Origin of the sequence: Citrobacter sp. Ce119 (assembly GCF_030334525.1) — a bacterium.
In the GTDB taxonomy this organism is placed as follows: domain Bacteria; phylum Pseudomonadota; class Gammaproteobacteria; order Enterobacterales; family Enterobacteriaceae; genus Citrobacter; species Citrobacter europaeus.
Genome location: NZ_JAOWDR010000043.1, coordinates 1 through 57671 on the forward strand (window position 1 = coordinate 1; position 57671 = coordinate 57671).

The 57671-nt window shown below is 50.9% G+C and carries 58 protein-coding genes and 1 tRNA gene (1 of these 59 running past the window's edge); 40 read left to right on the forward strand and 19 right to left on the reverse strand.

Translation table 11 applies throughout. From position 1 onward, the window contains the following. From OGV80_RS05730 to OGV80_RS05740, 3 genes are all read left to right on the forward strand, one after another. The coding region (locus OGV80_RS05730; RefSeq protein WP_286514020.1) for an Ig-like domain-containing protein at positions 1 to 8052 on the forward strand (8052 nt) is incomplete at its 5' end. Between the two features lie 178 nt (positions 8053 to 8230). Next, entirely contained in the window at positions 8231 to 10423 is a 2193-nt protein-coding gene (locus tag OGV80_RS05735; RefSeq protein ID WP_087051965.1) for a type I secretion system permease/ATPase, read from the forward strand. Then, positions 10420 to 11595, forward strand: a complete 1176-nt coding sequence (locus OGV80_RS05740; RefSeq protein ID WP_032950253.1) for an HlyD family type I secretion periplasmic adaptor subunit — start codon at positions 10420 to 10422, stop codon at positions 11593 to 11595. The genes OGV80_RS05735 and OGV80_RS05740 overlap by 4 nt, the downstream gene beginning before the upstream one ends. Before the next feature lie 74 nt (positions 11596 to 11669). Here OGV80_RS05740 and OGV80_RS05745 read toward each other — a convergent pair whose 3' ends face one another. Beyond that, positions 11670 to 12521: a hypothetical protein gene (locus OGV80_RS05745; RefSeq protein WP_032950251.1), complete on the reverse strand. Its 852-nt coding sequence runs from the start codon at positions 12519 to 12521 to the stop codon at positions 11670 to 11672. 473 nt (positions 12522 to 12994) lie between these two features. Between OGV80_RS05745 and OGV80_RS05750 the strand changes: the two genes are divergently transcribed. After that, the gene (locus OGV80_RS05750; RefSeq protein ID WP_125461436.1) at positions 12995 to 13663 is read left to right on the forward strand and encodes a hypothetical protein; all 669 of its coding nucleotides are present in this window, start codon (positions 12995 to 12997) and stop codon (positions 13661 to 13663) included. 642 nt (positions 13664 to 14305) lie between these two features. On the opposite strand, the gene OGV80_RS05755 is transcribed toward OGV80_RS05750, so the two are convergent. The 3 genes from OGV80_RS05755 to OGV80_RS05765 are packed head-to-tail and all read right to left on the reverse strand — an operon-like array spanning position 14306 to position 17727. Continuing rightward, complete coding sequence (locus OGV80_RS05755) at positions 14306 to 16111, reverse strand: P-loop NTPase fold protein (protein ID WP_286514025.1); 1806 nt, start codon at positions 16109 to 16111, stop codon at positions 14306 to 14308. Further along, positions 16101 to 17144 carry a phage integrase gene (locus OGV80_RS05760; protein ID WP_286514028.1) on the reverse strand — a complete coding sequence of 348 codons (1044 nt, stop codon included), beginning with the start codon at positions 17142 to 17144 and terminating at the stop codon, positions 16101 to 16103. Before OGV80_RS05760 ends, OGV80_RS05755 begins: the two co-directional genes overlap by 11 nt. 1 nt (position 17145) lies before the next feature. Continuing rightward, positions 17146 to 17727 carry a phage repressor protein CI gene (locus OGV80_RS05765; RefSeq protein WP_286514033.1) on the reverse strand — a complete coding sequence of 194 codons (582 nt, stop codon included), beginning with the start codon at positions 17725 to 17727 and terminating at the stop codon, positions 17146 to 17148. Positions 17728 to 17860: 133 nt separating this feature from the next. Between OGV80_RS05765 and OGV80_RS05770 the strand changes: the two genes are divergently transcribed. The 10 genes from OGV80_RS05770 to OGV80_RS05815 all read left to right on the forward strand — a co-directional run bounded on the left by OGV80_RS05770 (position 17861) and on the right by OGV80_RS05815 (position 23753). Beyond that, positions 17861 to 18082, forward strand: coding sequence for a helix-turn-helix transcriptional regulator (locus OGV80_RS05770; RefSeq protein WP_003838003.1), 222 nt, complete (start codon positions 17861 to 17863; stop codon positions 18080 to 18082). A gap of 30 nt (positions 18083 to 18112) precedes the next feature. Next, a complete protein-coding gene (locus tag OGV80_RS05775; protein ID WP_286514038.1) occupies positions 18113 to 18616 on the forward strand; it encodes a phage regulatory CII family protein in 504 nt (167 codons plus the stop codon). A 9-nt stretch (positions 18617 to 18625) separates the two neighbouring features. After that, positions 18626 to 18832: a phage filamentation protein Fil family protein gene (locus OGV80_RS05780; RefSeq protein WP_286514041.1), complete on the forward strand. Its 207-nt coding sequence runs from the start codon at positions 18626 to 18628 to the stop codon at positions 18830 to 18832. A gap of 9 nt (positions 18833 to 18841) precedes the next feature. After that, a complete protein-coding gene (locus tag OGV80_RS05785) occupies positions 18842 to 19270 on the forward strand; it encodes a hypothetical protein (RefSeq protein ID WP_065554294.1) in 429 nt (142 codons plus the stop codon). Continuing rightward, a complete protein-coding gene (locus OGV80_RS05790) occupies positions 19270 to 19671 on the forward strand; it encodes a hypothetical protein (protein ID WP_174361186.1) in 402 nt (133 codons plus the stop codon). The genes OGV80_RS05785 and OGV80_RS05790 overlap by 1 nt, the downstream gene beginning before the upstream one ends. A gap of 67 nt (positions 19672 to 19738) precedes the next feature. Continuing rightward, a complete protein-coding gene (locus OGV80_RS05795; RefSeq protein ID WP_286514046.1) occupies positions 19739 to 19972 on the forward strand; it encodes a DUF2732 family protein in 234 nt (77 codons plus the stop codon). Between the two features lie 16 nt (positions 19973 to 19988). Continuing rightward, positions 19989 to 21101 carry a DGQHR domain-containing protein gene (locus OGV80_RS05800; RefSeq protein WP_286514049.1) on the forward strand — a complete coding sequence of 371 codons (1113 nt, stop codon included), beginning with the start codon at positions 19989 to 19991 and terminating at the stop codon, positions 21099 to 21101. A gap of 99 nt (positions 21102 to 21200) precedes the next feature. Then, complete coding sequence (locus tag OGV80_RS05805) at positions 21201 to 21413, forward strand: hypothetical protein (protein WP_286514051.1); 213 nt, start codon at positions 21201 to 21203, stop codon at positions 21411 to 21413. Between the two features lies 1 nt (position 21414). Then, positions 21415 to 23430, forward strand: coding sequence for a replication endonuclease (locus tag OGV80_RS05810; protein ID WP_286514202.1), 2016 nt, complete (start codon positions 21415 to 21417; stop codon positions 23428 to 23430). Between the two features lie 119 nt (positions 23431 to 23549). Then, entirely contained in the window at positions 23550 to 23753 is a 204-nt protein-coding gene (locus tag OGV80_RS05815; protein ID WP_052913012.1) for a hypothetical protein, read from the forward strand. Positions 23754 to 23903: 150 nt separating this feature from the next. Here OGV80_RS05815 and OGV80_RS05820 read toward each other — a convergent pair whose 3' ends face one another. The 4 genes from OGV80_RS05820 to OGV80_RS05835 form a co-directional block, all read right to left on the reverse strand. Beyond that, positions 23904 to 24941 carry a DUF2806 domain-containing protein gene (locus OGV80_RS05820; protein ID WP_052912114.1) on the reverse strand — a complete coding sequence of 346 codons (1038 nt, stop codon included), beginning with the start codon at positions 24939 to 24941 and terminating at the stop codon, positions 23904 to 23906. 150 nt (positions 24942 to 25091) lie between these two features. Beyond that, a complete protein-coding gene (locus OGV80_RS05825; RefSeq protein WP_286514057.1) occupies positions 25092 to 25415 on the reverse strand; it encodes an Ogr/Delta-like zinc finger protein in 324 nt (107 codons plus the stop codon). Then, positions 25412 to 26473 (reverse strand): phage portal protein, encoded by a 1062-nt coding sequence (locus OGV80_RS05830; RefSeq protein WP_286514059.1) that lies wholly within the window; start codon positions 26471 to 26473, stop codon positions 25412 to 25414. Before OGV80_RS05830 ends, OGV80_RS05825 begins: the two co-directional genes overlap by 4 nt. Then, the gene (locus OGV80_RS05835) at positions 26470 to 28245 is read right to left on the reverse strand and encodes a terminase large subunit domain-containing protein (RefSeq protein WP_286514062.1); all 1776 of its coding nucleotides are present in this window, start codon (positions 28243 to 28245) and stop codon (positions 26470 to 26472) included. Before OGV80_RS05835 ends, OGV80_RS05830 begins: the two co-directional genes overlap by 4 nt. Positions 28246 to 28406: 161 nt before the next feature. Between OGV80_RS05835 and OGV80_RS05840 the strand changes: the two genes are divergently transcribed. The 24 genes from OGV80_RS05840 to OGV80_RS05950 all read left to right on the forward strand — a co-directional run bounded on the left by OGV80_RS05840 (position 28407) and on the right by OGV80_RS05950 (position 46726). Continuing rightward, complete coding sequence (locus OGV80_RS05840) at positions 28407 to 29210, forward strand: GPO family capsid scaffolding protein (protein WP_052928181.1); 804 nt, start codon at positions 28407 to 28409, stop codon at positions 29208 to 29210. Between the two features lie 61 nt (positions 29211 to 29271). Beyond that, positions 29272 to 30294, forward strand: coding sequence for a phage major capsid protein, P2 family (locus OGV80_RS05845; protein WP_286514067.1), 1023 nt, complete (start codon positions 29272 to 29274; stop codon positions 30292 to 30294). Between the two features lie 3 nt (positions 30295 to 30297). After that, the gene (gene gpM, locus OGV80_RS05850) at positions 30298 to 30999 is read left to right on the forward strand and encodes a phage terminase small subunit (RefSeq protein ID WP_286514070.1); all 702 of its coding nucleotides are present in this window, start codon (positions 30298 to 30300) and stop codon (positions 30997 to 30999) included. A 96-nt stretch (positions 31000 to 31095) separates the two neighbouring features. Continuing rightward, complete coding sequence (locus OGV80_RS05855) at positions 31096 to 31548, forward strand: head completion/stabilization protein (protein ID WP_024143839.1); 453 nt, start codon at positions 31096 to 31098, stop codon at positions 31546 to 31548. Then, positions 31545 to 32051 (forward strand): phage tail protein, encoded by a 507-nt coding sequence (locus OGV80_RS05860; protein ID WP_021293728.1) that lies wholly within the window; start codon positions 31545 to 31547, stop codon positions 32049 to 32051. The genes OGV80_RS05855 and OGV80_RS05860 overlap by 4 nt, the downstream gene beginning before the upstream one ends. Next, positions 32048 to 32755, forward strand: a complete 708-nt coding sequence (locus OGV80_RS05865) for a hypothetical protein (RefSeq protein ID WP_286514073.1) — start codon at positions 32048 to 32050, stop codon at positions 32753 to 32755. The genes OGV80_RS05860 and OGV80_RS05865 overlap by 4 nt, the downstream gene beginning before the upstream one ends. Then, positions 32752 to 33879: a DUF2586 domain-containing protein gene (locus OGV80_RS05870; RefSeq protein ID WP_286514076.1), complete on the forward strand. Its 1128-nt coding sequence runs from the start codon at positions 32752 to 32754 to the stop codon at positions 33877 to 33879. Before OGV80_RS05865 ends, OGV80_RS05870 begins: the two co-directional genes overlap by 4 nt. Continuing rightward, complete coding sequence (locus OGV80_RS05875) at positions 33876 to 34331, forward strand: phage protein (RefSeq protein WP_000044253.1); 456 nt, start codon at positions 33876 to 33878, stop codon at positions 34329 to 34331. Before OGV80_RS05870 ends, OGV80_RS05875 begins: the two co-directional genes overlap by 4 nt. Before the next feature lie 10 nt (positions 34332 to 34341). Further along, positions 34342 to 34644 (forward strand): phage holin family protein, encoded by a 303-nt coding sequence (locus tag OGV80_RS05880; RefSeq protein ID WP_001738730.1) that lies wholly within the window; start codon positions 34342 to 34344, stop codon positions 34642 to 34644. Then, on the forward strand, positions 34631 to 34972 hold the full coding sequence (locus OGV80_RS05885; RefSeq protein WP_182318563.1) for a M15 family metallopeptidase: 342 nt from the start codon (positions 34631 to 34633) through the stop codon (positions 34970 to 34972). Before OGV80_RS05880 ends, OGV80_RS05885 begins: the two co-directional genes overlap by 14 nt. Then, positions 34972 to 35352, forward strand: coding sequence for a hypothetical protein (locus OGV80_RS05890; protein ID WP_286514081.1), 381 nt, complete (start codon positions 34972 to 34974; stop codon positions 35350 to 35352). Before OGV80_RS05885 ends, OGV80_RS05890 begins: the two co-directional genes overlap by 1 nt. Then, on the forward strand, positions 35282 to 35470 hold the full coding sequence (locus tag OGV80_RS05895) for a hypothetical protein (RefSeq protein WP_112902434.1): 189 nt from the start codon (positions 35282 to 35284) through the stop codon (positions 35468 to 35470). The genes OGV80_RS05890 and OGV80_RS05895 overlap by 71 nt, the downstream gene beginning before the upstream one ends. Then, entirely contained in the window at positions 35457 to 35714 is a 258-nt protein-coding gene (locus OGV80_RS05900; protein ID WP_167733421.1) for a putative phage tail assembly chaperone, read from the forward strand. Before OGV80_RS05895 ends, OGV80_RS05900 begins: the two co-directional genes overlap by 14 nt. A gap of 47 nt (positions 35715 to 35761) precedes the next feature. After that, positions 35762 to 35905: a DUF6890 family protein gene (locus tag OGV80_RS24485; protein WP_370922079.1), complete on the forward strand. Its 144-nt coding sequence runs from the start codon at positions 35762 to 35764 to the stop codon at positions 35903 to 35905. After that, positions 35902 to 37869, forward strand: a complete 1968-nt coding sequence (locus OGV80_RS05905) for a phage tail tape measure protein (RefSeq protein ID WP_286514089.1) — start codon at positions 35902 to 35904, stop codon at positions 37867 to 37869. The genes OGV80_RS24485 and OGV80_RS05905 overlap by 4 nt, the downstream gene beginning before the upstream one ends. Next, a complete protein-coding gene (locus tag OGV80_RS05910) occupies positions 37866 to 38195 on the forward strand; it encodes a DUF2590 family protein (RefSeq protein ID WP_024232403.1) in 330 nt (109 codons plus the stop codon). The genes OGV80_RS05905 and OGV80_RS05910 overlap by 4 nt, the downstream gene beginning before the upstream one ends. After that, positions 38192 to 39376 carry a baseplate J/gp47 family protein gene (locus tag OGV80_RS05915; protein ID WP_286514091.1) on the forward strand — a complete coding sequence of 395 codons (1185 nt, stop codon included), beginning with the start codon at positions 38192 to 38194 and terminating at the stop codon, positions 39374 to 39376. The genes OGV80_RS05910 and OGV80_RS05915 overlap by 4 nt, the downstream gene beginning before the upstream one ends. Beyond that, on the forward strand, positions 39369 to 39956 hold the full coding sequence (locus tag OGV80_RS05920) for a phage tail protein (protein ID WP_286514094.1): 588 nt from the start codon (positions 39369 to 39371) through the stop codon (positions 39954 to 39956). Before OGV80_RS05915 ends, OGV80_RS05920 begins: the two co-directional genes overlap by 8 nt. Before the next feature lie 10 nt (positions 39957 to 39966). Then, on the forward strand, positions 39967 to 41538 hold the full coding sequence (locus OGV80_RS05925) for a phage tail-collar fiber domain-containing protein (RefSeq protein ID WP_286514096.1): 1572 nt from the start codon (positions 39967 to 39969) through the stop codon (positions 41536 to 41538). Then, on the forward strand, positions 41538 to 42122 hold the full coding sequence (locus OGV80_RS05930; protein WP_286514098.1) for a tail fiber assembly protein: 585 nt from the start codon (positions 41538 to 41540) through the stop codon (positions 42120 to 42122). The genes OGV80_RS05925 and OGV80_RS05930 overlap by 1 nt, the downstream gene beginning before the upstream one ends. Continuing rightward, on the forward strand, positions 42112 to 42837 hold the full coding sequence (locus tag OGV80_RS05935; RefSeq protein WP_286514101.1) for a hypothetical protein: 726 nt from the start codon (positions 42112 to 42114) through the stop codon (positions 42835 to 42837). Before OGV80_RS05930 ends, OGV80_RS05935 begins: the two co-directional genes overlap by 11 nt. Continuing rightward, positions 42809 to 43354 carry a baseplate complex protein gene (locus tag OGV80_RS05940; RefSeq protein ID WP_097412659.1) on the forward strand — a complete coding sequence of 182 codons (546 nt, stop codon included), beginning with the start codon at positions 42809 to 42811 and terminating at the stop codon, positions 43352 to 43354. The genes OGV80_RS05935 and OGV80_RS05940 overlap by 29 nt, the downstream gene beginning before the upstream one ends. Further along, complete coding sequence (locus tag OGV80_RS05945) at positions 43354 to 45057, forward strand: hypothetical protein (protein ID WP_286514108.1); 1704 nt, start codon at positions 43354 to 43356, stop codon at positions 45055 to 45057. Before OGV80_RS05940 ends, OGV80_RS05945 begins: the two co-directional genes overlap by 1 nt. 904 nt (positions 45058 to 45961) lie before the next feature. After that, positions 45962 to 46726, forward strand: a complete 765-nt coding sequence (locus OGV80_RS05950; RefSeq protein ID WP_286514111.1) for a reverse transcriptase domain-containing protein — start codon at positions 45962 to 45964, stop codon at positions 46724 to 46726. Positions 46727 to 46848: 122 nt separating this feature from the next. On the opposite strand, the gene OGV80_RS05955 is transcribed toward OGV80_RS05950, so the two are convergent. Next, positions 46849 to 46924, reverse strand: a tRNA-Ile gene (locus OGV80_RS05955). A gap of 125 nt (positions 46925 to 47049) precedes the next feature. Between OGV80_RS05955 and mug the strand changes: the two genes are divergently transcribed. Continuing rightward, positions 47050 to 47556 (forward strand): G/U mismatch-specific DNA glycosylase, encoded by a 507-nt coding sequence (gene mug / locus OGV80_RS05960; protein ID WP_047408510.1) that lies wholly within the window; start codon positions 47050 to 47052, stop codon positions 47554 to 47556. Between the two features lie 45 nt (positions 47557 to 47601). On the opposite strand, the gene rpoD is transcribed toward mug, so the two are convergent. The 3 genes from rpoD to rpsU all read right to left on the reverse strand — a co-directional run bounded on the left by rpoD (position 47602) and on the right by rpsU (position 52004). Next, positions 47602 to 49446 (reverse strand): RNA polymerase sigma factor RpoD, encoded by a 1845-nt coding sequence (rpoD, locus tag OGV80_RS05965; RefSeq protein ID WP_043017666.1) that lies wholly within the window; start codon positions 49444 to 49446, stop codon positions 47602 to 47604. A gap of 359 nt (positions 49447 to 49805) precedes the next feature. Further along, positions 49806 to 51551, reverse strand: a complete 1746-nt coding sequence (gene dnaG, locus OGV80_RS05970) for a DNA primase (protein ID WP_003828467.1) — start codon at positions 51549 to 51551, stop codon at positions 49806 to 49808. 237 nt (positions 51552 to 51788) lie between these two features. Then, positions 51789 to 52004, reverse strand: coding sequence for a 30S ribosomal protein S21 (gene rpsU, locus OGV80_RS05975; protein WP_001144069.1), 216 nt, complete (start codon positions 52002 to 52004; stop codon positions 51789 to 51791). 236 nt (positions 52005 to 52240) lie between these two features. Here rpsU and tsaD point away from each other — a divergent pair, with 236 nt between their 5' ends. Beyond that, the gene (gene tsaD, locus OGV80_RS05980) at positions 52241 to 53254 is read left to right on the forward strand and encodes a tRNA (adenosine(37)-N6)-threonylcarbamoyltransferase complex transferase subunit TsaD (RefSeq protein WP_003024694.1); all 1014 of its coding nucleotides are present in this window, start codon (positions 52241 to 52243) and stop codon (positions 53252 to 53254) included. Positions 53255 to 53302: 48 nt separating this feature from the next. Here the strand turns inward: tsaD and ureG are convergent, their stop codons facing one another. The 7 genes in view from ureG to OGV80_RS06015 are tightly spaced (at most 10 nt apart) and all read right to left on the reverse strand, a layout consistent with a single transcriptional unit that may run on beyond the window. Next, positions 53303 to 53920 carry an urease accessory protein UreG gene (gene ureG / locus OGV80_RS05985; RefSeq protein ID WP_047408513.1) on the reverse strand — a complete coding sequence of 206 codons (618 nt, stop codon included), beginning with the start codon at positions 53918 to 53920 and terminating at the stop codon, positions 53303 to 53305. Positions 53921 to 53929: 9 nt separating this feature from the next. Further along, positions 53930 to 54601, reverse strand: a complete 672-nt coding sequence (locus OGV80_RS05990; RefSeq protein ID WP_043017664.1) for an urease accessory protein UreF — start codon at positions 54599 to 54601, stop codon at positions 53930 to 53932. Beyond that, complete coding sequence (gene ureE / locus OGV80_RS05995) at positions 54601 to 55059, reverse strand: urease accessory protein UreE (RefSeq protein WP_047408519.1); 459 nt, start codon at positions 55057 to 55059, stop codon at positions 54601 to 54603. The genes OGV80_RS05990 and ureE overlap by 1 nt, the downstream gene beginning before the upstream one ends. 9 nt (positions 55060 to 55068) lie before the next feature. Continuing rightward, positions 55069 to 56772 carry an urease subunit alpha gene (gene ureC / locus OGV80_RS06000; RefSeq protein WP_286514116.1) on the reverse strand — a complete coding sequence of 568 codons (1704 nt, stop codon included), beginning with the start codon at positions 56770 to 56772 and terminating at the stop codon, positions 55069 to 55071. Beyond that, entirely contained in the window at positions 56765 to 57085 is a 321-nt protein-coding gene (locus OGV80_RS06005) for an urease subunit beta (protein WP_043017661.1), read from the reverse strand. Before OGV80_RS06005 ends, ureC begins: the two co-directional genes overlap by 8 nt. Positions 57086 to 57094: 9 nt before the next feature. Next, entirely contained in the window at positions 57095 to 57397 is a 303-nt protein-coding gene (locus OGV80_RS06010) for an urease subunit gamma (protein WP_003024678.1), read from the reverse strand. A 10-nt stretch (positions 57398 to 57407) separates the two neighbouring features. Next, a protein-coding gene (locus tag OGV80_RS06015) for an urease accessory protein UreD (protein WP_196781245.1) crosses the window boundary here: on the reverse strand, positions 57408 to 57671 show its final stretch. 561 nt of this gene lie beyond the right edge of the window; 264 of the gene's 825 nt are visible here — the last part of the coding sequence; its start codon lies beyond the right edge, outside the window; it ends in the stop codon at positions 57408 to 57410.

Genomic DNA, 57671 nt, shown 5'->3' on the forward strand with positions numbered 1-57671 from the left:
AAAGACGGCGATGCCAGCGTGCAGGTGAGCGTGACCAACGTCAACGGCAACAGCGCGTCTGCGGGCCGCGAGTACAGCGTGGATGCGACCGCACCGTCCGTGACCATCAGTACCCTTGCGGCTGACGATATCCTGAACGCCACGGAAGCGCAGTCAGACCTCGCCATCTCCGGCACCAGTACCGCCGAGGCGGGCCAGACGGTGACCGTGAGCCTGAACGGTAAAAACTACACCACCACCGTAGGCGCTAACGGCAGCTGGACGCTGAACGTTCCGGCGGCGGACCTGGCGGGATTAACCGACGGCAGCGTGATCGTCACCGCGAGCGTCAGTGACAAGGCGGGGAACCCGGCGTCGGTTGACCACAACCTGACGGTGGACGTGACCGTGCCTGCGGTGACGATCAACACCATCGCGGGCGATGACGTCATTAACGTGGCTGAACACAATCAGGCACAGATTATCAGCGGCTCCGCCACCGGCGCGGCAGCGGGGGATAAAGTCACCGTCACCATTGGCGGCCAGACTTACACCACCGTGCTGGACGCGGCGGGCAACTGGAGCGTGGGCGTTCCGGCGAGCGTGATTGCCGGCCTCAGCGATGGCAGCGTGACCGTCACTGCGTCAGTGACCGACGCGGCGGGCAATACCGGCAGCGGTACGCACAATGTAACCGTTGATACCGGGCTGCCGTCAGTTGGCTTCGACACCCTCAGCGGCGATAACGTGCTGAATGCGGTGGAGAAAGGCCAGGATCTGAGCGTGAGCGGTACCAGCGCCAACCTGGCGGAAGGCACTCTGATCACAGTGACGCTGAACGGTAAACAATACACGGCGACAACCGCTGCAAATGGAAGCTGGAGCCTGACGGTACCGGCGGCGGATCTGACTGCTCTGGGTGAAGCAAATTACACTCTGAGCGCGACGGCGACTAGCGCGGTGGGTAACAGCGTGAGCAATACCGCAAACCTGCTGGTGGATACCGCGCTGCCAACCGTCACCATCAATACCATTGCGGGTGACAACGTTATCAATGCCTCCGAAGTGGCTGCAGGCCAGACTATTAGCGGTAAAGTCGCCAACGCAGAGGCGGGCAGTAGCGTAACGGTTTCTATCGGTGGGAATGATTACATCGCAACGGTTCAGAGCGATCTGAGCTGGTCCGTTAACGTGCCTGAGGCCGTCCTGACGGCGCTGGGGAATGGCGAACTGACCGTTACAGCAACCGTCACTAACAGCCACGGCAATACCGGTTCTGGCGAGCGTGATGTGACTATCGACGCTAATCTACCGGGTCTGCGTGTGGACACCGTGGCGGGCGATGATGTGATCAACAGCATCGAGCACGGTCAAAACCTGATCATCACCGGTTCCAGCGACGGTCTTGCTGTTGGTACCACGCTTACCGTAACGATCAATGGCAAAACCTATGCAGCATCCGTGCTGGCAGACGGCACCTGGAGCGCGGCAATCCCGGCGGCAGATGTCAGCGCCCTGACTGCGGGGACGGTAACCGTTACCGTAGAAGGCCAGAGCACGGCGGGCAACCCGGTGACTATCAGCCATGACGTCACTGTCGACCTGGCGACGGTAGCCATCAGCATCGATGCCATTGCCACCGACGACGTGATCAACGCGGCTGAAAAAGGTGCGGAACTGGTGCTTTCGGGCAGCACGTCCAACGTGGAAGAAAACCAGACCGTAACCATCACCTTTGGCGGCAAGTCTTACACCGCGAAAGTTGATGCCGACGGCAACTGGACGGCAACCGTGCCGCCCGCCGATCTCACCGGACTGAAAGATGGCGACGCCAGCGTGCAGGTGAGTGTCACCAACGTGAACGGCAACATCGCCTCTGCGGGTCGTGAGTACAGCGTGGATGCGACTGCGCCAACCGTGACTATCGATACGGTTGCGGGCGATAACGTGATCAACAGCAGTGAAGCGGGGACGGGTGTCACAATTTCCGGCTCGACAACGGCCGAAGTTGGTCAGACGGTGACCGTGACGCTTGGCGGAAATAGTTATACCGCGCAGGTTCTGCAGGGTGGTATCTGGAGCGTTAACGTGCCAGCGGGTGACCTGACGGCTATGGCGGACAACGGCTACACCGTACAGGTGAGCGTGAGCGATGCGGCAGGTAACACCGGTAGTGCGAATAAAGCGATTACGCTCGACACTACGCCGCCAACCGTCAGCTTTAATATCGTGGCGGGCGATGACGTGATTAACAGTCTGGAGCATACCCAGGCGCAGATTGTCAGCGGGACAGCAACCGGCGCGAACGTCGGCGATAAGCTGGTCATCACCATTGGCTCAAACCAGTACACCACCACCGTTGATGCCAGTGGTAACTGGAGCGTGGGCGTACCGGCCAGCGTGATTTCTGCCCTGACTGACGGCACCGTAACCATCAGCGCAACTATCATCGACAGCGCGGGTAACAGCAGCACCCAGACGCACAATGTCGTGGTGAATACCGCCTCCGTGGCGCTGACCGTCAACACCCTCAGCGGTGATGACGTGATCAACGCGGCGGAAGCGGGCAATGCGCTGGTGATTAATGGCTCCAGCGCGCAGTTTGCCAGCGGCACGCAGGTGACCGTTACCCTGAACGGCAAGAACTACACGGCCACCATTCAAAACGACGGTTCCTGGAGCACAACGGTACCGGCTGCAGACGTGGGCGCACTGGCCGATGGCGCGAGCTATCAAGTCTCTGTTTCGGCGCGGGACAGCGCAGGCAACAGTGCTTCGGCAACGCATGGCATCAGCGTGGATACCACGGCGCCAGTCGTCAGCATTGCCACGATTTCCAGTGATGATGTTCTGAATGCGGCTGAGGTGCAGCAGCCGCTGACCGTACACGGCTCTTCCAGCGCGGAAGCGGGCCAGACGGTGACCGTGACGCTGGGTGGCAAAACCTATACCGCGACGGTCGCAAACGACGGCACATGGACGCTCAATGTTCCGGCAGCCGACCTTGCCAACCTGAGTGAAGGCGCGTTGACCGTCAGCGCGTCGGTGAACGACAAAGCCGGTAACAACGGCCAGACCACGCATACCCTGACGGTTGATACCGTGGCACCAACCGTCACCATCAGCACTGTGGCAGATGATGATATCGTCAACAACGCCGAGCAGTTGGCGGGCCAGACCATCAGTGGTACCACTACGGCGGAACAGGGCCAGACGGTGACGGTCTCCTTCAACGGGCATAGCTATCAGGCGACCGTGGCGGCGAACGGTGCGTGGTCGGTCTTCGTACCGGGCCGTGATTTCCTCGGCCTGACCGATGGGGATTACACCCTCACCGCGACGGTGAGCGATAAGGCGGGCAACCCGGGCAGCGCCACGCACGACGTGACGCTGAGCGGTGACGTGCCGACGATTGCTATTAACACCTTTGCTGAAGATGACATCGTTAGCGCGGCGGAGCACGGTACGCCTCTGGTCGTCAGCGGTACCACCGACGCACCTGTGGGTCAGACAGTGACCATTACGCTTAACGGCAAAACCTACACCGCAACTGTGCAGAATGACGGCACCTGGAGCTACACCGTTGGCAGCGCGGACGTGACAGCGCTGGCAGACGGCGGGTCATATGTGATTCACGCCGTGGTGAGCAATACCATTGGTAACAGCGCCAGCGCCGACCACACCGTGACAGTTGATTTGACCGCACCATCAATGGGGATCGGCATTGATTCGCTGCAAAACGACACCGGCCTGAGCGCGAGTGATTTCATCACTAACGACAGTAAGGTCATCGTTAACGGCTCACTGACCGCACAACTTGGTAATAACGAGAAAGCGCAGATCAGTCTTGATGGCGGTAAGACCTGGATTGATCTGACCGTTACTGGTTTGCAATGGCGTTACACCGACGGCCGCACCCTGACAGACGGTACGTACCAGTACCAGGTTCGTGTGATCGACAATGCGGGTAACGTTGGCGCAACGGATAGCCAGGACGTGGTGGTTGACCTGACTGCGCCAGCGGCCACGACCATTACTGTGGATTCCGTTATTCAGGATACCGGACTGTCTGGCAACGACTTTATTACCAGCGACAACCAGATCAGCCTGAAAGGGACGCTCGGCGCGGCGCTGGGCAATGGCGACCACGCGCAGATTAGCCTGGATGGCGGTCTCACATGGACTGACGTCAGCGTCAGTGGTCTGAGCTGGACGTATGTAGATGGCCGTACGCTGGCCGATGGTGATTACAACTATCAACTGCGAGTTATTGATAACGCAGGTAATGTCAGCGCGACCACAAGCCAGGTGGTCACCATTGATACCGTCGTACCTGACGCCAGCAAAACGATCTCTATTGATAGCATCAGCGACGATACCGGCCTGAGCGGCAGCGACTTTATCACTAACGATACCTCGCTGACGCTGCACGGTTCGCTGGGGGCGACTCTGGCCGCTGATGAATACGTTCAGATCAGTATTGATGGCGGTGTGACCTGGCAGAACGTAATTGTGACTGGCAACAGTTGGTACTACGTTGATGGGCGCACGCTGCAAAACGCCACCTACGATTATTATGTGAGGGTAGTGGATGTTGCCGGAAACATCGGTGCTTCCGCGCATCAACAGGTGACCGTTGATACGGTCGCTCCTGACGCGGCTATCACAGTAACAGTGGATAACATTACTGTTGATACTGGCTTCGATAATAATGATTTCCTGACCAGCTCAACGTCATACACTCTGCACGGTACGCTGGGTGCGGAACCTGGCAAAAATGAGTATGTCCAGGTGAGCTTTGATGGTGGGGCTACATGGGCCTACGCCACGGTGAATGGAACAAGCTGGAGCTATACCGATACCCGCACGCTCAGCGATGGCGATCACCGCTATCAGGTTCGCGTGGTGGATCAGGCCGGTAACGTAGGGGCGACGACTTCTCAGGTAGTTACTGTCGATACTGTGGCACCGCAGAATGGCATCACTATTGACAGCATTAGCGAAGATACCGGGCAATCCAGCAGCGACTTCATCACCATGGACACCACGCTGACCATTAACGGTTCTCTGGGCAGCGCGCTGGCAAGCGATGAGCGCGTGCAGATAAGCCTCGACGGCGGCAATACCTGGATTGACACAACCGTAACTAACCAGCGCTGGAGCTACACTGATACCCGCGATCTGGCTGACGGTGATTACACTTACCAGGTGCGGATCGTCGACCAGGCAGGCAACGTCGGCTCGACCTCTTCGCAGGTGGTGACGGTCGATACCACGCCGCCAGCCACGGTCGGTACAGTCGTCAGCTATACCGACGGAGAAGGTGAACGCCAGGGCAGTTTTGGCGCATCGGTGGCAACAGATGACAGTTCCCCAGTCATTAACGGGACACTTAACCGTGCGCCGGACAATGGCGAGATTGTGCAGTTGTATCGTGATGGTGTGCTGCTGGGATTGGTGACGATGAGCGGTGCCGCCAGTTGGTATTTCCAGGACAGTGGTCTGAATGACGGTAATCACACCTATACGCTGCGTGTCACCGATCTGGCGGGTAACCACACCGATTCAGATAATTTCGTGTTGAAAGTGGACACTCGCATCCCTACTACCACTGTGAGCATCACCGCCCAAACGACGACAGACACTACCCCCATTCTGAGTGGTTTGGTATCGGCGGAACTGACTAACGGCGAGTATCTCGTTATCAACGTGAACGGTAAAACTTACACCTCTGAATCAGGCGGTGCGGTAGTGGTCGATCCGGATAATAACACCTGGTATTTGCAGATCCCGGACAGCGATGCGCTGAGCGTGAAGAATTATGATGTCACCGCACAGGTGAAAAGTAGCGCCGGCAACGGTAATACTGCTGATTTGACCACCGGCAGCCTGGTCGTGGGTAATGAAGCCTCATTGACACCAGCCTGGTCATTTACCGCCGCGAATTATTCCTATTCTTCCAGTTATATGCTGGATTCGGATGGGCTGTGGACGATTATCGCTAATCAGCAGTTCGCCTCGGCGAACTCCAGTAGCCGTAACTCTTACACCGTTTCAGGTAATTTCTCTATGACGGGGAGTTACACCACGGGTACTTACGCAGATATCAACCGCGACGGGCTGGCAGACGTGCTGGCTGAAGGGACAAGCTACTCGTACATGGTGCAGCTAACTAACAATGGAGATGGTACATACACCTCCAGTACGCTGACCAATATGGGCGCTGCGGTGTGGTATGGCGCGGTGGTTGCCATTGATATTCAGGGAGATGGTTACACCGATTTCGTTATTGGCGATGCGGGGGGGCCTGACTCCAGCACCTTCATGCTCAATAACAAAGGTGTGCTGACCGGTAGTTCTAAGGCCGGGGCATACACCAACTTTGTATCAGGCTCGACGGTAGGTAACTACGTCAGCCTGATTGAAGCGTCCGGTGTGGATTTGAATAACGACGGAAAAGTGGATATTGCCCAGCATACGACCAATGGGGTGAACAACTATGCGCTGTCAACCATGTTTAACCAGGGCAATGGTTCTTTCACATGGGGGCAAAATTTTACCAATACCATGTACAGCGGCTATGGTTCTGGCGCGGCTTCCAGTGCGGTAAGTATGACCTGGGCCGACTTTAATGGTGATGGTTACATGGACCTGTATATGAGCATGTCCCGTACCTCCAGCGGAAGCAGCCAGGGCGGCGTGTTAATGCTGAACGATGGTAGCGGTAACCTTCTTGCCGGTACTGCGGTTGGAACAGCGACCACGGATAAGTTTGTGGGTAACGTCAGCGTGGCGGTGGACTGGAACCTCGACGGTAACATGGACATCATCAAACTGGCGAACAGTGGGCAGTCCTATCTTTACACCAACGATGGACTGGCGGGGACAGCAAGTTTTACAGCTTCAAAGTTCAGTACCGCTACGTCAACCCAGGTATCCGGAGCGGCTCTGCTGGATTACGACTGGGATGGTGCACAAGACCTGCTGATTTTCCGTCAAAACGGTACGGTTTTACTGGAGCGTAATACCAATACGGTTGCGCCAGGAACCGCATTGCATTTGAAGATCGTCGACAGCGAAGGCATTAACGCCTTCTTTGGCAACACTGTCCAACTGTACAACTCGGCAGGTCAGTTGGTCGCCAGCGAAATCATCAATGCTCAGTCCGGGATCGGCATAAATGATTCTTCGTCACTCATCAGTTTTTACGGTTTAGACCCCAGTGAAACTTACCGTGCGGTGCTGGTTCGTGCCATTAACGGTGTTTCAAGTAATGCAACCTGGGATGGACTGACGGCAGGAGACGGTAAAGAGAGTTATTCCCTGACGGCTGATGCTGCCACAGGCGGACACCACGGAACCCTGACAGGTACTGGATACAACGATACCTTTATAGCTGAGGCGGGTACTTATACCTACAACGGTTCTGGTGGCTGGACGACAACCTCTGAACACGACACGTGGAGCAGTACAGGCGGCATGGATGTCGTGGATTATCGCCATGCTACTTCCGGTGTAACCGTCGATCTTGGTCGGTCTACGGCCCAGAGTACCGGGTTCGATACCGCGACGCTGGTTAACATTGAAGGGATTAATGGTTCCAACTACAACGACGTTATTACCGGCAACAGCGGCGATAACCAGTTCGAAGGGCGTGGCGGTAATGACACTTTCAATATCGGCAGCGGCGGTCACGATACGTTGCTTTATAAGCTGATCAACGCTTCGGATGCCACGGGGGGCAATGGCAGTGATGTGGTCAACGGCTTTACCGTCGGTACCTGGGAGGGGACGGCGGATACTGACCGTATTGACCTGCGCGATCTGCTTTCCGATAGCGGCTATACCGGCACGGGATCGGCGAGCTATGTGAATGGCGTGGCGACGTTGGACAGTGGGGCGAGCAATCTCACTGACTATATCCGGGTGGTACAAAATGGGAGCAACACTGAGATTCAGATCGACAGAGATGGTACGGGTAGCCAGTTCGACCCGACCACCGTCGTGACGCTTAATGGTGTGCAAACCGATTTGGCCACGTTGTTGGCAAATCATCAATTGTTATTAGCGTAATCAAATGAGCTGCGAGGGGAGAAACTCTCGCAGCTATTCATTTCTTTACATAAAAATTGATAACAAACAGAAAAATAAAGATTTTTTTCATTTTTATTAGGATTCTGTTCGTATTGATATATCAATTAAATGACATAATTTCGATGCGTGACAATGTTGTTGGATAGGAAGTAGCACTATGAAGACTCATCCGCTTTATGAGCCATGGTTACAAGCCATGCTTATTATTGCGAAACATTACCGGCTTGATTTTTCGTTAGAACATGTCCGGGTGGTGATTAATCACGAAAGCCAGTCACCGCGTCAACTGGTCCTCGAAGATATGGCTCGCCATTTGGGATTAGGATTGAGGAAAGTTTCGGTGAATGCCGAATTACTCGATCCCTGGCGTTTGCCGTTGATTGCTGAGTTTACTGGCGGTCAAATTGCAGTTATCAACCGGATGGATAAAGAGGGGAATGTTAGTCTTCAATTCAGCGGTGATAGCGGTCTCGAAACAGTATTAACGCGAGAGGAGCTTGCGACGCGCCTGCTAGGGGGGGTCGTGCTTCGCCCTCTTGAGTCAACGCCGGACGCACGCGTTGATGACTATATCAAACCTTATGAGAAAAACTGGTTCTGGCAGCTGGCGCTGAAAGACTGGCGCCGTTATGGCGATATCATGCTGGTGGCGATGATCGCGAATGTACTGGCGCTTTCAGGCATGGTGTTTTCTATGCAGGTGTACGATCGCGTAGTACCGTCACAGTCGGAAGCAACGCTATGGGTCCTCTTTGGTGGGGTCATGGTGGCTATTACCTTTGAGTTCATCATGCGTATGCTACGCGTTCATCTTTCAGATGTAATTGGTAAACGCGCAGACCTGCGGATCTCTGAACGCGTATTTGCTCATGCTCTGAGAATTAAAAATGGTGCGCGGTCAAAATCCACGGGCTCTTTCATCGCTCAAATCCGCGAGCTGGAATCAGTGCGAGAGTTGATTACCTCCACGACTATTGCGGCAATTTCCGATCTCCCCTTTTTCCTGTTGTTCGTTTTTATCCTCTGGATGATCGGCGGGCCGCTTGTACTGGTGGTATTGCTGGCCGTTCCGCTGCTGCTAATCCCTGGACTGCTGGTACAACGTCCATTAGGACGGCTCTCCAGCGAAGGGATGCGCGAGTCGGCGATTCGTAACGCCACATTGGTAGAGGCGGTACAGGGCCTTGAAGATATCAAACTGATGCGTGCTGAGCAGCGTTTTCAAAATCAGTGGAATAACACCAATGATGTCGCCGCTAATGTGGCGATGAAACAGCGTTGGCTAACGGGGTTACTCCTGACCTGGACCCAGGAGGTTCAATCCATCGTTTATGCTGTGGTGCTGCTGATAGGTTGTTATCTGGTGATTAGTGGAGATATGACTACCGGCGCGTTAGTGGGTACCTCTATCCTTGCATCGCGCACAATTGCTCCACTTTCGCAAATTTCCGGCGTGCTTTCACGCTGGCAGTCAGCGAAAGTTGCACGCAAAGGGCTTGATGATCTGATGCAACGGCCAATTGACGATCCGCAATCCGGCAAGAAAGTCCATAAAGCCCATCTGCGTGGAAATTACGTCATGGAAGATGTGAGTTTCTATTACGATGAGGAAGAAAAACTTGATGTATTAAATATATCACGTCTCCAAATTCAAGCCGGGGAACGTATTGCCCTGCTGGGACGTAACGGCTCAGGAAAAAGTACGCTTCTGCAACTTCTTGCGGGTATGCAGGAACCCCAGCAAGGTTCCATCTTACTTGACGATATCTCACTCAATCATCTTGATCCTGCTGATTTACGCCGGGACATGCAGCTACTCAGCCAGCAGGCTCGTCTGTTCTTTGGCTCAGTGCGCGACAATATTATAATGGGCAATCCCTTAGCGACTGATGAGGAGATCCATCAGGCGCTGGCGATAACAGGAGCATTGGATTTCGTTCGTAAACAGAAAATGGGTCTGAATTACATTGTAAATGAAGGCGGGGCTGGTCTGTCTGGCGGTCAGCGACAGGCGCTATTGCTCACTCGCGCACTCTTAACATCACCTAATATTTTGCTGCTTGATGAACCGACGGCCTGGCTTGACGAGGTGAGTGAGAAACAGTTTATCGGCAGTCTGAAAGGCTGGTTGGGAAAAACGCGCACACTCATTGTCGCTACACACCGCTTACCTATCCTTGAACTGGTTGACCGCATCATTGTGCTGGATAACGGCCGAATTGTTATGGATGGACCACGAGATAGCATTCTTCGTGAACATGGTATGGCTCCACAAAAAGCGGGCCAACGTACGGTAACAATGAAAAAAGCCACTTCTCAAAAAACGGTAGTTAATGAGGAGGGCGTATGAGCGATTTCAGTCGTTTTAATAGTCGTCTTCAGGAACCCCATCTTCCTCGCTCGAGTCTGGTGGTATGGAGCGTGGTGTCTATGCTTGTTGTTTTCATCGCATGGGCGGGGTGGTTTCAACTTGATGAAGTTACAACCGGAAGCGGTAAAGTAGTGCCTTCTTCACATGAGCAGGTTATCCAGTCGCTGGAAGGTGGAATCATCCATAAATTGCTTGTTCAGGAAGGCGACATCGTTGAACGCGGGCAGCAGGTTGCGCAACTGGATCGCACAAAAACAGAATCCAGTGTTCTGGAAAGTGAATCCCGGTTAAATGCGGCGCTGGCAACTGCTTCACGTTTGACTGCCGAAGTGAATGGTACAGAACTTACTTTTCCGGCTGAACTGGATGATGATGTCGACCTGGTCAGACAAGAGACAGCACTTTTTACTTCACGCCGCGAAAGTCTGGAAAAGGGGGTTGCTGGATTGCGTCAGGGGATGGCGTTGATTCAAAGAGAGTTGGCTCTCACCCAGCCTTTGGTAAAGCAGGGCGCTGCCAGTAATGTGGAAGTTCTTCGTCTGCAACGGCAAAAGAACGAATTAGATAATAAAGTGACAGAAATGCAGAATCAATACGTTGTGCGCGCACGCGAAGAATTAGCTAAAGCGAATGCCGAAATTGAAGCGCAACGTTCTGTAATGAAAGGCCGTGAGGATTCATTAACCCGACTGACTTTCAATGCACCGGTGAGAAGTATTGTTAAAGATATCGATGTGACGACAGTCGGTGGTGTTATTCCGCCGAATGGAAAACTGATGACTCTGGTTCCACTGGATGACCAAATGGTTATTGAAGCAAAAATCTCTCCCAGAGATGTTGCATTCATTCACCCAGGACAGAAAGCGTTAGTTAAAATTACCGCTTATGATTATTCTATTTATGGTGGTCTGCAGGGTGAAGTGACGATGATTTCACCGGATACAATCCAGGATGATGTAAAACGTGATGTCTATTTTTATCGTGTCTATATCAGAACAAACACTAATCATCTTGAAAATAAGCAGGGTAAAGAGTTTCCTATATTTCCTGGCATGATTGCAACTGTAGATATAAAAACAGGTAGTAAATCGATTCTTGATTATTTGTTAAAGCCATTGAACAAAGCAAAAGAGGCGTTACGCGAAAGATAAAAAAAAGCGATCGACGCAAATCGATCGCTTGTAACTTACCACAAGCTAGCACGAAAGAATGGGGGGTGATTTAACTATTTTTCAGGATGTATATTCAGATAGTGCATGACATAAGCAAAATACAGACCTGCATAGTTTTCGACAAGCTGAATAAATGAAGGATAAATCTCAATCAATCCGTCTGCTCTTTCTCTCAGGTAACCAGTGTCCTGGGCAACCTTTATAATCCTGCTGACATGAATCCGTGACACAAAGAATTCTTTGGCCAGTACATTTGATGAATAATTAATGACTGCACCACGACTGGTCAGTTTTTCTATAGCTTGCAAGTAAAGATAAAGCATAATCATTCGCCCACCATCTTTTTCAATAAATATCCCGACTTCAGGCAGGATTTTTTTGAAGGTTACTCCGCGAAAAAGATATTGGGATGCGCGTTTGAAAAAATCATACCGTGGCGCTTCATCATCCAGTGAATCTACTGAAATATTATATTCAGGGTAGAGCAGATTCAACGGCGAAAACGCGCCAGACATATATCTTTTAAGTTCATCGATTCCTTTTTGCGTTGGCGTGATCAGGATTTTCCTTCTGTCTTCCTGGCTACGCCATGTTTTAATTCTGTTCGTTGTTTTTAATAGCGTAATGATTGCAATAACGCTATTAGGACTGGCGATTTGATATCTGGAGCAGAGCTCTTTAATCTCTGATATACATGATGCCTGGTTACCAAAAACAAAACAACACATTGAGAGTGCGATGTTGAATCTTGATTCCTGAAGCATTACTTTGTAGAACAAAGGTTGTTTCTTATAAATTTTATCATTGATTTGATAGTGTTCTCTTATGGCTTCTTTAAATTTAGGGTTAGCTTTTATAAGGTTTCTTCGATGAAGCAATGCCTCTGGGGAAATTTTTGTTTCCATATGGTAGCCCCTATGTTTAATTATTTAAATAACGTTGGTATATTGGTCCTTTCAGATGGTTAGTCGCCACTTATTATACATTGAGAATAATAATAATACTTTTAATATCTAATCATATTCTGATCATAAGGTGATATTTTATACGGGAAACACGAAGTCTGGTATGCCAACTTTCCAAAAATGGGCTGTAGATTATTGGGTTTATTTTGCAGCGAAATAAGATCAGAAATGTACATGGCAAATAATGATAAGTGATGTGATCTTTATTATCTTTTATACTAAGGGTTAAAGGTAATGGCTTTTTTTGATGTTTTTTGTTGATAATTGTGTGGTCCTCTTGTTTTATGTTTGTTATGCTTGAATTAAGTTTTAAAGCATTGCTTTGTTACATTTATTAGGAAAAGGTAACATTTTTATTATTGGGTAGATTCCTGGTCAATTTTTCATTATAACTATTATTATAGGGAATGAATATGATTTGTAATTCATCTTTGCCTTCAATTAAAAAATATAATCACTATTATATCATCTCTTGTTGTAGTTATGCTTGTGAAGGCGCCACAGCACTTTTCATGCATGAGAGTGAGGCACCTAAGAGAATATCCTGTGACCAGGAGTATCTCTCCGGTGATGAATTGCTATTGTTTCCAGAGAGTGGTGAAGTATGCATTTTTGTGTATCTGAATGGTAATATTGATACTATTCTTAGTGCGCTGAAAAAAACAGCGAGTATTATTTGCAACACAAAGTGTAGTTCATCAGTATATATTATTTCTGATTTTCCTCCTGCATGGGTTAGCTTTATTTTAAGCCCGCTGATTAATAATGAAACCCTTTTGTCAAAAGTTTTTTGCACGGATGCTAATTTATCCTGTGAACAGCTCCTGAGTCAGGACTTTATCAGAGTTGAGTCAATTCTCAGTGAAGGGATTAAATATAAAAACAGAAAAATCAAGAGGTTATCTTTAAGGGAGTTGGCTGTCGCCATCCGTTACTACCGAGGAGAGACAGTGAAAAATTTTTCTCAAACTTTGGGACTCCCGGCAAAGTCTGTATACGTCTATAGAAGAAATGGTGTGGCTAAGCTTACAGCGCTTAAGCAATGGCTAAATAATGAACGTGCTAAACAAAGTTTCAAATAATATGAATGCCTGGTGTCACACCATGGTCCTGTTTGTTTTGTCTACAAATTCAGATTCTATCAATTTTTTTATCTGAGATGATAGAGCGCTGGGCTTGTAATCACGATTATATATGCACCAAAAATAATATCAGATAGATATTATTTTTGTGAATCCCCTACGTCCATTACCGGAGCGTAATGATTTTTCACGCTGAGATCCCGTAGGAATAAATCTGACGGCCTGCAGATCATAGAACAATCGCTGGCGTTGCTTCCGTTCACCCGACGACAGATTATTCTTCAAAGTATTCATGTATGAGCCGGCAGAAGCCGGGGCCATCAACGTACCGATCGATAAACTGCATGACATCATCGCCCTGCACTTTACGCGAACGCTGGCAGCGAGATGAACAGGACTCGGAGGCAATAACTTTCCTGACCCAAATGGCACCCAAAGAAAAAGGACCTGCGATTTCTCGCAAGTCCTTGAAGTTTGGTGGCCCCTGCTGGACTTGAACCAGCGACCAAGCGATTATGAGAAACATTATGTCCACAGTAAAAACAATAACTTACTTATAAATCAGTGGGATAGAAAACCAATATAGTCCTGTATCCTCCAATATACTTAAGTTACTGCGACACTTTTGCGACACTTTGAGGTTTAAGCTTGGCTTGCTTCAGGGATATTTGGAACAATTCTTCGAATTCTGAATCTTTCGAATCCCGTAACCGTTGAGGCTCTTGATTCAAGCTCATTAATAACATCTTTAATCCATTTTTGTTCGTTTGCTAGGTCGTTATTATAACGGCCTGAACCATATCTGTATTCAAGTGCATCAGTAATTTTTCTCCAATATTTGCGAGGTAAATCTAGCCATGTAGTTACAAAATTAACCACATTGACTTGTGACATTACATCATAATCTAAATATTTACCTTTGACGCTATAATCACTTGAAATTAACCCACAGAAGGATTCGGGGTTGAATTTTAATGTGTCTAACAATTCATTTGATATTTGTGGATATTTCTTACGAAGAGCTGAAAATTGCTGTTCTGATATGAATTCTTTTATGAACTCTACTCTTTCTCTATAGGAATCATAGCAAATGAAAGCACATGCCATATAACTATCGCGAAAATGGCCATCTAAAAAATTATCTTCAAATGGTGTCGGAAGTAAATTTTTATTTAGAAGATTTATTATATACGTCTTGCATATCTTATCCACTTCATCAAATGAATTATTTTCAGCTCCGATTTCAGCCATGAAATATTTCATGTGGAATACATGAAGTATTTCTCCAATGGAGGTGTAGTAAAGTTCACTCAATTCTTCGTTTAGTTTTAATATGGCCTTTTCTAAGGTTATATCATCTACAGTATCAAAATTGAAAATAACATTCCAGGTTGATGTTTTTTCGTTATTTTTTACAAAGTGAGATGATCTGCTTATTGATTGATTTATCCCATCAAAATTATAATGGCCATTGAATAAAGCATTAATTAAATCCTTGTCGGAAATTATTTTGGTTGTAAGGTTTACTGGATTGTATTTATTTTTTAATTGTGAAATTACAGGTTCTTTATTTTCTTCTTTCGGAGTTGCGCTGCTTAATCTAATTTGACTTAAGGCATGTGCTCTGATTTGGCTGTTTCTATCTATAAGGTCATTTTCTTTAATATTACCCATGCGATATTCAATGTTCAAAGCAATGAATATTGATAGCGCCTCCACCATAGCTCCTTCGTTAAGTGATAATTTTTTATCAATCCCATCTAGCAATAAAACGGTATCCTCAATTGTATGCTTTAATATTCTTAGCGACTGACAACCCGAACTTAAGAAAATTTCAGCTAGTTTTAATTTTTGTAGTTTATGGAGATTGTTAAATCGGAAATCTTTTGTAAATTCGGAATAAATGTTATGAATGTCAGGCGTAACCTTCAAAGTTAGGCCTATAATCTTCTCTTTAGTGTTTGTTAAATCTAAGCTAAGTTCTTCATCATGTGCAATAGCGATGACTCTACATCCATGATGTTCTACGTATTTATTTATAGCGCCGAGTATTTCTTTTGTATTTATTGTTGATCTTTCTAAATCGTCAAAAATTATTACTTTGCTACTTTCAACTTTTTCACGCATTATTGAATTTGCTAGGCTGTCGGGGAAGTCACCCAGCGCAAGGGATAATCCACCATATCCAATTTCTACGTCTTTTGTGCTGCGGGTGAATCGTTTTATTATATTTTTTTTAGGATGCATCGAACTATAGACTGCTGCGTAGATATCATCAACAGAATGCAATCCAAATAAGCTTATATAGTGATAAGTATCAGGGGGTAAATGATGTGTGATGAAATAAGTTTTTCCTGCCCCCCAAGCACCAGACAATAAAATTGCATAACCAGGTTTATTTAATTTAACATAAAAATCAATTGACTTCCTTATATGCTCATTGGACATTTTCTGGCTCCTTTTTAGAGAAATTGAGAGGGTTTAACTTTAATGCTTCCTCGAGGTGATTCGGCGCAAAATGGGCATAGCGCATAGTCATTTTTATATCAGTATGGCCAAGTATTCTTTGTAGTACTAATATATTTCCACCATTCATCATGAAATGACTGGCGAATGTATGTCTTAACACATGTGTAAGTTGCCCTGCGGGAAGCTCAATTTCTGCTCGTTCAAGCGCGTTCCTGAATGCGTAGTAACATGGAGTGAACAAGAAACCGCTTTTATTTGGCAGTTGGGAAATTAAAACTGGATCGATAGGAATAGTTCGGTTGCGCTTACCTTTTGTTTTTATAAAAGTGACCTTTCCTGCAGTGATCTGGTTGCGTTTCAGTTTTTCAGCCTCACCCCATCGAGCGCCAGTGGACAGGCAAATCCTGACTATCATTTCCAAATCTTTCGCTGAACTCAGGCGGCATTGCTCTAAAAGCCTATCAATCTGCTCTCCGGTAAGATAGGCCATCTCACTTTCTTCGGTTCTAAACTGGCGAACATTTTCTAATGGGTTCGGAGCCTCCCATTCCCCAAGCCTTTTCAATTCATTAAAAACAGCTAAGAAATAAGCATGCTCCAGATTCATCGTACGGGGCGATACTTCAGCAATGCGCTTAGTACGGGCGAAATGGCCATCGAGCCTTTTAGCCCTATATGCTGTGAACAGTTGTGCTGAGAATTCAGTAGCAAGAGGTGAACCCATGCATTCAGCCGCCCAAAGCATGGCCCGAACACGTTTTTGCCCATCACGCAAAGCTATCCCGTGGCGTTCATACCATAAGTTAACTAAATCCGATAGGCGGCGTTTATCTTTTCCTTGTCCAAGCCAGGGCGAGTCCTCAACTTTTTGAAGAGTGTAGTTTTCGAATGCTAACGCCTCGCCTTTGGTCGCGAATTTTTTGCGTACACGCTTGCCTTGCTTGCCATTGCTGCGGTTGACGGTATAAAAGTCCGCAACCCATTGGCCATCACTGAGTTTTCTTACGGTCATATCAATGAATCGTCAGAACAACACGCCCAATCACGGTTATGTCGTCGATACCACAATCAAAAGCCATACCAACGCCGCTAACTCTAACTTTTTTAATCGGAATACGCGTAAGGGTGCGGATACTCATTTTACCCTCAATCTCTACAAGCCACTGATCGTCATAAATCTCTGTGAATGAGGTATCAACGATGAACTGATTATTACCTTCCACTACACATACGGGAGAGGTTGGCAAAGGGACTCCGGGTAAAAAAGAGACTTTATCCAGCATGTACATCCCTGCGTCATACATCAAGCCGTCAACGATTTTACGCCGCGGCATTTTGAGGATATCCACTTCTTCATCCTCAAATTTTCTACCTTGACCTGTTGCCAGCCATTCAAGTGTTACGCCTGTTTCAGCCATGCATTTGAGCATTATGTCAGCAGGAAGCCCACCGCGTTTATAACGCGCAGACATTGAGCTGGAAGCAATTCCAAGATGTTCGGCAAGCTGTAATTTTTGCGTAAAGCCGTAAGCCTCAAGTACCCGATCAAGTACTGGGGCGCTATCAGATTCTGGATCTAGTCTAAATCTCGCCATAAATTAAAGGTGTGTAGATATTATCTACAATGTATTGACATGTAGATTTTATCTAATTAACCTTGCTCCTGTATTTAGATATTGGCTAATAAAAATGGATATTGGCGTATCCACAACCTGAGGAGTTTGCATTATGCGTCCCAACATTACAATCGTGATCCCCGATCCATACATCCCGCTTGATGAGTATTGCCGTCGTACAGGCATGTCAAAAAGTACTGCTGAGAACCTGATTTCATACGGAAAACTCCCTATCAAGCCTAAAGGAGCACAGAAAAAAGGGTTGGTTGAAGTGAATATGGCCGCCTTAACCGTTATGGCGTTAAGCGAATGCAATGTTTCGCTTAACACGTAATTTATCCTACGGATTAGAGCGGGGCTAACAATGTTTGATTACCAGACCTCTAAACATGCTCACTTTGATGCGGCTTGCCGAGCATTTGCAATTGAGCACAATCTGGAAGATGTAGCCGCTGCCGTTGGTATGAGGCCGCAGATCCTGCGCAACAAGTTGAATCCAGCACAGCCGCACCGTTTAACCTGTGACGAGCTATTAGCTATTACGGATTACACCGAAGATGCTCGTTTACTGGATGGGATGCTAGGGCAGATTAATTGCCTTCCATCCGTACCGGTGAACAATGCCATAGAAGGCAACATGCAGTTGTGTGCACTGAGTGCCACCGCCTGTGTGGGCGCAATTGCTGGGGAAGCCGTATCAACTGGTCATATGACCGCCGCCCGCCGTACACAAATTCTGGATCGCGCTCGCGATGCAATCCGTAGCTTATCCGTGCTGGCTTATACCGTTGAAAGCCGTATCCAGTCTGCGCCTGTTCTGGCCGCAGCGGTGGATCTGGTGACGGCTAACGCCACCGGCTTGATGTGAGGGAGCACCATGAAGGCGTTTGTTACTTACCTCAAAAAAGAATCACCAGCCATGCAACGGCCAAGCGGTTCAACGGGCTGGATAGAACTGCCGAACGGTCAGCGCTGGAATCCTGGCCACACGTATAAATTCAATGCGCATGAGTCTGTTCGAATGAAAGGCGGGGTGATTTTCGTTTCTTGCCTACAAAAGTCCGTCGCTTGGTTGGGTGTATAGGGGGGCGCTATGGCGATTAGCCAGGAACAACAAAAGCGCGGGCTGGAACATTTAAAACAGATCCGCCGCAAATACTTCAGCGAAAGCAGTGAGGCCGCTGAATGGTGGGACAACCTGACACCGGAGTGGCGCGGTGTGGTGCTTCATGCCGCTGCGGTTACTTCTGGCGCTGGGGCATTTAAAGCCCACTTAAGCAAGTGCTGCTGGCGTGAGCTTTATGAACGCCTGGGCTATCGGGACATGATTCTGCTGCGCCAAGGAATTTCACGGGCGCGGTTAACGTTTGAAGGTTTTGGCAGTTTACGTGACAGCGATTTTTCGAAGCGCACCGCGAATCGTCCGATCAAAAAAGTACATCCAATTTATAGCAGTAGCGGGGTGCAGATGGTTATCGCGCCTCATATAGTCCATAAGTTGCAGCAGCAGGGGAATCACTAATGACCATTATTTCCGTCGAGGGTAAATCGTTGGGGGCAGAGTTGGCCGTGTGGGGAGTCCCGCATAACTACGCTTTAGCGTTTGCAGAGAAAAGCACCAGTAAAAATGGTCGCATTGCGTTGCATCCGTTTTTCTTCAATGACACCGAACACATGACAAACCCGCGTCACTGGCTGGCGATCAATGCCGCTTTCTGGTGCTGCGTGTACCGCGAGGCCGAAAGCAAAGAAGCACAGATTGAAGCGCTGGCCGGAATCCGAGCAATTTTCTATACGGCCGGAGCGCTGGGTGTTGGCGAAATTAAAGCACTGATCCAGGAGTGGTGGCGGACAACGTACGAGCTGCACCTTATTCCAGCACCGAACTATTCAGCCGTCACTGTACAACCCGCTTTTCACTAATTAACAACCTGAAATTTTTGGCCACGTCTCAAGTGGCCGGGGATTCTTTTGCCTTAAGGAAACCAAAATGCACATGACACATCAGGATTTACCCGCAACAAAATCAGGCACTGACCTGCTGGCCATGCTCACCAAAGCCACACAGGAAGGTAAAGCCGCAGCTGCTGATCTGTGTTCCACCCGTCTGGATAAGCTGGCCACCTATGCAGCCAATGAAGGTTTAAGCGCAACGGAAATCGTTGAGTTAATCCGCGATGAAGCCGCTGCGATTTGCAGAGATAGCGGTGCTGCATGGAACTGAGTTGGGATAAGAAGAAATGACAAGTGAAAGCAAAAAACAGAGCAATACAGGCGTTGGTGATTACTTCTTTGAGTTTCCCGCTTCACGTGGTTTGCAGGGAGGCGCAACTGTGCTGTTGATGACTGTTCCGGCCCGCACTTTGGCACGTGTTCTTGCGTCAAATAATTCAGGTAGCACTCTTGAACGTTCGCAGCGTGAAATAAACCCTGCACGCGCAAAGAAGTTTTATAAGTACCTGTTAAATGCTTACGAGAAAAAAGAGCCGTTCATCATTCCTCCGCTGGTAGGTAACTGCAATTCAGAGATTGAGTTTGAAGAGTTCGGTAATACCAATGTTGGTGTTGTTCGATTCCCTATGGATGCTGAAATTGATTTGTTCGACGGACAGCACCGAGCTGCTGGTGCTACTGAGTTCAGCCGAACCATTGGTGAGTTGATCCATATTCCGCTGATGCTTACGCATAAGTTGCCGCTAAAGACTCGTCAGCAGTTCTTCTCTGACATCAATAACAACGTATCGAAACCATCTGCTGCTATCAACATGGCCTACGATGGGCGCAACCACAGTGCACAGAGCATGGTGAATTTTCTCTCGCAGCATGAGGTATTTGCGGACATTACAGATTTTGAACACAACGTGGTACCGGCGAAAAGTAGTCGCTGGGTCAGCTTTAAGGCGCTATGCGATGCAACTGCTAAATTCGCAACTGTAGCGGGTAAGACGTTGGATATGGGGGATATTGAATCTATCTGGCGGGCATGGATTTTGTTTACAGCTATCGACGACATTCGTCATGGCACCAATCAAGGTGAATACAAGCGCGATTATATCCAATTCCATTCCGTAATGATTAATGCGTTTGGTTACGCCATCCAACGCCTTCTCTCTGAACATTCAGTTCGCAGCGTAATAAAGATGATCGAAGGGTTAGCGCTAAATACAGGAATTGCAGAACGAGAAGATTACTTCCTGATGTCGAACTGGGGAGAAACCTGCGTGAATACCAGCAAAGCAAAACCAACAGTTATTACGAATGTCGCCGCACAGAAAGCAGCAGCTGAACGCCTTGCGTTGGTGATTGCTACCAGGAATCTCCACGCTATCGCAGGTGGTAATGATGACCGTTAAAACTCCACTTAAGTGGGTGGACTGCAAAGCTCGCATAATGCCGCAGCTGATAATTAAGTCACCTGTTAACCCAGCGATCGATGTTAGGGCGGTGATGGCATGATGACGGAAATTATCACCGGCTTTTATGCCTTGTTTGCCTGTATCACTTTTGCCTTTCTCTTATGGGACGAATGCCAGGACGAATTTGACCACGACGCTGAGGACTTAGGGTTAATAACTCTGAGTGCGTTTTTCTGGCTACCGCTGGTAGCGGCCGTGCTTGTGGCCTTCCTGATTGATTTCTGGCGCAAGTTGGTTAACCGTGGTTGATATGCTGGAGCCTGGCCAACACCACGCCGTCAATGCCTGGCGGCGTGAAACCTTTGCGCCTGGTATCCCGTCCGATGCGACGATCACAGAACGCCGCTTGTGGGCTGTTAACCCACAGGATTATGAATGGCGCTCCCAGTTCCTGCATGAGATACCCGACTGGTTAGCCGGGTATTTCGGCAACCGTTACGAAAAACTGCTGTCTGGTCGTGACGGGCGTCGCCGTGCCAATACATTCCTGCGTAAAACTATCGGTGAGAATGTATTGCCACGTCTGCGCAAAGTGGCTGCACGTTACAAGCTGGCCTCTGATGCACTTGATCTTCCTTTTGGTAAGTCGCTGGAGCGACTGCCGTCACTTGACCGCCCGGACCTCAAAAAACTGGCTGGCCAGATATCTGGCTGGATCTCCCAGTCACTTTATGACTTCACCGATCAGTTTGTGGGCAGCACTGACGATACCGCAGAGCTGCGCCGCCGTACGCTGAAGTCTTACCGCCATTTATGCGCGTGCTCCCTGATGCTGAACAATCAGCCTCCGTACTGGGCAGAGCATGAAGCTAATGGCGGGCAACTGGAAACGCGTAAGGCTGAATCCGGGATTCTTCGCATGATGGCGCCTGAATGGTGGTATCTGCGTCTTAAGCGGGCGCGTGATATGCAGCGTGAGCATATGGCCATTGCCGTGGGACAGGTACAGAAAGCCGCCAGTGCTTATGTGTCCCGTAAAACCCTGGGTGAATGGATAGATCAGAAAAAGCGGAACCTTGAGTTCTTTAAAAAGTTTGACCTGCTGAATGATGAAGGGCTGCGTATTGCACTGGACAGCATGGTGCACCGCAGTGTTGCTAATCCGGCGATCCGTCGCTGTGAGCTAATGGTAAGAATGAGGGGGTTTGAAGATATGGCCAATGAAGAAGGGCTGGCCGGTGAGTTTTACACCATCACCGCGCCATCGCGATTCCATGCGGTGCACAGCAAAGGGGGCTTTGTTTCACAGTGGGATGGCTGCACTCCACAGGACACCCAGCGCTATTTATGTGGTGTATGGGCGAAAGCCCGCGCTGCTATTTCCCGTGCAGGTATCCATGTTTTTGGTTTTCGTGTGGTAGAGCCTCACCACGATGGGACACCGCACTGGCATATGCTGCTTTTTATGCGTCCTGGTGACGTGGATACCGTGCGCGATATTCTTTGTTATCACGCCAGAATTACCGACTCCGAAGAACTGCAAACGCCAAACGCGCTAAAGGCACGTTTCCATGTTGAAGCCATCGATCCCGCTAAAGGTTCGGCTACGGGTTACATCGCCAAATATATATCCAAAAACATTGATGGTTTTGCGCTGGATGGTGAACAGGACGAAGAAACAGGGGAGAACCTACGGGACATGGCCAAGTCCGTTTCTGCATGGGCTTCACGCTGGCGTATTCGCCAGTTTCAGCAGATTGGTGGTGCGCCGGTGACTGTCTGGCGCGAGTTGCGCCGGTTACGTGATCAGGTACTGACTGACCGCAGAATGGATGCGGTTCTGGCTGCTGCGGATGTTGGTGACTGGGCGGCATACACCCAGGCGCAGGGTGGCGCACTGGTTTCCCGCCGTGATCTGGTTGTTCGTCTGGCTTATGAAATCACGGAACAGGGTAATGAATACGCAGAGGACGTGCAGCGCGTTCAGGGTGTCTATTCTCCACTGGTTCCAGATTCGGCGGTATGTACGCGCCTGGTGAAATGGCAGAAGGTTGCGAAGTTGGCCGAAGCGCCAGCGGAGGCGGGTTTTTCTGGCGGCAGCGCCGCCCCTTGGAGTTCTGTCAATAACTGTACGGAGGGTGGAACCCGTAGACGGTTAAAGCTGGAATTGCGCAGCCGGGGTTTTGAAGGTTCTGATGACGAAATAGTCATACTCATGCGGGGCAGTGGTTTGATATTTGGCCAGGCAGCATTGATTTACCGCAATGGTCGGTTGCAGGAAACACGAAACGAGCCAATGCACGAGCTGTGGCCGGGGTGGTTGTAGCGGTACAAATCTGTGTAACACATTCATTTGTCAGTAAATGGTAGGAAAATACATTTCACAATTTGTGCTTTACGGTATACTGTATGCATATACAGTAATATATTGTTTGTGGGGGCTAAATGGATCTTTTGGAAGCGTCGGCACAGCTGGAGCGTATTGAGTTATTGGCCAAAATTGCCCATGTGTACGAAAGTGACCAGCGCGAGAAAACAATCGCTTTGGCCTGGATTGGTGAGATTGCAGGAGAAATGCGACACGATCTTAGAAAAGATTTAAAAAAAACAAGGTCAGGGGCCTTTCCAGTATCTGATGGGGAATGTTAACTCATTGACAATACTATAATCTCAGTTGTAAGGTGCCGAATGTTATAGTGTTTAAGATGATTAATAGTAAGTTGACTATAAATTCATCTATATCTCTTAAACCCTCACTTTATTTTGATAAAAGTGAGGGGGATATTATTTTTTACATTTTTAAACTTCTACTTCATTTTTAGAGTATATTTCCCCATTTTCTTTACGTATGCAATCACCAATGATAACTTTAAAATCTAATGATTTAATCGCATCAATAACATGATTGAGATAAATGCTATCAATTGTAGCAGGGCATAAACTTTTTAACTCATGGCCAAGTGGCGTTAGAATTAAAACCCTTAGTTTAAGTTCTTTCTCTGGATCGTCATGTTTAATCTGCATTACTTTATCATTATACATATGATAATAAAAAAAGGTTTCTTCACTAAGAGACTTGAAAGTTGAGGCTAATCCCATTGACTCAACCCCAGCAATGATTCCGAGTGACTGCATCTCAGATAAAAAATTATAGTTCAGTTCATTATCTAAGTATTCATTGTCGAATTTAGAACTACCTTTTTCCCCCTTGATAATCCTATCAAGAAAGAGGAAAGAGAATAGTTTTTGTATTTTATTTGCTTCTTTTTGTGTCAGGTTTTTGATGAAATCAACAGTTCTTAATGAATACGACCCCGGGCTTTTTAGTTCACCTGCAAGTATTCTTCCCCATAAATCCTGTAGCTTCTCAGAACTACTTGTCGCAGCACTATCTCTCCACCTTAGCAACCAATCATTTTCGATATTTTCAGCAGTAGGCTCAGACTGATCAACAGAAAGTATTTCTTCAGCAACAAATAATGACTTGGCAATGTTTATTTCTTTTTGAACTTCATTTGCAATGAGTTGAGTACTTACTGCGTTTTTTAAATTATCGAAATCTATGTAAGGCTCCATTGAACCTGAATTATCATACTCTTGTTTATTTTCTAATGAAATCAATTTGGGATTGTTTAGATCATTTAACGAAACGATGGCTTTTCCGCTTTTTATGTTCTCGACATCCATCTCTGTTTGAGCCAGAACTAACATTTTTTTTCTTTCCATTTCTAAACTGGCAACTCCCTCTCTACGCATTTGCCAGGGCTTACATAAAGCACCAATACCTTTTTCTGCTGTGGTTTCCCACAGTTTAGTTACAAGCTTTGAACCAAACATTCTAGGAGATCTCCTGCACCAATTTTAGGTAATAATATAATGCAAAAAATTTAACGCACTGATCTTATAATGAAAAGATATCAGAGATCACTGTCATGGGTCTAGAAAGAGCATTCTGTGCATAAGTGATGACTCAAACAGGAGATATCCTCACGCCGCGGGTGTGGCTTTCAGTAAATCCAGTGCCATCTGTTTTTGAGACGGTGATAAGTTGTTAAGTAGGACTTGAACCATCGCATCACCTGTTTTCGCGCTGGGGCTGAGAGTGTGGGAGAACGTCAGATTCATAACAAACGTATGGCCACACTCCACATCTGAACAGGCGCAGTAAATATCCGCAATCTGCCGGTGCTTCCGGTTTGTTTTACGAATAACAGCCTTTGAGCCGCATTCCGGGCATTCGATTTTCAGAACTCGCATCTTCCATGCTCCAGCTGTTAAATGATGCCTGGATTTTAGCCTTTTTCGCCTCATGCCGCATCCTTATCCGTTGATTCTGTGTAACTTAAATCAAAGTTAAGGTGTAGTCGTTCCGGTATTTCGGGATCGTTGTTAACAGCGGTCATAAACCGGCGCTGAATGGGTGCTATCTCACTTTTCTTGTAAATCCTTTCCGCCTTTTCAACATCCCCCAGGCCAGAGGTGTTCTGCGGGACAATTCCTGCCAGCCCAGCGGGAAAGCGGTGTGCGTTGAGAATGTCCTGTGCGCTGATGTTTTTGATGTTGGCAAATTCATCTTTTGCAGAGATATCCCCCATTTCAATGAACTTGATCGCATCCCCGTCCCCGCCTGGAATGTTCACCAGAATAGTGGAGAAGTTGCCGATACCTTTGCTGTCACGCAGCTGCTGTTCAATTTCTTCTTCCATTTCATCCGTCATGCTGGGATCGCGTGTATAGAGAATGCCGCCAGTATGAGCGCCGTTGTGGTAGTAGCGGCGGCGAAAAATTACGGCTTCACTGTTAAGCAATGCCGAGTGTACGCCGCCGATATAGTCGGGCAGCCCGTAAATATGCTGCTGTGGGTCGTACATCTTGATAAAAATGATATCTTCCTGCGGCCATACCTGCGGTTCACCGTCCTGCAATACCACGTAATCCCCGGGCTGGTCTGTGGCGTTGTCCCTGACTTTACGGCGGCGAATATACAGGCCGGGTAAAGGTTCCAGGGCAATCACATCCCCCCATCCGTTGCGGATTTTGCCAATCGCAATATCCCCGAAGGTTGTATAGTCAAACGCTGCGGCTTCCAGCTGGTCGTAAGTCAGGCCACCGCCCAGATAATCAGACACAATCATATTTTTCCGGGCGTGGATGATGCCGCCATGCTGGCCGTTCAGATTGATAAGCTGTGCCAGTGCCAGCCGGTCAATCGGCTGGGTAAAGTGATCGGCAGCATTGTCGTACCAGATGTCGCGGTAATCCGTGCCGGTGGTCAGCACGGGTTCCGGTTTGCCGAACGTAATGATGCTCATTTTTTTGGACTTATCGCCGCGCGGGTTGCGCTTAACGAAGCGGTTTTTTTTACTCATGCAGCCTCTTTCCTTACACCCCAGCGGGATTTCGGTTTGTTTTCGTAGTTGAGTGGTTCGTTATGCAGGGCGTGGGTAATCGCCCAGAACGCCTCCGCGTGGCCAGTGTCCTGGCTGCGGTCAGCGACAAATGTCATGGCGTTACCGCTTTGCGTGGTGGTGCGGCGTACAGCCATAAAGCTGGCCGGGATCTCTTTCAGGTTCTTGTCCCATTCAATACGCTGGCTTTCCACCACGTCCGCCGCTTTCAGTACCAGCTGATTTTTCGTGTTCATGTCGTAACGAATGGCGACGGCAACGCGCATGGCAAAGTGCTGGATGTTGTCAAAAACACCCTGGCCAATACCGGTAACGTCCACTCCCAGATAGGTGAAGTTATATTTTTTAAATAGGAGTTCGATCTGCCTGGCCTGATAGCGGAAGTTCATGCCCTTCCAGTTAATGACCTTCAGAACGCGGAATTTCTCTGCGGCATACATCGGCGGGGCAATAATCACAAAACACGACAAATCGCCGCTGCGTGCCGGGTCAAAGCCTCCCCATACTGGCCTGTCACCAAATGGCCGCGCAGCGTCCGGGTTGTGATCCTGCCAGGTGTCCACCTCCACGCCGCAGGCTTCCAGGTCTGAAAAGCTGAATACGGAATCCTTGCTGTCCACGAACACGCACATATAGAGCATGTTGAAGGTGGCGGTGTTGTAGCGGTTTCGCAGCTTCTCGATGTTGGCCAGGTTGAAGCCGCCCGCAATGGCATCCTCCATCGTGATGATATAGCGCCACTGACCATCCGGGCAAAGCCGTCCGCCGTTGCGCATTTCATCAAAGGACGGGAACTGGGCAGCCGCGCGTTTTTTGCTGCCCTGTTTCCATTCTTCCCCCGTCCAGAACGGGTAAGCCTGGTGCGTTTTGGCCGATGGCGTTGAAAAGTAGGTGGTTCGCCATTTGTCATGGGTGGCCATTGCGCTGGCCACTTCGTTAAGCCTGGCGAAGTTAGGCACCCAGAAATATTCGTCACAGTACAGGTGGCCACTGTAAGACTGTGCCGTGTTTTTGTTGGTTGAGAGAAAACGCAGTTCAGCGCCGTTGCTGAGGCGGATCGGGTTGCCGGTCAGCGTGATGCCAAAATACTGCTCTGCAATGTTGACGATGTAAGACCGGAAGTATTCCGCCTGGACTTTGGAGGCAGACAGGAATATTTGCGGATCGCCTGTCATGACCGCGTTTTCAAAGGCTTCAAATGCAAAGTACCAGGTGGCACCGATCTGGCGGCTTTTAAGGATGTTCCTGACCTGCTGGCCAATATTCCTGCGCAGGTGTTTCTGGTATTCAAAAAGATGTTCTTCCGCCCAGGAGTCAAAATCCGCCTGGGTCAGAGAAGAAATATCGTTTTTCCTGTTTTTGCGTTTGGGGCGCGGTTCATCGCTGTTGCTGTCGCGCGCAGCTGCCTGCCCGTTACTCTGGCCGCTGGCCATCTTTTCTTTATGCTTATTGTTTTGAGCACGCAGCTTTGTGGCGTGGGCAATCAGCATGTCCATTTCTTTCAGGTCGAGATCAGTTTTATTATCGCGGCTGGCCAGCAGCTGGTAGCGGCGTTCAATTGCCTCCTCTGTACTTTCAAAGCTGAGTAAATCCGCCCAGCTGTATTTCTCAGCCCAGTAGTAAACGATCCGCGCATTCGGCAGATTTAATTCTGATGCAATTTCTTTTGGCGTATAGCGGCGCAAATAAAGTGCGCGGACAACGCCTTTTAGTTCTTCTGAGTATTTAGCCATGCGGGTAATTATGCCGTGGCTGTTATGAAAAAACGGTGGTGTTAATTCGCGTCTGTTCGGTAATACGTGATAACCGAACTGTTCAGAATAAAGCGTGATGCGGTGGTGGTTTTATTTGGCAATAATTTATTTGCAGCGTCGGTGAATAAATCAGGGGGGATATGTCGCATTTAAAAACTGACTGGCTGTGTGTTGCTACCGAAGGGGATACCGTTGACGGCAGAGAGATTAAACGCCAGTGGATTATCGATATGGGGGAAACCTATGACTATAACCACTATGTCGCTTTGATCTGGCCTGAACACGAGAATGATTGCGGTAATTTTGGGGAGGTGCTGGAGGCCACCTGGCATGATGGCGATGACGGACTGGCACGGCTTTATGTCAGCCTTTGCCCGAATATGCGTTTAATTTTCGCCAACCATGAAGATCAGCTCCTGTTCTTCTCGATTGAACCGGATGAGAACTGGCGAGGGAGTGGGCGTACATACCTCAAGGGGCTGGCGGTAACAGATACTCCCGCCAGTGTTGGCACCACACGGCTGCGCTTTAGTAGTCGGCGCAAAAAATTATCTAAGCAGGGATATTACAGTTGTGTGATTTCCCGTGATGGAAAAATTAAACAGGACATACGAATGAAGAACTGGCAAAAATTGTTTGGTATTAAACCGAAGTTTGAAGATGAAACACCGCCTGATGATACCGCGCAGGGTGATGATAAGTTACAGGCACTGGCCAACGCGGTAAACGAACTGGAAGGCCGTGTGGCCAAAATTGAAAATCAGCTCAATGATGTTCAGGGTGATGTGGATACCATTGCGGAAGTGGTCGATACCGAAGAATTTGCGGCTATTCGTGATAATGCAAAAGATATCGTTCAACGTTTTAACGATCTGGGTAATAAATCCACCCGCACACCAGGGCGCAAGATTTCAGAAAAAGCGGGTAAATTTAATTTCCTGTAATACGTTCTGACGTTAATTAGTACAAAACATTTTTATTATCGCTTAATCGCGAGGGAGTTTTATGCACCTTAATAATCGTGCACGGGATTTACTGGATAAATATTCGAGTGGCATGGCGCAGCAGTTTGGCGCACGTGATACCAGTCGTTATTTCTCCCTGAATGACCCGCAGGAAAATGCGCTGCGTCTGGCGCTGCTGGAGTCCGTGGAGTTCCTGAACATGATCACCTGTCTGGATGTTGACCAGCTGAGTGGCCAGGTGATTTCTGTCGGTTCTTCCGTGCTGCATACCGGCCGCAGTGAAAATGGCCGCTTTGTTCGTCAGGTTGGTGTGGACGGCAATGACTATTCACTGGTTGAAACGGACAGCTGTGCCGCACTGCGCTGGGATCTGCTTTCGGTCTGGGCCAATGCCGGTAAGGACGAAAACGAGTTTTACAACCTGGTCCAGGCGTTTACCACACAGGCGTTTGCGCTGGATATGCTGCGTATTGGTTTTAACGGTAAGAGCCGTGCAAAAACAACGAATCCAACGGATTACCCGAACGGTGAAGATGTAAACATCGGCTGGCATGAGCGTATGAAAACGCTGCTGGGTGGTAATCAGATTATGACCGATCCGGTCGTGCTGGATGAAGCCGGTGATTACAAGTCACTGGATGCAATGGCTTCTGACCTGATTAACGCCAAGATTCCTGCCCAGTTCCGCAATGACCCGCGCCTGGTGGTTCTGGTCGGTGCTGATCTGGTTGCTGCTGAACAATACCGACTGTACCAGGCCGCAGACCGCCCGACTGAGAAAATTGCGGCGCAGATGCTGGGCAGCACCATTGCTGGCCGTCCTGCTGTTATCCCGCCGTTTATGCCGGGTAAACGTATGGTCGTTACGCCGCTTTCTAATCTGCATATCTACACCCAGCGCAACACCCGTATGCGTAAAGCGGAGTTTGTTGAAGACCGTAAACAGTTCGAAAACAAATACCTGCGCAATGAAGGGTATGCGGTTGAGGTGCCGGAACTGTATGCGGCGATTGATGAATCTGCCGTAACCATCGGCAAGGTTTCCGAACCAGCAGAGGGCTGATAAATGGCACTTTCTCCCGCGCAGCGTCACAGCCAGCGTATTGCGATGGAACAAAAGCTGAAACGCAGCCAGGCACTGGAAACCACAGAAAGCATGCACCTGCTGATTAAGGCGCTGGAAGCGGATGTGGAACATTGCCGTAACCTGCCGACAATCGCGGAGCGCATTGAGTTTAAACGGGATGTGTTGCTGCCGCGCTGGACACCGACTGTGGAAGCGTATCTGGAAAGCGGGCAGGTGTATGCCAACCCGGTATTTGCCTGGTGTGTTATCTGGCTGTTTGACGTGGGCGATCTGGATAAGGCGCTGGACTGGGCTGACATTGTAATCAGCCAGCAGCAGGCAACCCCGGATCGGTTGCGCAGCAATTTTCCCACGTTCGTGGCCGATACGATGCTGGCCTGGGCGCAGGAAACATCAGGGCGCGGGGAAAGTGTTGAGCCGTATTTTTCCCGCACATTTGAGCGTGTCGCCAGTACCTGGCGGCTGCATGAACAGGTTACGGCCAAGTGGTTCAAGTTTGCCGGGCTGGAGCTGCTGCGCGGCGAAGATGGCCAGACAACGGCCGCGAGTGTGGACGACATTGAAACGCTGGAGAAAGCCGATCAACTGCTGGCCACCGCAGAAAAATACTATTTAAAAATCGGCGTCAGAACGGCACGGCAGACGATTGCCGCCCGTATCCGAAAACTGACGCAGGGGTAAAGACTACCGCAAGCCAGGCGGACGCGGTGGAGGGCAGAACACTCCGTGTGTCACTGTGCCGTGGAAACCGGTCAGTCCGCCTTTTTCGGGGGAATTATGTTTAGCGGAAAACCGCTGGATTATCAGGATGAGCCGCTGACGAATAACGGGTTCTGGCCGGATCTGAATCTGAAGGACTTTCAGGCGCAGCGGTCACTGCCAGCCGATATCGACGCGGACACTATCAGTCAGGCGCTGCTGGCCGCAGTCGCGGAGGTGAATGCCGAGCTGGAAAACGTGGAGGCCAGCTGGAAAGCAAAAGGCCACACGCTGGCGGCAGATGTTCCGGGCGTAAAAATGGGTGGGCTTAACAGCCTGTGCGCCCAGTACATGAAAGCGGTATTTGCCAGGGCAAAAGCAGATTTGCTGGGGGAGTTCGCCACTGTCGGGCGGCGTGAAACCCATCCGGGGCAGGAGAGTATGGAAACCCGCGCCGGGCTACTGGCTGAGGCTTCAGTGGTTATCCGCCGCATGAAGGGACTTAAACGGGCAACGGTGAAAAAAGTATGAGCCAGACACAGCTTGAGAGCCTGACCGCATTTTTTCAACAAAACGTACCGCCGCGCGCCATGCAGTCATTTGACAGTGTGCTGGATGAAATGAAGTTCATCCCAGCCGCGAAGGACTACGGGCTGGGACAGTACCGCCAGGCGGTGATTCGCTATGACGCGGTAATCAGCTGGCAGCGTTTCCCGTACCGCCTGTGTCCGCCGCAGTTGCTTATGTCGCTGCTGGCCGCGTGGCTGGATGAGGCTGACAGGGAATTACTGGATGAAGTCGGCCTGACTGAAGCTGAACCGGACTGGGATGTGTCAGTGGAGGATGAGGAAACCGCCACCATTGTACTGACCGTACCAATGGCGGAAGAACTGGTGATCAGGGAGGACGAAAACGGGGCGATCCCGTGGCAGGGGAAACGCTGGTCGCTGGTTAACCCTGAGGTCTGGATAGCGATCACCGCCAATATTTATGGCGTGGATGAAACCGGTGCGCCGGTAGGCGGTAACGAATGATTGCCGGTGGTGAGCTGAATGAAAAGCAGCTTGCAGAGTTGCGTAAATCACTGGCCAGCATGGAGCTGCCGCCCAAAAAGCGCCAGCGCCTTATCTGGAGGCTGGCCAAATACGGCGTGATTGCCGCCGTAAAACGGCACGTTCGCAATCAGGAAGCACCGGATGGTCAGAAGTGGCCGGGGCGTAAAACGAAGCGCAAAGGGAAGATGCTGCGGAACCTGCCAAAACTGCTGCATATCCGTGAAATGCCAGAAATTCAGGCGGTACGGATCTATTTGCAGGGTGGTGGCTACCGGAACGGGGAAACGCCGGTACCGGCCGGGACAGTCGGATATGCGCAACAAAACGGGATGCGCGTCAGTGTCAGCCGCCGCAGCCAGCCACGGAAGGTGGAGGCCGGAAAAATGGCCACGCCAGTCCAGGCCAAAAAACTGCGGGCGCTGGGGTACCGGGTACGCACCGGTAAACGCTGGAAAAAGCCCACGCTGGGCGAGTTAACCCAAACAATGCCATACAGCCGGGCGGGGTTACTGATTCGAAAACTCAGCGGTAAGGCGGTGAAAACCAGCTGGACAGTGGATCTTCCTGCCCGTGTCTTTCTGGGCATGAGTGACGATGAATTTGATAACGCGCTGGCGCGCCAGCTTCAGGCCATCGGCTTTGGCTGGGATGTTAAGGCGCAGGATATTAAGGGGAAAGCATGACCTGGCCAAACGTGACCGTGAACCAGGTAAACCAGCTGCTGGGTGAAACCAATGAAGTGGAGCGCACGCTGCTGTTTATCGGTACGGGTACCAAAAATGTGGGGAAAACGCTGGCGGTGAATGCCCAGAGTGACTTTGATGCACTGCTGGGAGAGGGGGAAAGCCCGCTGAAAAACGATGTACTGGCGGCACTGGCAAACGCCGGTCAGAACTGGTGGGGATTTATTCATGTGCTGCCCGCAGATGCTGAGGACGATGCCTGGGTGAAAGCGGTTCTGGCTGCACAGGTGGTGTGTTCGGTGGAAGGGGTGGTGCTGTCCAGTGATGTGACGGCCAAAGCCCTGGTGAATCAGGCGGTGACGTTACGATCCACGCTGATTTCCAAATATGGGCGCTGGGTGTGGTTCATTCTGGCCGTGCAGGGAATGCAGGAAGAAGAAGCCCTGGCGGATTACCTGACCCGTGTGTCTGCCATCCAGGACGGTATTGCAGAGAAAGCGGTGCAACTGGTTCCGCGTTTGTGGGGAAATGAGCCGGGTGTGCTGGCTGGCCGTCTGTGCAGTCGTACCGTGACTATCGCAGACAGTCCCGCCCGTGTGAAAACCGGGGCGCTGCTGAATCTGGGCAGTGATGAAATGCCGGTTGATGGTACCGGGGCGGTCCTGGAGCTGGCCACGCTTCGGGCACTGGAAGCGCAGCGCTTTAGTGTGCCGATGTGGTACCCGGATTATGACGGTTTTTACTGGGCTGACGGGCGAACGCTGGATGTGGAAGGCGGCGATTACCAGTCGATTGAAACCCTGCGAGTTGCCGATAAAGCGGCGCGTCGTGTGCGTCTGCTGGCTATCAGCAAAATTGCGGATCGTTCACTGAACAGCACACCGGGCAGCATTGCTGCACACCAGACGCTGTTTGCACGTCCACTGCGTGAAATGTCCACGGCGGCCAGTATCAATGGCGTGTCATTTCCGGGAGAAGTGAAGCCGCCGCAGGAGGGTGATGTGACCATTGTCTGGAAGAACAAAAAGACGGTGGATATTTATCTGGTGGTACGCACCTGGGAAGTTCCGCTGCAAATCACCATCAGTCTGTTACTGGATGCCAGTCTGGAGGGTGCTGCATGAGTAAACGTATTTCGGGTATGTCGTTTGATACCTATCTTGACGGCGATCTGATCCACATCGAGAAAATCACACTCGATATCACGGATAACAGCGCCGCCGCGCAGACCCGTGGTGTGCCGGATGGCCATGTTGATGGCGATGTGGCCGCAGAGGGAGAAATTGAAGTCAGTTCCAAAGTGCTGGGCGTACTGACGGCTAAAGCCCGTGCCGCAGGTTCGTGGCGTGGTATTCCGCCGCTGGATTTTCTTTTCTATGCCAAAGCGGGCAGCGAAGAAATGAAAGTGGAATCGTTCGGTAACAAACTCCAGCTGAGTAATCTGCTGGATATCGATCCAAAGGGCGGCGGTGTGGCGACGCACAAAATCAAATATTTTGTGACCAGTCCCAAGTTCGTGAACATCAACGGTGTGCCGTATCTGGAAGCGGAAGCCACGGAAAACCTGATCGGATAAGGAAGCCGGAATGCAGGAACATGAAAAGAGCCTTTATTCACTGCTGATTATGGGGGCGCTCATTGCTGTTGCGAAGGTGCTGGCCAGTGATGATCCCATTACACCGCGCCTGTTTATCAGCCGTGTGATCCTGGGCAGTTTTGTTTCAGTCATCGCTGGCGCGGTGCTGATTCAAATCCCGGAGGCCAGCCCGCTGGCAATTCAGGGACTGGGGGCAGCGCTGGGTATTGCAGGTTATCAGGCTGTTGAAATGTGGCTGCGCAGACGTGCAGCGGGAAAGAAGAACGGGAGCGTGACAAATGACCCTGAGTGAAAAGCAGCAGCTGTTTACCGTCATGGTGGCCAACCTGATCCACTGGGCGGAAGAGCGCGGCTACCGGCTGACGTTTGGCGAAGCGTACCGCACCCCGGAACAGGCGGCGCTGAACGCGAAGAAGGGCAGCGGTATTTCGAACAGTCTGCATACCCAGCGTCTGGCCGTGGATTTTAATCTGTTTGTGAATGGCGAGTATAAAACCCGTACAGAGGACTATCTGCCGCTGGGTGAATACTGGGAATCGCTGGGCGGAAGCTGGGGCGGGCGCTTCAAATCCAGACCGGATGGTAATCATTTCAGCCTGGAACATAACGGGGTGCGCTGATGAGTCATGCGCAGTGGCTGGTTGTGGTGGCGCTGGCGTTTGTCTGGGGCTGGCTGACTGCCGACTGGCGGCGCGACAGCCTGGAGCTGGCAATCAACACGGCGGCGCAGGTGGCAGGTAATGAATCGCGCAAGGTGATGCAGGGCATTGCCAGTGATTCTGCCAGAACGCTGGAAGATAAACTGGAGGCGCTAAGAAATGCGCAACCGCGAGAGATCCGCACGGAAGTGCTTAAGCCGGTTTTTACTAACAGGTGCCTGTCTGATGATTTTGTCAGCATGTACAACATCGCCGTCGCCGGTACCGAACGTGCGTTATCAGGAAAACCTGAAAACACGATGCGCCACGCAACTGCCGCGCCTGAACGGGGCAACAGGTAAAGATGCAGCGGAACTGCTGACTGTTTACCTTGAAATATATGGCCAGTGTGCGGCGCGTCATAATCAGTTAGTCGATGAAATTAATTTAAGAGAGCGTGTTATTTATGGAAAAAATTAAACTGAGTGTTTGTGGTGCGGATATTGTTTTTGAACCTAATCAGACTGCTTACAATAAACTGATTAATGAAATGGCAATGGATAATAAAGTTGCCCCTGCAAACAATTATCTGATGCGTATTGTTACCCCAGAAACGAAAGAAGCACTGATTGATGTATTAAAACGTCCGGGTGCAGCGTTGCAACTGGTCAGTAAAGTCAATGATATTTACGCGCCGGAACTGGAGATTGAAGTAAAAAACTGACAAAGCGAGTCCATGAAATCGAAAGAAATGGACTCGAACAATATTTAATTCTTCGCCGTCATTATTTACCGCATGGTCAGGATTCTGTTGATGATATCGCCGCCGCTATCTGGCTGGATAATCGTCACTGGGAATATACGGGAATAGCCGTGGCCAATGGTGTGGCAAAAGCATTTAAAGGCACTGAATGAAACAATTAGATTTTACATTAAGCCTGATTGATAAATTATCCCGCCCGTTAAAACAGGTGCAGGGTAACGTCACCGGCTTTGCGGAAAAATCAAAAGCGGCCTTTATGCAGATTGGCGGCGGTGCAGTGGCGCTGGCAGGTATCGGGATGGCGATCAAGGGCGCGTTATCACCGGCAATTGAAATGTATGACGCGCTGAATGATGCCGCCGCAAAAGGGATTGATGATTCCGCGCTTAAAACCGTTCAGCGAGATGCCCTGCGCTTCAGTACAACCTATGGTGCCAGCGCGGTGGAGTTCGTTAAATCCACGGAAAATATTAACGCTTCCATTGCCGGACTGACGGGTAATGAACTGCCGAAAGTGACGAAAATCGCCAATACCCTGGCTTTTGCGCTCAAGTCCACAGCGGCGGACACGGCGGAATTTATGGGGCAGATGTTCGGTAACTTTTCCGCCGATGCTACCAGACTGGGCAAGGTTCAATTCGCCGAGCAACTGGCGGACAAGATGGTTTATATGCGCAAAACCTTTGGCACAGAAATGGCCACTATCAAGGATTTGATGGAAGGTGCGCGCGGCGTCGGGACTAACTACGGCGTGGGACTGGATGAACAGCTGGCCGTGCTGGGGCAACTTCAGCGGACGCTGGGAACGGAAGCCAGCAGCGCCTATGAAGGGTTTATGACCGGCGCGATTGATGGCGCTAAAAAGCTGGGGCTGTCCTTTACTGACTCCACCGGCAAAATGCTGTCCATGCCTGAAATGCTGATCAAGTTGCAGGGCAAATATGGCAAAAGCCTTGAAGGGAACCTGAAAGCCCAGGCGGAGCTGGATGCAGCCTTTGGTGACAGTTCGGCGGTGGTAAAACACCTGTACGGTAATGTGGCGCTGCTTCAGCGCAATATCACCGAACTGGGCGGCGCGGATGGCCTGAAGCGTACCCAGGAGATGGCGCAGAAAATGGTGAAGCCGTGGGATCGCTTTGTGCAAATCCTGAAAGCCATTCAGACCGTGATCGGGCTGACGCTGATCCCGGTGCTGTATCCGGTTCTGAACCGCCTGGCTGATATGGGACAGACCTTTGCCCGCTGGATGCAATTGTTTCCCAACATTGCGCGTGTTGTCGGGTATGCGGCAATGGCCTTACTCAGCTTTGCAGCTGTGGGGGCAGTCGCCAATATCGTGATGGGTGTATCCAGATTCATCATGATGGGTTTGCGCGGGATCTGGGTGGCGTTAACGGCGATTACGAAAATCTACACGGCCACTGTCTGGCTGGCGCAAATGGCGGTAATCGCCTGGAATACCACGCTGAAGTTTTTGCGCGGTGCGTTACTGGCGGTACGCATGGCCGCAATAATGGCTGGAATTGGTATCAACCTGATGAGCTGGCCGATTCTGCTTGTGATTGGTGCTGTTGCCTTACTTGCTGCCGGTTGCTGGCTGCTGATTAAGCACTGGGACACGGTAAAGAACGCGGTCATGGATACCGCTGCATTTCAGACATGCGCCAGGGTAGTGGCATGGCTTGCCGGGGTGTTTGCTTCAGCCTGGCAGTTTATCAGCGAAGGATGGAACAGTTTTATTTCCATGCTGACCGGGTTTTCTCCTTCACAGGCATTAAGCGGTCTGGCCACGGGTATTGTTTCGTTGTTTGATAATGTCTGGCTGTCCGTTAAAAACGGTTTTCTGAAGTCGTGGAACTGGATTGTTGAGAAACTGAATAAAATCCCCGGTGTGGATATATCAATGGCCAGTATCACTTCACCACCATTAACTGGAAATACGTTGTCAACGGGTGGAGAGATAAAAGGAATTGATAAGGGCGGGATAAATAAAACAATCAGTAGCAATTCTAAATCAGTCACTGATAACAGCAAAAAAATAGGGGAGGTTCATTTCCATACCAAAGAAGCGATGTCCCCTGGTCAGTTAATGGAATGGCAGGAGCTAAATGCGTGAATGAACCACTTTATATAGATTTGCTGATCCTGAAGGGTGATTTTGTTCTGAATACCGGATATGAACCTGAACTGTGTAATAACCGTAAAAGTATCGGGCAGGACATTATTCACGCCATTATTGAGAGCGGACTGGCAACCGAACTGATTGCTGAACGCAGCCCAACAATGCGGGCGGATATTTTTACCCGTATGGAATTATTGATTGAAGATGATGAACGGATTATTCCGGGAACTGTAGAAATCAGTGAGGAAAGCCAGAAACGTTTATGGATAACTGCCAGCACCTATGACTTTGGCGGAATTTCTGCGCAGGTGGATTTATGACGGAAAAACCGCAGGTTGATTTTGAGGAAGTGGTGAAGGCCAGCGGGATGCCGGTGACGGAATCTGAAGTGCGGGATCGCTTTAATGCGATTGCGGCTGAGGAAGGCATGATCACCAACACATCCCGCATGTCACCGTTCTGGCGGTTAGTCACGGCCATTGTGACTGCGCCGGTGATGTGGCTGAAAGAGGTTCTGGTGTCCACAGTGCTGGCCAATATGTTTGTGGCCACGGCCAGCGGGAGCATGTTGCGTCTGCTGGCCTGGGCGGTGAACGTGACGGCGAAACCCGCCAGCGCTGCGCAGGGTGTGATCCGTTTCTTTAAGGAAGATGCCAAAGCTGTTGTGACGGTGAAGGCCGGGACGGTTATCCAGACTGAACGCATTAACGGCAGGGTTTACGAACTGGCAACCACAGGCGATGTGGTGATCCCTTCCGGCACGGTCAGCGCCTTGCTGCCGGTGAAAGCCACCGGAACCGGGGGAGCCTATAACCTTGCGCCAGGGTATTACCGCATTTTGCCTGTGGCCGTGGATGGTATCAGCCATGTGGCCAGTGAGGAAAACTGGCTGACAGTGCCGGGTGCTGATGAAGAAAGTGATGATGAACTGCGTGAACGCTGCCGTAACCAGTTTAACCTGGTGGGTAATTACCACACGGATGCGGTTTACCGTTCAATGATTGCCGGTGTTGCCGGGCTGAGTATTGACCGGATTTTCTTTGAGCATGAAGCGCCGAGGGGGCCAGGTACCGCAAACGCGTATTTGTTGCTGGACAGCGGGGTGGCTTCTGCGCCGTTTGTGAATGCGGTGAATGATTACATCAACACGCAGGGGCATCACGGCCACGGCGATGATATGCAGTGTTACGCCATGCCGGAAACCCTTCACGATCTGGCCGTGATGGTGTACGTCAGAAATCTGACCAACCTGACAGACGACGAACAGAACAGCCTGAAGAACGGGATTGAAAACCTGATCCGCTGTGCTTTTCGTGAGAATGCGGATTTTGACGTCAGAAAGACGTGGCCATATTCGCGCTTCTCATTTTCTCAGCTGGGACGCGAGATCCACAAAACCTTTTCACTGGCGGATTCGCTGGCTTTTTCACTGGGTGACATTACCAGTGAGCTGAATGTGCCGCGCCTGAAATCACTGGTAGTGAGTCTTGAAAATGAATGAGTTCATGAAAAAGCTGGCCGGAATGGTGCTTCCTTCCTGGATGAACCAGGGGGAGCCGAAAAAACTGCGGAATACAGCGCGGCGATTCTGGGCGGAGGTTTACGGCTGGATAATCTGGCCGATGAATCAGTTTGATCCGCTGACCTGCACACCGGCATTGCTGAACCTGCTGGCCTATGACCGCGATATTACCCGTTTTGACGGGGAGCCATTAAACCTGTTTCGCAAGCGCGTGGCGTACGCCTTTATTAATGCGCGTGATGCCGGTTCGGTAGCGGGGTTTATCAATATTTTTGAACGGCTTGGTATTGGGTATGTGGAGCTGCTGGAGCGCCAGCCAGACATTGACTGGGATGTGATTCTGGTTCGCGTCACTGACAGTCAGATCGCGGACAACACGCAGTTGCTTATCCAGATAATCCGCCAGTACGGGCGAACCTGTCGCCGCTATCAGTTTGAAGTGATCACATCTGAAAAGCTGGCCATCCGGGCTGGGTGGGATCAGGGGGAATACGTGGTTTATCCGGCAACGTTAAGCAGTATGGAAACCCATAGCGCGACATTCAGCGCGGGTTTGTAAGGAGTTTTATATGTCACAGACAGCTATCACGCTGGCATTTGAACACTGGAAAGCGCAGCAGGGTGCAACCGGCGAGCCGGTGTTACTGGATGAATTTGTGTTTGCGAATGTGCCAGGACTGAACCCGGATACACCCGTTGACCGGAATGAAGCACAGCCTCCTGTGGAACAGATTGTGCACCGGCAGCCTGTTACCCCCACTGGCGTGGTGAATGAAAATGGCGTGGTGTATTCCGCCGTTCTGGGTGCTGACGTGGGCGATTTCAGTTTCAACTGGATCGGTCTGCTGAATAAGGCCAGCGGTACCCTGGCCATGATTGTTCATGCGCCCTTACAGCAAAAGCTGAAAACAGCGGAAGGGCAGCAGGGGAATGTGCTTACCCGTTCGTTTCTGATGGAGTACAACGGCGCACAGACTGAAACCGGAATTAATACACCGCCTGAAACCTGGCAGATTGACTTCACTGCGCGTATGGCCGGAATGGATGAACGCCAGCGCCTGGAGAATGTGGATATTTACGGCGCTGCGGCATTTTTTGGGGATGGTTATCTGGTCGGAAAAACCGGCAATCAGTATTTTGTCACCAAAGGCACCGGCTATGTGGCGGGGCTGCGTACATCGCTGGCCGCAAACCAGAATATTACTGTGACGGCTAAGCCGGTAAAGGTCTGGCTGGATGTGTGCTGGACGGGAACACTGACCAGTGTCTGGAATGTGCAGCGCAAAATTACCGTAGCGGAAAACCTGGCTGACTATGTGCAGAACGGCGAACAGCATTACGTGTTTGCAGTGGCCAGCATTGATGTAAATGGAAATATCACTGATTTGCGGCCAAAGGGGAGTCTGAACGAACAACAGGCCAGCAGTGATTTCTTGCGAAAGGATGCGAATTTAGCCGATGTTCGGGATAAAGCTGAAGCCCGTAAAAACCTCAGTCTTGGTGAACTTGCCCTGTTGAGCAGAAATGATGTGCTTCCTGTAGGAGTGCCACTGCCGTGGCCATCTGATAATACGCCTCAGGGCTATGTATTAATGCAGGGGCAGCCATTTGATAAATCAACCTATCCACTGCTTGCTGTTGCGTATCCATCGGGTGTTATTCCCGATATGCGAGGTCAGACGATTAAGGGTAAACCTGATGGTAGAGGGGTACTAACACAGGAACAGGACGGTATTAAGTGGCATGACCACGGTGCAACAGTCGCAGCAACTGATCTTGGCAGCAGAGATACAACCGCTTTTGACTATGGCACGAAATCAGTCAGCACGTTTGACTACGGTTCAAAAACGACTGATTACACCGGAGAGCACGCACACGGGATCCCTGTTGGTCACACAGGTGCGGGAAATGGGGTATCAGCAGGTTATAACGCCGCACTTGGCACGGGCGCCACTTCGAATGCGGGGGCGCATGCCCACAATGTCTATATCGGTGCGCATAACCACGCTGTTGGTATCGGTGCACATGCCCACTCTGTCTACATTGGGGCACACAGCCATGCAGTGACAGTATCCCCATCTGGTCAGGCTGAGAATACCGTAAAAAATACTGCATTTAATTATTTAGTGAGGCTCGCATAATGACTTTTAAAATGACCGATACCGATCGCATTATTACTATTTACAATCTGTCATCTGCCACAAACGAATTTATCGGAAAGGGTGATGGATTTATCCCCGCTAACACGGGGTTACCCGCAAACAGCACTGATATTGCACCACCGCCAGCGAAGACCGGGTTTGTCGCTGTATTTAATTTTGAGTCAGAAAAATGGTCACTTGTTGAAGACCATCGCGGGAAGGTTGTCTATGACATTTGCACCGGGAAAGCTGCCTCGATTGATCAGTTGGGTAAGTTACCTGACGATGTCGTTTCCGTTGCGCCTGAAGGTCATTTTGTCAGGTGGGATGGGAAGCAATGGGTACACGATGCTGACGCAGAAAAAACGGCGCTGACTACGATGTCAACCCAGCAAAAAGAAAGTTTGCTGGCGTTGGCCACCTCTAAAATGGGTCCATTACAGGATGCCGTTGACCTGGGTATTGCAACAGAAACAGAAACAGCGCTTTTGCTGGCGTGGAAAAAATATCGTGTTCTGCTTAATCGTATTAATCCAGAGGATGCACCAGATATTAACTGGCCGGAGGTGCCTGATGTGGCGTGAAGCGAGCCTGGCTTTTACTGACTCACTGGCTGCGCTGAATTGTTCCATAGTTCCGGCGCATCCGTGGATAAACGGTCTGGGGCAGCAGACGGATAACGGGGCATATCTCAGCCCGGTGAATGCTGTTAGCTATTTTGCTGAAAGGCTGGCCGGAACGGGCGGGAATGCTGATGTGATGATCATGATGGTGACAGGTCAGACACATGAGAATTTTATGACCCGCCTCAACGGTCTGGTCGATGTTTTCCCTGCACCGGCATTCACTCAGGTAAAGCGCCTGGCTCAATCCGCTGCGGCGCTGGCCATCGAAAAAATGCAGATCCCTGCGAAAACTGGGGCAGGGTTGCCGGTTGCCATTCCTCTGTCGGTGCCAACCACCAGGGCGGCATTGTCAGCTGCGGCTGTCAGCCAGGCACAAAAAGCGGCCAGCGCAGGTTTCAGCCTGGGCGGGTTAAAGCAGCAACTGGGGGAATTCACGCAGCTGCGTGAAAAACTTATCGGTAATGTGGCCAGCGGGCTGGACGATTTACAGGGAAAAAGCGCCAGAGCCTGGGTGTTTACGAGCAACGGCAACACAGCCACCACGCTGCTGGAGCTGGTAAAAGATATTCCGCAGCCATCAGCCGTTTATGCAGCGGCAGTGATGCTGGTTGGTGACAATCTGGATGGAATAAAGGGAATGATTCATGACTTCGATCCCAATACTGGCGCTTAATGGCGAGGCCATACCGCTGAAAAACATGCGTGTGACTGTATCGCAGCAGTTTCAGGATAAAGACCAGTCCGGCCAGACAAGCGCCACAACCAAATCAGAACAGGGGGCAAAGGGGAAAGAGCTGCGTATCAGTGGCGAAATTCCGTTTAAAAGCCCGGAGATCCTGAAGCGTATTTTTGAACTGGCCAGCGCCACGGATGCCGGAGGAAATCGCCAGAAATACCGCGTGGCGCATGAAGTGGCCAGAGCCGTGAATTTTCGCGAGGCGACATTCAGCGGGATGCTTGATGCTCCGCAGCAGGACGGGAAAATGGCCTGGCTGGTTACGTTCACCCTGGCGGAACATATCAGCGTGCAGGAAAAGCGGGAAGCCAGGGCAACAGGCAAAACGTCTGCCAAAAAACAGACTGCCGGTAATGCGGGACAATCTGGCGGCCAGAGTGCCGGAGAAGATGAAGAAAAACTGACGTGGTTTGAAAAGCGGGTGCTGAAACCCGTTAATGATGCTTTGGGTTAATGATGAAACCAGTTAAACGCCTGTACCTTTCAACGGATGAAGTTCACCTGGCTGATGCCAGCCTTGTGCTGGAGCTGAACAGCTGCGGCCGGGGATTTATCACTGCACAGACAGCCGCGGATTACACCGGGAAACTGGTGCGGCTGGATGTGGGGTATTCCGATCTGCTTTTGCGCTGGTTTACTGGTTATGTGGAACGCTCACAACCCGCCGAAAACGGCTTTCAGCGTCTGTTTGTGCGCGAGCTGGTCGGCGTTTTTGAAAGAATGTGGCCATGTTCATTTCAGCATCCCACTTTGCGCAAGGTAGCCAGCTGGCTGGAGGAAAACAGCGGAATTACTGTCAGTGTGCCGGATGCCCCTTACAGCGATAAACCGATCCCCCATTTCACTCATAACGGCACGGGCTATCAGTTGCTGAATAATCTGGGCAGAGCATTCAGTATTCAGGATTACATCTGGTACCAGTTGCCAGATGGTTCCCTGTATGTGGGCGGCGCGGAAAAAGCGATGTTTGCCGGTCGTCCGGTAGATATCCCGGCAGAGTTCAGCTTGGGGGCTGCTGGCGGTAATTCCATGACGCTGCCGGTGATCCAGAGTCTGCGGCCGGGAGTGGAGCTGAACGGGGAGCGCGTGACAAAAGTGCACCTGACCAATGACACAATGGCAGTTACCTGGACACCCAGAAATCGCGCAACAGGTCAGCCCTTACAGAAAACACCGGCACAGCGTCAGATTGAAAGCCATTACCCGGAACTGGCTTCAGGGCTGCACCTGCCAAAACTGGCCAGAGTGGTAGCACCCAGTGAGGCCGTGAAAAGTGGTAATTTTGCCGATCCGTTCCGGCCGCGCTATGCCGTTGATGTGCAGCTGCTTGATGCAGACGGCAACCCGGATAACCAGACGCCGGTTTATTCTGCGGTGCCGCTGCCGGTACCTATGGCCGGTAATGACTCCGGCATGTTCCAGTTTCCGCCAGAAGGGACGCTGGTTGAAGTTGCGTTTACCGGAGGGCGCCCGGATAAACCTTTTATCAGGCAGACGCTGCCGGATGGTACCTGTCTGCCGGATGTTAAACCCGGTGAGCAGCTGCAACAGCAGCGGGCTGAAGTGTCGCAGCGTGTTACCCAGGCTGGCGATTGGGTACGGCAGACCGATCAGACTATCAGCGAAACATCGATGGCGCGGACGGTCAAAGCCGACACGGAACAGCGTGAGCTGGTCAGCCGTGAAACCATGGTTAAAGCCACCGATAAAACTACGGTGCTGGGTACCGCCACCCTGATGGCCGGAGCCATTCAGCAGGTTAGTGCCGGGGATTTTAGCCAGGCCGTGAAAGGCAACAGGCTGGCCAGTATTGAGGGGAATGAAGAAACCGATATAACAGGGAAGCAGTCAACGAAAGTAGCCGGTGCTGTGGATGTTGATGTGGGGGGAACCCTGACTGAAAAGATTGCCGCTTTGCGTAAATCGGTGGCGGCGGGCGGTCAGCAGATTATGGGGCCAACCGTCCATATTGGTAGTGAGAGTGTCAACACGCTGGCCATGATGCTGGATACCATTGATTTACTGGCAGAGCTGGCGCAGCAATGTGCGAGCCATTCGCACCCCAATGTTGGTACGCCAACCAATGCCGGGGCATTTACCCAGACAGCAGAGAAGGCAGGACAGACCCGAAGTAAGTACCAGAAAATCATCGCCTGATCATCCCATCAGCTCGCGCATAATGCGGGCTTTTTTGTACCCATTCCCAGACCTCACCAGACGCATTCTAAGCGTTTATTTCCCCTGGCTACCACCACGCAACACCATAAAAGGATCTGTGCTGTCACGTTACGCTGACGGCGATACACGCTGACAAAATAAATCTTTCGCAGACAAAAACGGCACTACACCGCACCCGCCTGCGGTTTCTGGATAGATATAATTTTTCAGTTTTCTTTTCCTACAAACTGGACTGCCAGACAGCTCCAGTTCTGGCAGCTTAGCAGAAAACCAGAACTGAAAAGAATGAAAGGAATTTCAGTGGTTTTCAGTTTTATGGATCTATGGATGACTAAAATTAATTTATAACTATAAGAAAAATAATGATTTTATTGATTTCAAGTGAATGTGGATGGATCGTTTGTTTCGATTTAGTTTTTCTACGTTATGAGACAAAATGAGCGTTTATGCAGTTTCTAGTCAAGTGGTTAGAATACTAAAACTGAAATTTTAGTTACTGTATTGAGACCTAGGAAAGTGTGACAGCTGAGTGTATCCTAGAGATCCTGACGTTAGCCGGTCTTTCCGGCCACTCTGTACACTCGTCGTATACGACATGTGGACTCACTGGGACTCACTGGGACTCACTGGGACTCACTGGGACTCTCTGGGGTTCTTGGTTTTTCGATATTTAGTTTGGGCTATGCGCTTGCGCTAAGATGCGTCAGGATAGTGCAGAGGGAACAAACATGAAGAAACGTCTGTTTGGCTTAGTGAAGTGGCTCGCGAGGGCTAAATTAGCTCTCGAGTTTCTCAACGAGTTAATCGCTTTCGTTGAGAAAGTATACAGCTACATTCACGTAGCCCTTAACTATTACTGCTTAAGTTGGGATAAATCATCCAGATGGAAACATGGAAGCATAAATTCCTTCTGAAAGAAAAAAAGTGGGTTCATATACCTTCTGAAGAGATGATTAAATATGGCTCCTCCCTGCATAAATATTTAAGAAGAAATTGGAGGTTTCCACTATATTATTATCATTTAAGAAATGGCGGGCATGTTGCCGCTGCTAAGTTACATAAGAGTAATGATTTCTTCTGTTTAATTGATATTAAATGTTTTTTTGAGTCAACATCGCAAAGCCGAGTGACTCGTGAACTAAAGAAAATTATACCGTATGACAAAGCTAGGCATATCGCAAAGCTTTCGACAGTTCGACTTCCGAACGCTGTTAGACATAAATTTGCTGTTCCGTATGGCTATCCGCAATCTCCAGTTCTAGCTACCCTTTGTTTACAAAACTCTTACGCTGGGACTGTTATAGATTCTTTTCACAGGTCAGGTATTGTCACAGTTTCAGTTTATATGGACGACATCATCCTTTCTTCAAAGGATCTTGACACCTTAAACCAGCATTTCGAGATACTCTGCGAAGCGCTAAGAAAGTCGCGCTATGAAATTAATTTCTCGAAAACTCAAAAGCCAGCCACAAAAATTAGTGTTTTCAATCTTGAACTGGGTCATCGACATCTAAAAGTTGAGTCAGGAAGGATGGTTCTTTTCATACAAGCCTTTGCTAAATCACGTAACAAGCATGAAAAAAATTCCATTGCTAAATACGTCCACACCGTCAATCCAGACCAAGCTGAGAGACACTTTCCGAAGTGATACACTTCGCTATCCCGCAGACTTATTTATTTTTGTGCGACATATTTGCGACATTCGCAAAGATAATAACAAAAAAGCCACTCGCTAGAGTGGCTTAATTATATGATTCTAAAGCTAAAATTTGGTGGCCCCTGCTGGACTTGAACCAGCGACCAAGCGATTATGAGTCGCCTGCTCTAACCACTGAGCTAAGGGGCCGTGGCGGTGGATTATAAAGTAACTCTGCGTTGCAATCCAGACATAAGCGTACGGATGCTGTTTTTATAAACAATGTATTTTCAGTCCGTTATACTTGTTCCCTTGATGTATTGTTCGGAGTAATTATGGTTAAGGACATACTGGCGCCGGGGCTACGGGTGGTGTTTTGCGGCATTAACCCAGGGCTGTCTTCCGCAGGTACAGGATTCCCCTTTGCACACCCCGCTAATCGCTTCTGGAAGGTCATCCATCAGGCGGGATTTACCGATCGTCAGCTAAAACCTGAAGAGGCACAGCACCTGCTGGACTTCCGCTGCGGCGTGACTAAATTTGTCGACAGACCAACGGTGCAAGCCAATGAGGTGAAGCTGCAGGAGATGCGTAGCGGCGGTCGTCTGCTCATTGAGAAAATTGAGGAGTATCAGCCTGCGGCGCTCGCTATCCTTGGCAAGCAGGCATTTGAGCAGGGTCTTAGCCAGCGTGGGGCGCAGTGGGGGAAACAGACGTTGACCATTGGCGCGACGCAAATATGGGTATTGCCGAATCCCAGCGGGTTAAGCCGGATCACGCTGGATAAACTGGTGGAGGCGTATCGGGAAGTGAATGACGCCTTGCTCAGGCGAGGACTATAAAGAAAAACGCCACCTTGCGGTGGCGTTTATGCTTATGCGGCGAGATTAATCGTCGAGGAAGCTACGCAGTACTTCAGAGCGGCTCGGGTGACGCAGTTTACGCAGCGCCTTTGCTTCGATCTGACGGATACGTTCACGGGTAACGTCGAACTGTTTACCCACTTCTTCCAGCGTGTGGTCGGTATTCATATCGATACCGAAACGCATACGCAGAACTTTCGCTTCACGGGCGGTCAGGCCAGCCAGCACGTCGTGCGTTGCAGCACGCAGACTCTCGGTGGTCGCAGAGTCCAGCGGCAGCTCGAGGGTGGTATCCTCGATGAAATCACCCAGATGCGAATCTTCATCGTCGCCGATCGGCGTTTCCATGGAGATAGGCTCTTTAGCGATCTTCAGCACTTTACGGATCTTGTCTTCCGGCATTAGCATGCGTTCAGCCAGTTCTTCCGGCGTCGGCTCGCGGCCCATCTCCTGCAGCATCTGACGGGAGATACGGTTGAGCTTGTTGATGGTCTCAATCATATGTACCGGGATACGGATGGTACGCGCCTGATCCGCGATCGAACGGGTGATCGCCTGACGGATCCACCAGGTTGCATAGGTGGAGAACTTGTAACCACGACGGTATTCAAACTTATCAACCGCTTTCATCAGACCGATGTTACCTTCCTGAATCAGATCCAGGAACTGCAGACCACGGTTGGTGTACTTTTTGGCGATAGAGATAACCAGACGTAAGTTCGCTTCAACCATCTCTTTTTTCGCACGGCGGGCTTTCGCTTCACCAATGGACATGCGACGGTTGATATCTTTAACCTGCTCGATGGTCAGGCCGGTTTCTTCTTCAATCTGCTGCAGTTTCTGCAGGCCGCGGTGAACGTCATCTGCCACGTCGTGCAGTTTTTCAGACCACGGTTTGTTCATCGCGATTGCCGCGTTGAACCAGGTTTCGCTGGTTTCATTGCCAGTGAACAGAGTGATGAAGTTTTTCTTCGGCATTTTGCACTGCTCAACGCAGAGCTTCATGATCAGACGTTCCTGAGTACGCACGCGGTCCATCATGACGCGCATGCTGTTTACCAGGTAGTCGAACTGCTTCGGCACCAGGCGGAACTGTTTGAACACTTCAGACAGCTTCTGAATTTCTTCCTGCGCGGCAGCATGACTGCGGCCTTTCGCTTTGATGGTGTCGCGAGTGATTTCGTACTGAGTACGCAGTTCACCAAATTTTTCACGCGCTAATTCAGGATCGATGCTGTTGTCGTCATCGCTGCTGTCGTCGTCTTCTTCTTCATCTTCGTCTTCATCGTCATCCAACTCTTCCTGAGAGAGTTCAGAACCGACGTGCGTCGCCGTTGGCGCCATGTCTTCTTCCGCGTTCGGATCGACAAAGCCGGTGATCAGATCGGAAAGACGCGCTTCTTCAGCTTCTACGCGATCGTATTGCTCAAGCAGGTAGGTGATGGCTTCCGGGTATTCGGCAACGGAGCATTGAACCTGGTTAATCCCGTCTTCGATGCGTTTAGCGATGTCGATTTCGCCTTCACGGGTTAACAGTTCAACGGTACCCATTTCACGCATGTACATGCGAACCGGGTCAGTTGTACGACCGATTTCGGACTCAACGCTGGACAGAACCTGGGCAGCCGCTTCTTCCGCGTCTTCATCGGTGCTGTTGGAGGTTTCAGCAAGCAGCAGATCATCGGCATCAGGTGCTTCTTCCATCACCTGAATACCCATGTCATTGATCATTTGGATGATGTCTTCGATTTGATCTGAATCGACGATATCTTCCGGCAGATGGTCATTGACCTCGGCATAGGTCAGATAGCCTTGCTCCTTACCACGTTGGACAAGAAGCTTCAGCTGTGACTGCGGGTTTTGCTCCATAAGACGGTATCCACACTTAATTCGTTTGATTGGTGTTGGGCGGTAAAACCGCCAACGGCAAAACGAGGGCATACTTATATTTTGCCGCTGCCTCTCCGTGCGGCTGTCGGGGGCTTCCCGATCGATATTCGGCAGTTAAGCCGTTAAATACTTCATCTTTCACGTTGTTTCTGCGTTAGCTGCGTTCGTTACTCGGCTCATCCTGAGCCTCGCCCCTTACGGGGCCACCGCAAGCAGCGTTCAAATCCGCTCCCGGCGGATTTGTCATCCTGGTCATGTACTTATGTACACTCCCTGGCGTTCGTTCACTTGCTGCCTTGATACAACGCGAATGATTTTGTCTTTGTTTTGTCTTTCGCTTATTTCTTGGCCAGTTCCTGGTTCAGCGTCCAGAGTTCCCGGCGTTCTTCGCTGCTTAAACCGTGTGTGCGCTCACGAGCTATCAACTCTTCCTGGCGCAGTTCAAGCATCGAATCAAACATATGGTTGAGTGAGTCGGTGAAGGTTTTTTCTGCGATATCTTTATCTGCTATATCGTCCCACATCGACAGTTTTTCAAGGGTCGCAGCATCATTTGTGCCACGATAGTGTTCTAAAAGTTGCCCGGTAGTCAGACCTGGCTGAGCCAGACAAGTGTTGACCAGTTCTCTGAATAAGCCAAGACCAGGCAGCTTATTGCTATCCAGTGCGCCTAACGGTGGAACCAGCGGGGCGAGGCCCGGATTCTGCACCAGCAACCCTATAAGTATACGCATGGTCGTACGTTTTAGCTGTGGAACAGGACGGGAAGCTCCATTTTCTGCCAGTTTTGGCATTAAACGTTCAAGCTGGCTGTCATCCAGAATGCCGAGCTTGTTTCCCAACTCCTGTCGCAGATAAATGCGCAACGTTTCGCCTGGTACCTGAGTAATCAGCGGTAATGCCAGCGTGCTGAGCTGTGCGCGTCCGTCCGGGGTACTCAAATCCACCTGTGGCAACAGGCTATTAAATAAAAACGCGGAGAGCGGCAACGCCTGCTCCATCCGGGCTTCAAAGGCCTCTTTCCCTTCTTTACGCACCAGCGTATCGGGGTCTTCGCCGTCAGGTAAAAACATAAAGCGTAGCTGGCGTCCGTCTGTCATATAGGGCAGTGCGGTTTCCAGCGCGCGCCATGCTGCATCGCGTCCGGCACGGTCGCCGTCGTAACAGCAAATTACGTTGTTCGTCGCGCGGAACAACAACTGGATGTGATCTGCGGTGGTTGACGTCCCAAGGGATGCCACGGCGTAGTTAATGCCGTATTGCGCCAGCGCCACCACATCCATATAGCCTTCTACCACTAACAGGCGCTGCGGATCGGCGTTATCCTGCTGGGCTTCATAAAGGCCATACAGCTGGCGACCTTTATGGAAAATATCGGTTTCCGGGGAGTTGAGATACTTCGGCAGGGCATCGCCCAGCACGCGTCCACCAAAACCAATGACCCGACCGCGTTTGTCGCGGATGGGGAACATCACCCGTTCGCGGAAGCGATCGTAACTGCGTCCTTGATCGTTGGTGACCAACATCCCCGCATCGACCAGCGATTTGCGATTCTCAGCATTGCCGCCAAACCGTTTCAGGACGTTGTCCCAGCCGGGGGGCGCAAAACCAATAGCAAAACGGGTGATAACGTCGCTACTTAATCCGCGCTTTTCCAGGTACTGGCGCGCGGGGGTAGCGGCGGGTTGCATCAAAGACTGTTGATAAAAAGTGTTCAGGCCGTCCATCAATTGATAAAGGCTTTGCCGTTGATGGCGCTCTATCTGACTGGGGCCACTGCCTGCTTCATAGGGCACTTCAAGGTTGTGCATTGCGGCCAATTCTTCGACGGTTTCCACAAACTCGAGCTTGTCGTAGTTCATGAGAAAGTCGACGGCGTTGCCATGCGCGCCACACCCAAAGCAGTGATAAAACTGTTTTTCACCGTTTACGGTGAAAGAGGGGGTTTTTTCGTTATGGAACGGACAGCACGCGTGATAATTTTTGCCCTGCTTTTTCAGCTTCACCCGTGCGTCGATGAGATCGACGATGTCGGTTCTTGCCAGCAGGTCATTAATAAAAACGCGAGGAATTCGTCCAGCCATAAGCCCCTGTTTTTTGATGACTCATATACACAAAATCATTCAGGATGCATCAAGGCGGCAATGGAGCGAATCCTCAGGAGCGTACATAAGTACGTGACTGGGGTGAACGACTGCAGCCAACGCAGAGGCAGCTTGAATGATGACGTGTATAAACGAAAATAAGCCGCGCATTCCTTCCGGAAGCACGGCCTTACAACTACAACTCAGTCTGAATTGAGAGCTTTAGCTCTCAATGGATTAGTACAGACGAGTACGGCGTGCGTTTTCGCGAGCCAGTTTCTTCGCGTGACGTTTCACAGCAGAAGCTTTAGCGCGCTTACGTTCGGTAGTCGGTTTTTCATAGAACTCACGACGACGAACTTCCGCCAGAACACCTGCTTTTTCGCATGAACGCTTGAAGCGACGCAGTGCTACGTCGAACGGCTCGTTTTCACGTACTTTAATTACCGGCATGTAACTCTCACCTTTAATAAATTCGGTTTGCCGCTGGCATCAACGCCAGCTTATTTCAAAATGGTGCGGAATTTTACTGCAATTGCTGCTGCTTTGTAAAGCACCGACGCGATTTTGAAAGGGACTTTTATAAGGACAAGGAGTATACACGAGCGAAACTCCTGGGGCGAACAAAGTTTTACATCAACCCGCATTGGTCCTACACTGCGCGGTAATAAAGCGAGGTAAAACAAGTCATGCGTGTACTGGGTATTGAAACGTCCTGCGATGAAACCGGCATCGCCATTTACGACGATGAAAAAGGTCTTTTAGCCAACCAATTGTATAGTCAGGTGAAATTACACGCTGACTACGGCGGCGTAGTGCCAGAACTGGCCTCGCGCGATCACGTACGTAAAACCGTACCGCTGATCCAGGCCGCGCTGAAAGAAGCGGGACTGACGGCAAAAGAGATTGATGCGGTAGCGTATACCGCAGGTCCTGGTTTGGTTGGCGCGCTGCTGGTTGGCGCAACCGTAGGACGTTCGCTGGCGTTCGCCTGGGGCGTACCGGCAATTCCTGTGCACCATATGGAAGGGCATCTGCTGGCGCCGATGCTGGAAGATAATCCTCCTGCTTTCCCGTTTGTCGCGCTGCTGGTTTCCGGCGGTCACACGCAGTTGATCAGCGTCACCGGTATCGGTCAGTATGAATTACTCGGCGAATCGATTGATGATGCCGCTGGCGAAGCGTTCGACAAAACAGCCAAGCTGCTGGGGCTGGATTATCCTGGCGGCCCAATGCTGTCAAAGCTGGCTTCGCAAGGCGTTGAAAAACGTTTTGTTTTCCCGCGTCCAATGACCGACCGTCCGGGGCTGGATTTCAGCTTCTCCGGTCTGAAAACCTTCGCTGCGAATACCATTCGTAATAACGAAAATGACGATCAGACCCGCGCAGATATCGCCCGTGCGTTTGAAGATGCGGTGGTTGATACGTTGATGATCAAGTGCAAACGCGCGCTGGATCAAACCGGTTTTAAACGTCTGGTGATGGCGGGGGGCGTGAGTGCGAACCGTACGCTGCGCGCAAAACTGGCAGAGATGATGCAAAAACGTCGTGGCGAAGTGTTTTATGCGCGTCCGGAATTTTGCACCGATAACGGGGCGATGATCGCCTACGCGGGCATGGTGCGTTTTAAAGCGGGCGCAACGGCGGATCTTGGCGTGACCGTGCGTCCACGCTGGCCGCTGGCGGAATTACCGGCAGCATAAGCTCACAATATCGTAGGCCCGGTATGCGTAGCGCCACCGGGCAATACGCTACATCCGCAGCATTCCTTTCTCTTCCAGAAACGCGATAATTTTTTCCAGGCCATCTCCGGACTTTAAATTACTAAACGTCCATGGACGCTCGCCGCGCATGCGTAAGGTATCGCGCTCCATCACCTCCAGCGAGGCGCCCACATAAGGGGCCAAATCGGTTTTATTGATCACCAGAAAATCGGATTTGGTGATCCCCGGCCCGCCTTTACGCGGGATCTTCTCGCCTTCAGCAACGTCGATCACATAGATCGTCAGATCCGCGAGTTCCGGGCTGAAGGTGGCGCTCAGATTATCGCCGCCGCTTTCCACAAAAATCAGATCCAGATTGCCGAATTTCTCACTCAGCGCTTCTACGGCAGCCAGATTCATCGATGCATCTTCACGGATGGCGGTATGCGGACAGCCGCCGGTTTCCACGCCGACGATCCTGTCCGGTTCCAGTGCGCCTGCCTCGGTGAGAATGCGCTGATCTTCTTTGGTGTAGATATCGTTGGTCACCACCGCCAGTTGATAGCTCTTGCGCATGGCTTTGCATAACGCTTCCAGCAGCGCCGTTTTGCCCGAGCCAACCGGGCCGCCAACGCCCACACGCAGGGGATGCTTGTTATTACTCATTTTTTCTCCTCAGGAGCGGAATAATCGGGAATATTGGGTTTCATGCCGGGCAGACGCGATAGCGGCCAGCGGCGTTGCGGAGCCGAGGCTGGCGTCAGGACACGCCAGCGCCTGTGCCAGACCCTGCGCATAGCGATCGCAGAGCGCAATAATCAAACGCTGGGCCGCCTGTTGTCCAAAGGGAACCAGCTTGACGCCGGCCATGACAGCGCTCTCAATCCAGCTGTAGCCGAGGCTTAACGCCAGCTGCGTCAGGGGGATTTTCCAGCGCACGCCCAGCCAGGCCATGCCGCAGAGTTGGCTGTCGATAAAGAGCGCGCGCCACTCCCGCGAGCAGTCCGCTTCCCAGTCGGTGACCAGCCGTGTAAACGCCGCGCCCCGACTGCGTTCTTCATCTCGTAATTCGCGGGTTTCGCGACAGGCCAACAGGTAAGCGCTCCAGCGGCGTGCGGCGGCGAGATCGTCCTGCTCGCAGGCGCGATACAGTCTTGCCAGCAGCGGCAGGTCGACGGTAAAAAAGTTCTGCTCCATCTGCTGGATTTGCCAGGCAGAGAAGTCATCGACGCTTTTCACCCAGCCGATTTCCACCGCCCATTCCAGGCCCTGGGACCAGGTAAACGACCCCACCGGGAGAGCGCTGCTGGCGAGCTGCATCAGACGTAGCTGTTGGGTGTTATGCATCAGTGCGCATGGCCATGATGATGCCCATGTGATTCGCTGGCATAAGCGCCTGCTTCAGGTTCAAACGGCAACTGGGCGAACGTCACCTCAAGATTGAACTGGCGCAGCATGTCGTCCAGCACATGATCGTGATGGTAGCGTAGTTGGTCGGGGAGAATTTGCAGTGGAACGTGACGATTGCCGAGGTGATAACAGGCTTTGGCGAGCAGAAAAGGATCGGCGCAGCTCACCACGGAAACCGACTCCGGCGCGGCGATCACTTCGATCACTTCGCTGCCATCTTCGGTACTTAGCAGATCGCCGCCGCGCAGCAGCAAACCACGCGGTAGCATTAGCCCGGCTTCGCGACCGTCGTTCAGCGCCACTCTGGCGCGACTTTTAACCCGAACATCAATGGGTAGCGTGACGCTTGCGGTGGCGCGGTGGGCGTGGTCAAGGCGTTGGGTCAGGTAGATCATCGTCACTCCTCAAAACAGAAAATAGCGTTGCGCCATCGGCAAAACATCTGCCGGTTTGCTGGTGATAAGTTCGCCATCAATACGCACCTCGTAGGTCTGAGCATCGACGGTGATATTGGGTTGCAGGCCGTTGTGGATCATGTCGGCCTTTTTCACCGTCCGGCAGCCTTTGACGACGGCGATAGTGCTTCGCAAACCGAGCTGCTGCGGGATGTTTTGCGCGTCAGCTGCTTGCGAAATAAAGGTCAGCCGGGTGTGATGCCGCGCTGCGCCAAGTGCGCCGAACATCATGCGGTAATGCACCGGCTGCGGGGTGGGGATCGAGGCGTTGATGTCGCCCATCGGCGCGCAGGCGATCATCCCGCCCTTGACGATCGTCGCCGGTTTTACGCCAAAAAAGGCGGGCGACCACAGCACCAGATCGGCCAGTTTGCCAGGCTCAACGGAGCCAACTTCATGGGCGATACCATGGGTTAACGCTGGATTGATGGTGTATTTAGCAACGTAGCGTTTAACGCGCTGGTTGTCGTTGTCGCCAGTTTCTTCTGCCAACGGACCACGCTGAACTTTCATGCGATGTGCCACCTGCCAGGTGCGCAGGATCACTTCGCCCACGCGCCCCATCGCCTGTGAATCGGACGAAGTCAGGGAAAACGCGCCAATGTCATGCAGAACATCTTCGGCAGCGATCGTTTCCCGGCGAATGCGTGATTCGGCAAAGGCTACGTCTTCGGCAATATCCGGGTCGAGGTGGTGGCAAACCATCAGCATGTCGAGATGCTCGTCGATGGTGTTGACGGTATAGGGCAGCGTCGGGTTAGTGGAGGAGGGCAGAATATTCGGATGTGCGCAGGCGGTGATGATATCCGGCGCATGGCCGCCGCCCGCGCCTTCGGTGTGGAAGGTATGAATGGTGCGATCGCCAATCGCCGCCAGCGTATCTTCAACGAAACCGGACTCATTGAGCGTGTCGCTGTGCAGCGCTACCTGGATGTCCATTTCGTCGGCCACGGTTAGCGCGCAGTCGATAGCGGCAGGCGTGGCGCCCCAGTCTTCATGGATTTTCAGGCCAATTGCCCCCGCGCTGATTTGCTCGCGCAGGGCGTCAGGATTTGAGCCGTTGCCTTTGCCCAGCAAACCGATGTTAACCGGCAATGCGTCTGCCGCCTGCAGCATACGCGCGATGTACCACGGGCCCGGCGTGCAGGTGGTGGCGTGAGTTCCTGCCGCCGGACCGGTGCCGCCGCCGATCATCGTCGTCACGCCGGAAACCAGCGCCTCCTGGGCCTGCTGTGGGCAGATCCAGTGAATATGCGTATCTACGCCGCCCGCAGTGACGATCTTGCCTTCCCCGGCGATGACTTCAGTTCCCACGCCTATCGGGATCGTGACGTTGGGCTGAATATCGGGATTACCCGCTTTGCCGATGGCGAAGATCCTGCCGGCTTTGATACCGATATCCGCTTTCACGATCCCCCAGTGATCGACGATTAGTGCGTTGGTAATCACCAGATCCACACACGCTTGCGCGCGCATTTGGCCCTGGCCCATGCCGTCGCGGATCACTTTTCCGCCGCCAAATTTGACCTCTTCGCCGTAAGTGGTGAAGTCTTTTTCCACCTCGATCCACAGGTCGGTATCCGCCAGGCGCACTTTATCGCCGGTGGTTGGGCCAAACATGTCGGCATACGCTTGCCGGGAAATTTCACTCATTATCTGCCTCCAGCGCGCCCATCACTTCGCTGCGAAAGCCCACGATCCTTTGTGCGCCGGCTACATGCACCAGTTCGACTTCGCGTTTTTGCCCCGGCTCAAAACGTACCGCTGTGCCCGCCGCAATGTTCAGACGAAAGCCACGTGCAGCCAGCCTGTCAAAATGTAGCGCCGGGTTCACCTCGTAAAAGTGATAGTGCGATCCCACCTGGATGGGTCTGTCGCCATGATTTTCCACCACGATCGTGCAGGTCTCCCGTCCCTGATTGAGCGCGATAGTGCCTTTTGCGATCTGATATTCACCTGGGATCATTGCCGCTCCTTAGACGATCGGATTGTGGACGGTGACCAGCTTCGAACCGTCCGGAAAGGTGGCTTCAACCTGAATATCCGGGATCATTTCCGGCACGCCTTCCATCACCTGATCGCGGCGCAGGACGTGACGCCCGTCCTCCATCAGCGCGGCCACGGTTTGCCCGTCGCGTGCCCCTTCCATGATGAAAGCGCTAATCAGCGCCACCGATTCCGGGTAGTTCAGCTTAAGCCCGCGGGCCAGGCGACGTTCCGCCACCAGCGCGGCGGTAAACAGCAACAGCTTGTCTTTTTCTCTGGGGGTCAGTTCCATAAGGATTCTCTTAGGTTTGCCAGATTCGCGGTAGTACGGGGGCTTTGTGCGTCAGCAGCGGGCGCAGAAATTGCCAGATGTCACGCATAACGCGCTGAACAACCAGGTTGTCGTCGGCAAGAAAGCGAATTGTCAGCAGCGAGTCGTTAAGCGTTGCCCCGGCGTAATCGCCAAGTGACGTAAGCCGCTCGCGGGTGCCCTCCAGCATGAGTTCGCTGGCCGGATAACACAGTAACGTGCCGACCCAGGGAAAGTGCGCGACGCCGCTCAGATT

Coding starts and splice junctions, on each gene's coding strand:
- OGV80_RS05735 (WP_087051965.1), top strand. CDS start 8,231: ATGAAGACTCATCCGCTTTATGAGCCATGGTTACAAGCCATGCTTATT.
- OGV80_RS05740 (WP_032950253.1), top strand. CDS start 10,420: ATGAGCGATTTCAGTCGTTTTAATAGTCGTCTTCAGGAACCCCATCTT.
- OGV80_RS05745 (WP_032950251.1), bottom strand. CDS start 12,521: ATGGAAACAAAAATTTCCCCAGAGGCATTGCTTCATCGAAGAAACCTT.
- OGV80_RS05750 (WP_125461436.1), top strand. CDS start 12,995: ATGATTTGTAATTCATCTTTGCCTTCAATTAAAAAATATAATCACTAT.
- OGV80_RS05755 (WP_286514025.1), bottom strand. CDS start 16,111: ATGTCCAATGAGCATATAAGGAAGTCAATTGATTTTTATGTTAAATTA.
- OGV80_RS05760 (WP_286514028.1), bottom strand. CDS start 17,144: ATGACCGTAAGAAAACTCAGTGATGGCCAATGGGTTGCGGACTTTTAT.
- OGV80_RS05765 (WP_286514033.1), bottom strand. CDS start 17,727: ATGGCGAGATTTAGACTAGATCCAGAATCTGATAGCGCCCCAGTACTT.
- OGV80_RS05770 (WP_003838003.1), top strand. CDS start 17,861: ATGCGTCCCAACATTACAATCGTGATCCCCGATCCATACATCCCGCTT.
- OGV80_RS05775 (WP_286514038.1), top strand. CDS start 18,113: ATGTTTGATTACCAGACCTCTAAACATGCTCACTTTGATGCGGCTTGC.
- OGV80_RS05780 (WP_286514041.1), top strand. CDS start 18,626: ATGAAGGCGTTTGTTACTTACCTCAAAAAAGAATCACCAGCCATGCAA.
- OGV80_RS05785 (WP_065554294.1), top strand. CDS start 18,842: ATGGCGATTAGCCAGGAACAACAAAAGCGCGGGCTGGAACATTTAAAA.
- OGV80_RS05790 (WP_174361186.1), top strand. CDS start 19,270: ATGACCATTATTTCCGTCGAGGGTAAATCGTTGGGGGCAGAGTTGGCC.
- OGV80_RS05795 (WP_286514046.1), top strand. CDS start 19,739: ATGCACATGACACATCAGGATTTACCCGCAACAAAATCAGGCACTGAC.
- OGV80_RS05800 (WP_286514049.1), top strand. CDS start 19,989: ATGACAAGTGAAAGCAAAAAACAGAGCAATACAGGCGTTGGTGATTAC.
- OGV80_RS05805 (WP_286514051.1), top strand. CDS start 21,201: ATGATGACGGAAATTATCACCGGCTTTTATGCCTTGTTTGCCTGTATC.
- OGV80_RS05810 (WP_286514202.1), top strand. CDS start 21,415: ATGCTGGAGCCTGGCCAACACCACGCCGTCAATGCCTGGCGGCGTGAA.
- OGV80_RS05815 (WP_052913012.1), top strand. CDS start 23,550: ATGGATCTTTTGGAAGCGTCGGCACAGCTGGAGCGTATTGAGTTATTG.
- OGV80_RS05820 (WP_052912114.1), bottom strand. CDS start 24,941: ATGTTTGGTTCAAAGCTTGTAACTAAACTGTGGGAAACCACAGCAGAA.
- OGV80_RS05825 (WP_286514057.1), bottom strand. CDS start 25,415: ATGAGGCGAAAAAGGCTAAAATCCAGGCATCATTTAACAGCTGGAGCA.
- OGV80_RS05830 (WP_286514059.1), bottom strand. CDS start 26,473: ATGAGTAAAAAAAACCGCTTCGTTAAGCGCAACCCGCGCGGCGATAAG.
- OGV80_RS05835 (WP_286514062.1), bottom strand. CDS start 28,245: ATGGCTAAATACTCAGAAGAACTAAAAGGCGTTGTCCGCGCACTTTAT.
- OGV80_RS05840 (WP_052928181.1), top strand. CDS start 28,407: ATGTCGCATTTAAAAACTGACTGGCTGTGTGTTGCTACCGAAGGGGAT.
- OGV80_RS05845 (WP_286514067.1), top strand. CDS start 29,272: ATGCACCTTAATAATCGTGCACGGGATTTACTGGATAAATATTCGAGT.
- gpM (WP_286514070.1), top strand. CDS start 30,298: ATGGCACTTTCTCCCGCGCAGCGTCACAGCCAGCGTATTGCGATGGAA.
- OGV80_RS05855 (WP_024143839.1), top strand. CDS start 31,096: ATGTTTAGCGGAAAACCGCTGGATTATCAGGATGAGCCGCTGACGAAT.
- OGV80_RS05860 (WP_021293728.1), top strand. CDS start 31,545: ATGAGCCAGACACAGCTTGAGAGCCTGACCGCATTTTTTCAACAAAAC.
- OGV80_RS05865 (WP_286514073.1), top strand. CDS start 32,048: ATGATTGCCGGTGGTGAGCTGAATGAAAAGCAGCTTGCAGAGTTGCGT.
- OGV80_RS05870 (WP_286514076.1), top strand. CDS start 32,752: ATGACCTGGCCAAACGTGACCGTGAACCAGGTAAACCAGCTGCTGGGT.
- OGV80_RS05875 (WP_000044253.1), top strand. CDS start 33,876: ATGAGTAAACGTATTTCGGGTATGTCGTTTGATACCTATCTTGACGGC.
- OGV80_RS05880 (WP_001738730.1), top strand. CDS start 34,342: ATGCAGGAACATGAAAAGAGCCTTTATTCACTGCTGATTATGGGGGCG.
- OGV80_RS05885 (WP_182318563.1), top strand. CDS start 34,631: ATGACCCTGAGTGAAAAGCAGCAGCTGTTTACCGTCATGGTGGCCAAC.
- OGV80_RS05890 (WP_286514081.1), top strand. CDS start 34,972: ATGAGTCATGCGCAGTGGCTGGTTGTGGTGGCGCTGGCGTTTGTCTGG.
- OGV80_RS05900 (WP_167733421.1), top strand. CDS start 35,457: ATGGAAAAAATTAAACTGAGTGTTTGTGGTGCGGATATTGTTTTTGAA.
- OGV80_RS05905 (WP_286514089.1), top strand. CDS start 35,902: ATGAAACAATTAGATTTTACATTAAGCCTGATTGATAAATTATCCCGC.
- OGV80_RS05915 (WP_286514091.1), top strand. CDS start 38,192: ATGACGGAAAAACCGCAGGTTGATTTTGAGGAAGTGGTGAAGGCCAGC.
- OGV80_RS05920 (WP_286514094.1), top strand. CDS start 39,369: ATGAATGAGTTCATGAAAAAGCTGGCCGGAATGGTGCTTCCTTCCTGG.
- OGV80_RS05925 (WP_286514096.1), top strand. CDS start 39,967: ATGTCACAGACAGCTATCACGCTGGCATTTGAACACTGGAAAGCGCAG.
- OGV80_RS05930 (WP_286514098.1), top strand. CDS start 41,538: ATGACTTTTAAAATGACCGATACCGATCGCATTATTACTATTTACAAT.
- OGV80_RS05935 (WP_286514101.1), top strand. CDS start 42,112: ATGTGGCGTGAAGCGAGCCTGGCTTTTACTGACTCACTGGCTGCGCTG.
- OGV80_RS05940 (WP_097412659.1), top strand. CDS start 42,809: ATGACTTCGATCCCAATACTGGCGCTTAATGGCGAGGCCATACCGCTG.
- OGV80_RS05945 (WP_286514108.1), top strand. CDS start 43,354: ATGATGAAACCAGTTAAACGCCTGTACCTTTCAACGGATGAAGTTCAC.
- OGV80_RS05950 (WP_286514111.1), top strand. CDS start 45,962: ATGGAAACATGGAAGCATAAATTCCTTCTGAAAGAAAAAAAGTGGGTT.
- mug (WP_047408510.1), top strand. CDS start 47,050: ATGGTTAAGGACATACTGGCGCCGGGGCTACGGGTGGTGTTTTGCGGC.
- rpoD (WP_043017666.1), bottom strand. CDS start 49,446: ATGGAGCAAAACCCGCAGTCACAGCTGAAGCTTCTTGTCCAACGTGGT.
- dnaG (WP_003828467.1), bottom strand. CDS start 51,551: ATGGCTGGACGAATTCCTCGCGTTTTTATTAATGACCTGCTGGCAAGA.
- rpsU (WP_001144069.1), bottom strand. CDS start 52,004: ATGCCGGTAATTAAAGTACGTGAAAACGAGCCGTTCGACGTAGCACTG.
- tsaD (WP_003024694.1), top strand. CDS start 52,241: ATGCGTGTACTGGGTATTGAAACGTCCTGCGATGAAACCGGCATCGCC.
- ureG (WP_047408513.1), bottom strand. CDS start 53,920: ATGAGTAATAACAAGCATCCCCTGCGTGTGGGCGTTGGCGGCCCGGTT.
- OGV80_RS05990 (WP_043017664.1), bottom strand. CDS start 54,601: ATGCATAACACCCAACAGCTACGTCTGATGCAGCTCGCCAGCAGCGCT.
- ureE (WP_047408519.1), bottom strand. CDS start 55,059: ATGATCTACCTGACCCAACGCCTTGACCACGCCCACCGCGCCACCGCA.
- ureC (WP_286514116.1), bottom strand. CDS start 56,772: ATGAGTGAAATTTCCCGGCAAGCGTATGCCGACATGTTTGGCCCAACC.
- OGV80_RS06005 (WP_043017661.1), bottom strand. CDS start 57,085: ATGATCCCAGGTGAATATCAGATCGCAAAAGGCACTATCGCGCTCAAT.
- OGV80_RS06010 (WP_003024678.1), bottom strand. CDS start 57,397: ATGGAACTGACCCCCAGAGAAAAAGACAAGCTGTTGCTGTTTACCGCC.